Genomic DNA, 56,810 nt, shown 5'->3' with positions numbered 1-56,810 from the left:
GGGGCGTCATCATCAACACTGCCTCGGTCGCCGCGTTCGACGGCCAGATCGGACAGCCCGCCTATGCCGCCTCCAAGGGCGCCGTGGCGGCAATGACGCTGCCGATTGCCCGGGAACTCGCGCGCTCGCTGATCCGCGTCGTCACGATCGCGCCGGGTATCTTCGAGACCCCCATGATGGCAGGCCTGCCGCAGGAGGCCCAGGATTCCCTCGGCCACCAGGTCCCGCACCCTTCCCGGCTGGGCCGCCCGGCCGAGTACGCGAACCTGGCCGCGCACATCGTGGACAACGCCATGCTCAACGGCGAGACCATCCGCCTCGACGGCGCCATCCGGATGGGACCCAAGTGACCGCTCCGGCCGCCCCGTCCGCAGCCTCCACGGCGGGACTGCCCACGGCTGATTTCTTCGACTTCGAATCCCTGCTCAGCGCAACCGAGCAGGAGAAGCTGAACGAACTCCGGGAGTTCCTGGCCCGCGAGGTCGCCCCCTTCGCCGCCGACTGGTGGAACAAGGCAGAGTTTCCCGCGGATATCCTGCCCAAGCTGGCGGCGCTGGAGCTCAGCGCCCCCGCCCAGCGCGGCTACAGCAACCTGTTCGCCGGGCTGGTGATCGCGGAGATGACCCGGGTGGATACCTCCATAGCGACGTTCTTCCTGGTCCATCACGACCTCTTCGTGGAGTCGCTGTACGGCTTCGGCTCCGAGGACCAGAAGGCCAGGCTGCTCGCCGACGCCGCGAACCTCCGGACCACCGGCGCGTTCGCGCTCACCGAGCCGGAGCACGGCTCCGACGTAGCCGGCGGCATGGAGACCCGGGCCCGGCGCATCCCCGGGGGAGCCGACGGTGGCGGTGACTGCTGGGTGCTCAACGGCGCCAAGCGCTGGATCGGCAACGGGACCTTCTGCGACTACATGCTCGTATGGGCCCGGGACGAGGCCGACGGCGGCATCCGCGGCTTCATCGTCGATGCCACGTTGCCCGGAGTGAGCCGCAGCAGGATCGAGAACAAAATCGCCCTGCGCACGGTGCAGAACGCGGACATCGTGTTTTCGGATGTCCGGGTGGCCGAGGCGGACCGCTTCGCCGGCATCAACAGCTTCGAGGACACCAACGAACTCCTGCGCGGCTCGCGGATCATGGTGGCCTGGCAGGGCGTCGGGCAGCAGCTGGCGGCGTTCGACGTCGCCCGGCAGTACGCCGTCGAACGCCGGCAGTTCGGTCGGCCGCTGGCGAAGTTCCAGCTGGTGCAGCAGCAGCTGGTGACGATGCTCGGCAACGCCGTGGCGAGCATGGGGATGATGGTCCGGATTGCGCAGTTGCAGGACAAGGGCGCCGCCGACATGGCCCAGGTGGCACTCGCGAAGTCCTACGTCAGCGCCAGGATGCGGGAAACCGTGGCGATGGGACGGTCCCTGCTGGGCGGCAACGGGATCGTCACCGACTACCGGATGGCCAAGATCTTCGCTGATGCCGAGGCGATCTACACCTACGAGGGCTCGTACGAGATCAACACCCTGATCACGGGGCGCGCCATCACCGGGGTGTCTGCGATCGTCTAGAACACGGTCGCCTAGAAAAGGGCGGGCTCCTTCTCGCCGGCTTCGATCCGGTAATCCAGGCTGTTGTTCTTCACCGGCATAGGGCAGGTCCCGTACGGCGTGAACGCGCTGGGGTAGTTGATGGCCCGGTTGAAGTCCAGGGTCACGGTGCGGTTTCCCAGGGCATCGACGCGGGGCCGGGCCGTGGAGACCTTGCGCCATTCATCGGTGGATTCCCCGTTGGTCTCGTCGTGGAACGTGACCGTCAACGCGCCGAGCTTCTCCTCCTCGGCCTGAAGGTGGAACTCGTGGTCCTTGCCCGGAAGCCGGAACACGAGCTCGCCCACGGAGCGGTGGACCCCGTCCACCAGCGGGTTGGCCGTGCCGATGGGAACGTCCACGGGTTCCGGGTACGGCACGAACCTGGCCTCGACCTCGAGGTCCGGCCGGAAGTCGAAGGTGGGCACGCCGTCGAATTCGGTGAAGACCGGCGACTTTGAATCCCGCGTGCGGATCGCGTACTGGTCCGCCCGCATGGCAAGTTCCACCACCACCTGGCGGCCGTCCTCACCGCCGTACTGCACCCACATCAGCGATTCCTCATCCGACAGCGCCGCCCTGATGGTGCCGTCTACGGGCTCGCCGGTCTCCACGAGCGTCAGCCCGTCGGCGGCAGTGGCGGTGAGGAACGCCGTCGTGCCGTCCGTGGACCACAGCCCCGGGGTGAGGTCGACGGCGGCGGGCCGGTGCTCCAGCCATTGGAACGAGGTCAGGGTCAGCCAGCCGTGGTCGGCGGCGAGGGCCGCGTTGCGGTTGTGCCGGAAGCGCTGCCAGCGGGCGAGCCGGGGGTTGGTCGCTGAATCAGGTGCGGGCCTCGAGCCAGCCCCGGGTTCAGAAGCATTCACGGGCACCTCCAGGGGGTGTCAGCCCAACTAGCTCGCACTTGGGGCCGTTTTGAGGCCTCAAAACGGCCCCTGCTGAGAGTCAGTTGGGCTGGATGGGGTTCCGAGGCTGAGGTTCACCAGCTGGGCGGCAGCGGCGCGGGCCGCGGCGGCGGCGGCCGGGTCGCCGTCGAGCACGCCGCTCGCCAGGCCGCCGTCGAGCAGCAGGGTGAGGCTGCGGGCGAGCTGGTCCGGATCCGCCGCCCCGGCGCGGACGGCCAGGTCCTGGATCCATGCCCGGATGCGTTGTTTGTGGGCCACGGTCCGCTCATGGACGCGGGTGCCGGACGCGGACTCGGCCGCGGCGTTGATGAAGGCGCAGCCACGGTAGCCGTCGCGGCGGCACGCCGTTCCCAGGGCGTCGAAGAGGCCTGTCAGCTGGGCGGCCGGGTCCGGTCCGGCTGCCTCGGCCGCGGCGTGGAGCTGGCCGGTCCAGATGCCGTCCACCTTCTGCAGATACGCCAGGATGAGGTCGTCCTTGGCAGGGAAGTACTTGTAGAACGTGGCCTTGGCGACGCCGGATTCGGCGATGATCGTATCGATTCCGGCCGCCTTGAGCCCCTGGGCGTAGAAGAGCCGGAAGGCGGTGGCCAGGATCTTCTCCTTGGCGTGACCGGCGGGTGTGCGGGCACCCGGGGTGGCGGTGGCTGCGGGCGGCGTCATGACTCAATGGTACACAGACAAGTCTGTCTATGCTTGCAGTAGACAGGTCCGTCTGATAGCGTCAGGCTCAACGGTAGACGGACCTGTCTGCTTCATCGATTCAGATTGAGGATGCTATGAAGATTGCTGTAATGGGAACGGGCATGGTTGGCCGCGCGATCGCAGGCGCGCTGGCAGGCCTCGGCCACGATGTTGCCATCGGAACCCGCGATCCGCAGGCGACGCTTGCCAGGACCGAGCCGGACATGATGGGCACCCCGCCGTTCGTCCAGTGGCACGCGGCGCACGGCCACATCGCTGCTGCCACCTTCGCGGACGCTGCCGACGGGAGCGAACTCATCGTGAACGCCACCAACGGCGGAGGATCCCTCCAGGCGCTGGGCGCCGCCGGGAACCTGGCGGGCAAAGTGATCATGGATGTCTCCAACCCCCTCGACTTCTCCCAGGGCATGCCGCCGTCGCTGAACCCCGTGAACACGGACAGCCTCGGCGAACAGATCCAGCGGACGTTCCCCGAAGCGAAGGTCGTCAAGACCCTGAACACCATGACCGCGAGCGTGATGGTCGATCCCGCCCACGTGGCCGGCGGGGACCACTCGGTGTTCGTCTCCGGAAACGACGCCGATGCCAAGGCGGCCGTGACGGAGATCCTCAAGGGCCTCGGCCACCGGGACGTGATCGACCTCGGCGACATTACGAGCGCCCGCGGCGCGGAAATGATCATGCCGATCTGGCTGCGGCTCTGGGGCGCGCTGGGTACCGGCGACTTCAACTTCAAGATCGCCCGCTAGCCCCGCCTGCGGCCCCAATCGGCGCGCAGTTGGTGCCGTTCCGACGCCTCGGAACGGCACCAACTGCGAACTGTGCGGGCCTCGTGCGCCGGTCCGGGCGCGCCTGACACTATCTGAGACGGATTCCAGCGTTGCCCGGGCGGCGGGTAACATTCCTTGGGAAGAAGTAACCGGGCTCACAGTATCCAGCGCAGTGTACGAGCCAAGTCGAACCCTCGAAAGAAACGTTTCCATGGCTGACACTGCAATGCATTCCGATACCGATCTCGCCGCCGAACTGCGGGCCGACGTCCGCCGGGTCTCCACCCTCCTGGGGGAGTCCCTGGTCCGCCAGCACGGCCCCGAGCTCCTGGAGCTCGTGGAGCAGGTGCGCCTGCTGACCAAGGAATCCAAGGAAGCGGCCCGGGGCGGCGCGGACGCCACCGGCCCGTGGAGCTCGTACGACGTCGTCGCCCAGGTCCGTGAGCTGCTCGGCTCCCTGCCCCTGGAACAGGCCACCGACCTGGTCCGCGCCTTCGCGTTCTACTTCCACCTCGCCAACGCCGCCGAGCAGGTCCACCGGGTCCGCGGCCTGCGCACCCGGGCGGAAAAGGACGGCTGGCTCGCCAAGGCCGTCACGGACATCGCCGACCAGGCCGGCACCACGGTGCTGCAGGAAGTCGTGAACGAACTCGATGTCCGCCCCATCTTCACCGCCCACCCCACCGAGGCATCCCGCCGCTCGGTGCTGGACAAGATCCGCCGGCTCTCGGACATCCTGGCCGAATCCACGGAGGAGGGCACCTCCGCGCGCCGCCGCCAGGACCGCCACCTGGCTGAAGTCATCGACCAGATGTGGCAGACGGACGAGCTCCGCCAGGTCCGGCCCACTCCTGTCGATGAGGCGCGGAACGCCATCTACTACCTCACGGGCATCCTCGGTGACGCCTTGCCCGAGATGCTCTCGGATCTCTCGGAACTGCTTGGCGAGCACGGTGTCACGCTCCCCGCCGGGAAGGCGTCGATCAGGTTCGGCTCCTGGATCGGCGGTGACCGGGACGGCAACCCGAACGTCACGGCCGCCGTCACCCGTGAGATCCTGCAGATCCAGAACCAGCACGCGGTGCGGATCAGCATCGCCCTCATTGACGGCCTCATCTCCATCCTGTCCAACTCCACGGCGCTCGCAGGGGCGGACCAGGAGCTCCTGGACTCGATCGACGTTGACCTGGGGAACCTGCCCGGCCTGGACCGCCGCGTCCTCGAGCTCAACGCGCAGGAACCCTACAGGCTCAAGCTGACCTGCATCAAGGCCAAACTGCTCAACACCGCCCGGCGCGTGGCTGCCGGGGCGTCGCACGAGCCAGGCCGCGACTACACCGCCACCGCGGAGCTCCTGGGCGAGCTCGGCCTGCTGGAACGGTCCCTGCGGAACCACCACGGGGCGCTTGCCGCCGACGGCGCCCTGGCCCGCGTCCGCCGGGCCATCGCCTCCTTCGGCCTGCACCTGGCCACCTTGGACATCCGCGAGCACGCCGATCACCACCACGACGCCGTCGGCCAGCTCATGGACCGCCTCGGCGGCCCGGGAGTCCGGTACGCGGAGCTCAGCCGTGCCGAGCGTCTGGAGGTGCTCGGCTCGGAGCTTGCCTCCCGCCGGCCGCTCTCCGGCCACCCGATCAAGCTCGACGGCGTCGCAGACGGCACCTACGACGTCTTCCGTGAGATCCGCCGTGCCCTGCGCACCTACGGCCCCGACGTCATCGAGACGTACATCATCTCCATGACCCGCGGCGCGGACGACGTCCTGGCCGCGGCCGTGCTCGCCCGCGAGGCCGGACTTGTGAGCCTCTTCGGCGAGGCGCCCTACGCCAGGATCGGCTTCGCACCGTTGCTGGAGACCGTGGAGGAGCTGCGTGCCTCGGCCGAGATCGTAGACGAGCTGCTCTCCGATTCGTCCTACCGCGAACTGGTCCGGCTGCGCGGCGACGTGCAGGAAATCATGCTGGGCTACTCGGACTCCAACAAGGAATCCGGGGTGATGACGAGCCAGTGGGAAATCCACAAGACCCAGCGCAAACTCCGTGACATCGCGGCGAAACACGGCGTCCGGGTGCGGCTCTTCCACGGCCGCGGCGGCTCCGTGGGCCGCGGCGGCGGTCCGACCTACGACGCCATCATGGCCCAGCCGAACGGGGTGCTGGAAGGCGAAATCAAGTTCACCGAGCAGGGCGAGGTCATTTCTGACAAGTACTCGCTGCCCGAGCTTGCCCGCGAAAACCTTGAACTGTCGCTGGCCGCCGTGATGCAGGGTTCGGCGCTGCACCGGACCCCGCGCACCTCGGAGGACCAGCGGGAACGGTACGGCCACGTCATGGAGACCATCTCCGACGCCGCCTTCGCGCGGTACCGGACCCTCATTGATGATCCCGATCTGCCCGCCTACTTCATGGCCTCCACACCGGTGGAGCAGCTGGGCTCACTGAACATCGGCTCGCGGCCGTCCAAGCGGCCCGATTCCGGCGCCGGGCTGGAGGGCCTGCGGGCCATCCCGTGGGTCTTCGGCTGGACCCAGTCCCGGCAGATCGTCCCGGGCTGGTTCGGCGTCGGGTCCGGCCTCAAAGCCGCCCGGGAGGCAGGGCACGCGGCCCAGCTCGTGGAGATGATGGACGGCTGGCAGTTCTTCCGCTCGGTGCTCTCCAACGTGGAAATGACGCTGGCCAAGACGGACATGGACATCGCCGGCTACTACGTCTCCACCCTCGTGCCCGGGGACCTGCACCACCTGTTCCGCACCATCCGCGCCGAATACGAGCTCACGGTTGCCGAGGTCCAGAACCTCACGGGGGAGGACCTGCTCCTCGATGCCCAGCCCACGCTCAAGCGCTCCCTGGAGATCCGGGACCAGTACCTGGACCCGATCAGCTACTTGCAGGTGGAACTGCTCCGCCGCGTCCGCGCGGAGGCTGCAGCAGGGGAAAGCCTGTCCGGCGCCGAGATCGACGAGCGCCTCCAGCGGGCCATGCTGATCACCGTCAACGGGGTGGCGGCAGGCCTGCGCAACACCGGCTAACCTCCACCCCTTTCGACGCTCCCTCAGGTGTGGCGGGTGGATTCGGGACGTTCCCTCAAGTGTGGCGGGTGGTTTCGGGACGCTCCCTCAGGTGTGGCGGGTGGTTTCGGGACGCTCCCTCAGGTGTGGCGGGTGGTTTCGGGACGTTCCCTCAGGTGTGGCGGGTGGTTTCGGGACGTTCCCTCAGGTGTGGCGGGTGGTTTCGGGATGCTCCCTCAGGACCTGAGGGAGCATCTGTGGGATTCGGGCAGGATCTGCGGGAGGATCGGAGGGGCGGCTAGGGTTGTTCCATGCCGTCGTTCCAGACCAGACTGAAAATCACCGGGCTCAAGCCGGGCAACCCGCCGGAAGCCGTGATGGCGGCGGCCGTGGAAGCGCTGGAGACCAGGCACCATGTGGAATCGAACCAGCTCGATCTGGCCGGCGGCGTCCCACGGTTGAACCTGCGCTTCCTGGTCGACCCCGCCTCCTACAGTGGCGAGAACGACCAGGCGAGGGAATCCGCGGCGATGATGCGCGACGCCGTCGAACTCGTTGCCCTGACCGGAACACTCACCGTGCTCCGCCGCAGCCGCGGCCGCTGGGCGCCAGTCTAAGGTCAGAAGTCCAGTTCCTCGTCGGGGTCGTTGGCGTGGGAATCCGCGGGGGAGCGGCTGCCCCGGCGTCTCGTGACGATGACGCCCACGACGGCGCCGATCACGAGCCCGACGCCGACGCCGATCAGGGAGCTGGCCCAGAACGGCAGCCTTGTGGCCGAACCGGTGAAATATCCCAGTGCGACGGACCAGATGGCCCAGAGGACTCCGCCGAGGGCAGCGCAAAGGCTGAAGCCGCGGGTGGATACGTTGGCAATTCCTGCCGCGGCCGTCGTCGCGAGCCGGCCGCCGGGGATGAAGCGGACGCCGATGATCGCTCCGTAGGTGGAGGACCTGCCCGCCCGGGCGATGGCCGCGTGGACTCCCGCGTGGAACGTCCGGCCCCATTTCCAGCGGTCGAGGACATGACTCAGGCGCCGTTTGAAGAGCTGGAACACCATGAGGTCGCCGAGCCAGGAGGCAAGAGCCGCGAGAAGTGCCACGAGGAAGCCGTTGGCACGTCCCTCGGCGGAGAGCGCGCCGCCGGTGATGACCAGCATTTCGGAGGGGATCGGGGGAAAAATGGCGTCGCCGACGACGAAGGGGAAGATCCAGAGATAGATCGCGGCACCCCAGCTGTCCGCATTGCCCAAGTCCATGGGCACAAGGTACCGCACTTCCGGCTGCGTGGCGGCTGCGGGCGGTCGTCCGCAGCCGGGTGCGGCGACGTGACGGGTTTAGCGGGCCTGGCTGAGGTCCAGTCCGCTGCGGTATTCCACCGGCTTGCCGGTGATGGGGTCCACGAAGCGGATGCCGCGGGCCAGGAGCTGCAGTGGCCTGGAGTAGTCGTCCGGGGCCTTGTCCAGCAGCTCGGGGTAGAAAGCGTCGTTGATGATGCCCAGGCCCAGCGACGCCATGTGGACCCGGAGCTGGTGGGTCTTCCCCGAATGGGGTTCGAGCCGGTACAACGCGAGTCGCCGGGGTTGGCCTGCGGATTCACGCTCGGCCGGGCTGACGCCGGCCGGGCCGCCCTCGGCCGGTGCGTCCTCGCCCGGTGCGCCCTCGGCGGGTGCGTCCTCATCCCGGCCGGCGGTGAACGTCCGCAGCCGTTCGATCCGGGTCTCCGCGTTGGGCTCGCCGTCGATCACCTGGGCGAGCAGGTAGCTGCGGGACTTCGTCATCCGGTTGCGGACCACCACGGGGAAATCGACGCCCGGATGTCCGGGTGCGGGCTCCGCGGCGGCCACGCACTCGTACTCCTTCTGGACCTGGCGCTTCTCGAAGAGCACCTGGTACTTGCCCCGGGTCTCGGGATTCGTGGACAGCAGCAGGATCCCGGCGGTCATCCGGTCCAGCCGGTGCATGGGGATGAGGTCCGGGAGGTTGAGCTGGTTCCGGAGCCGGACCAGCGCGGATTCCTGGATGTAGGTCCCCCCGGGCGTGGTGGGAAGGAAGTGCGGCTTGTCCACCACGAGCAGGTGGTCGTCCTGGTGCAGGATGGCCAGCTCCACCGGGATGCGGTTCTCCGGCGGAAGCGTGCGGTAGTACCAGATGAAGGTGTGGTCCCGCAGCGGGGTGGCGCGGTCCAGTGCGGTGCCGGCTTCGCCGACGATCTCGCCGGCGTCGAACCGGTCCTCGATGCCCTGCGGGTCGATGTGCCCCCAGCGGTGCATCATGTAGTCCATGGCGGTGTCCCACGGGCCCTCGTCCGGGAGGCGCAGGCGGGTCGCGTTGACGCCGTCGCGCACAGGGAGAGGGGATTGCATCACCGGTCCATTCTACGTGTCCGCCCCTTAGGCCCGTCGCCCCGGGAACCGACCACGGCCCCGCCTGGCCCTGCTTCGTGCCGTCAGGTGGTGCTTTCCCCGCCGGGCCGCTCCGTGCCCGTCGATGCACCCCTCCACCGCCGGGCCGCTCCGTGCGCCGGTCCGTGCCCCGATCTGGGCGCCAAATCGCCGGAAGCCTGCGGGTTCGCAGGGAAACTTCCGGCGAATCCGCACACTTCCGGCGAACTCGGCGAAGTCGGAGAACTCGGCCAGCGAGGACGCACCGTCCACGGAAGAGAAAAAAGTTCTTGACAAATAAAATTGTCGGTGAGCATGATTGATGCATGCTAGACATCGAAGTGATCGAGGACCCGGCCGCGGCGGAGGCTTCGTTGGACCCGATCCGGACGCGCATTCTGAGGGAGCTTTCCGAGCCCGGGTCCGCCACGCAGCTTGCCGCTAAAGTGGGGCTGGCGCGGCAGAAGGTGAACTACCACCTCAAGGCGCTCGAGCGGCACGGTCTCGTGGAGCTCGTGGAGGAACGCCGCAGGGGCAACGTCACCGAACGCATCCTGCAGGCGACGGCGGCCTCCTACCTGATTTCCCCGGCGGCGCTGGCGTCCGTAGCGCCGGACCCGCACCGGTTCTCGGACCGGTTCTCCGCTTTCTGGTTGCTGGCGCTCGCCGGCCGCATGGTCCAGGAAATGGGCCAGCTGATTGCAGGCGCCTCGGCGGCCCGGCAGAAACTCGCCACCTTTGCCATCGACGGCGAGATCATCTTTCGTTCCGCCGCGGACCGGGCTGCCTTCGCCGAGGAGCTCGGCGTCGCCGTGACGCGGCTCGTGGACAAATACCACAGCGGCGGAACCGGCTCCGGGACAACAGGCTCCGGGACAACAGGCACAGGGGCGGACGACGGGGCGGACGACGGCGGTGCGAGCACCGAGGCAACGGCTTCGGCGGGCGGCGGCCGAAGGCACAGGATCGTCGTCGCCCTTCATCCGGCACTGAAGTCATCACCCAGAACCCCATCCGCAAAGGAGCAGGACAATGACTGACAAACGGAACTTCGAAATCGTCTGCGACACCGAACTGCCCGGCACTCCGGAGCGGGTCTGGGAGGCCGTCACCGAGGGCACCCCGGCGTGGATGTTCCCTACGGACCAGTGGCCGGCCGTCCGGACCGTGGATGAGCACCCCACTCACCTCGTGTCCCGGATGGAGGGGCCTGACGGCTGGTTCAACCAGTTGGAACACGTGCTGGAGCCGCTCGACGGCGGCCGCGCCCGGCTGCACTATGTCCACAGTGGCATCTTCACGGACAACTGGGACGAGCAGTACGACGGCGCCAGCAAGCACACCGCGTTCTACCTGCACACCCTGGGCCAGTACCTGCAGTACTTCGACGGCAGGCCCGTGGTCTTCACGGACGTCCAGGCGCCCGCTGCGTCGCAGGCCCCGGACGGCTTCATGCGGCTGAAGAGGGCACTCGGCGTGGGCGGCTCGGTAGTGGGCGACCCGGTCGAGCTCGAGCCCGACGGCGTGGGCCGGCTGTCCGGGGAAGTCGACTTCTCCAATGAAAATTTCCTCGGCCTGCGCACGGCCGATGCGCTATACCGATTTTTTGGCCGCAATGCGTTCGGCGCGCCGGTGGGCATGACCGTCCACGATTTCAGCGGGCGCGGGGACTCGGAAGCGACGGCCAAGGCCTGGGGCAGATTCCTGGCGAAGACCTACGCCTGACCTCGCGACGCGCATATTCTCTGGTGACGCGCGAATGCCCTGGCGCGACCCGGATTCGGCGGCGCCAGGTCATTTGCGCAGCGCAGGATCGATTCGGCGGCGCCAGGTCATTGCCGGCAAGAAATCGCCGGGCGGCCCTGCTGGCGCCATGGTCAGGCGATGGCGGCGGCGGGCACGGTTGCGGGATTGCGCCGCAGTTGTGGCGCCGCCTCCAGCCGGTCCTGGGCCGCGCGCAGGGCCAGCACGGCGGTCTCCAGCTGCTCCGGCGGAAGGGTGAACGGCACGCGCAGGTAGTGCTCAAAGGCGCCGCCCACGCCAAACCTGGGTCCGGCTGCGAGCCGGATGCCGAATTCCGGAGCGATCACGGTCAGGGCCGTGCTGATCGGAACTGGGAGGCGGCACCACACGGACAGGCCGCCGTCGGGCCTTTCCGGTTGCCAGGTGGGCAGATGGTCGGCCAGGAGCGCAAGGAGCGTGTCCCGGTTGTCGCGGAGCGCCGCCAGCCGGGCCGGGAGTGGCTCCGAGAGCGCATTGACCAGATGGGCCGCCGCCAGCTGCTCGACCACCGGACCGCCCAGGTCCATCGTGGTGCGGGAGGCGGCGAAGCGCTGGATGAGCGGCTCGCCGGCCCGGATCCAGCCGGTCCGGAGGCCGGCCCAGTGCGATTTGCTGAGGGAACCGATGGACACCACCGCCGGACTGAAGGCGGCCAGCGGTGTGGAGGGGGCGGCGTCGAGGTTCAGCTCCCGCAGGGTCTCGTCCACCACCAGCACGGTTCCGGACGCAGCAGCTGCCCGGACCAGCCGGCGCCGCTGGGGATCGGACATCAGCCGGCCGGTGGGATTGTGGAAGTCCGGCACAACGTAGGCCATTGCCGGCCGCTGCTGCCGCAGGGCGGCCTCCATGGCCTCGAGATCCCAGCCGGGCTGACCCATCGCGGCGGCGGGCGGCATGGCCACCGGTACGGGCCGGCATCCGGCGGCACGGATGGCATCCAGCGCGTTCGGATAGCTGGGGTGCTCCACGAGGACCTTGTCCGCACGGCCGGCCAGGGTCCGCAGCACGATATTCAGGGCGTGCTGCGCTCCCGAGGTCACAAGGATCTGTTCGGCCGTGGTGGGCACCCCGGCGGCGGAATATCGGCCTGCGACAGCCTCGCGCAGTGCAGCGACTCCGAGGGCGTCGTAGCCGAAGCCCGGCAGCAGCGCCGGTAATTCCGTCAGCGCGGCGGCAAAGGCGCGGTGGACGACTTCGCCGCTGGCGGGCAGGGAGGCGTAGGCCAGGTCCAGGAGCCCGTCCGGTACGGCCAGGCCGGGCGCACCGCTGAGGTGGGGTTCTCCGTTCGGGCCTCGGCCCTTGCGGTCGCGCGGCTGCGGCCCGCGGTGCGGAATGCAGGTCCGGCCGCGGCTGCCCTGGCCCGTGCTCAGGAAGCCCTGTTCCCGCAGCGAGGAATACGCGGCGGTCACGGTGGTCCTGCTGATGCCCAGGGTGGCAGCCAGGGAGCGTTCGCTCGGCAGCGCGACGTCCAGCGGGACGCGGCCGTCCAGGACCAGGAGACGCACGACGTCGGCCAGTTCGCGGTAGGCGGGGGCGGCGCCAAGGTTCCACTCGCCCAGGAGCCGGGCGAGTGAACTGGACGTGAGGGAACCGGACATAAGGCCAGTATCTCAAACTGGATATGGATTACAAGGCCAGTTATCCGGGAGGATGGGTTCCATGATGACCCGCAGACTCCTCCAGCTCCTGCTCGGCCTCGCCATGTACGGCGTCTCCCTGGCGATGTTCATCCGGGCGGGACTCGGGCTGGACCCCTGGGATGTCTTCCATCAGGGCCTCGCGGTCAAGACCGGGTTAAGCATCGGAACCGTGGTGGTGGCAGTCAGCTTCCTGGTGCTGCTCCTGTGGATCCCGCTGCGGCAGTGGCCCGGGGTCGGCACGCTCTGCAATGCCGTGCTGGTCGGAGTCTTCGCGGATCTCGGCCTGGCGCTGATCCCGGAGTTCTCGCATCTCGGCGGACAGATCGGCATGCTCGCCGGAGCCGTGCTGCTCAACGCGATCGCGTCCGCCTGCTACATTGGCGCCCGTCTCGGCCCCGGGGCCCGGGACGGACTGATGACGGGCCTGGCCCGGCGCACGGGATGGTCGGTGCGGACGTCCCGGACAGGCATCGAAGTGGTGGTGCTGGGTGCCGGTTGGCTGCTGGGCGGTTCCATCGGCGTCGGCACGGTGGTCTATGCGCTGGCCATCGGCCCGCTGGTGCAGCTGCTGTTGCCGCGGTTCACCGCGCCGGAAGTGAAAGTACCCGAGGTTCCGGCGGTGGCCGGCGATCCGGCGGTAGCCGCGCCCTGAGCTACCGTTCAGCCGCCCGTCCAGCCACGGCCGCATTCAGCCGCCCCGCCGTCCCGCCGTCCCGTCCGGCCGCCCAGCCGTCCCGTCCAGCCGCCCAGCCGCCCGCGTCCATGCCAGCAAGCTGACGACGCGGTACTTTTCCCGCGACGTGCAGATCCCCGTTCGCTACCGGAGTTCGGGTGGCCCTGGATATTTGGCGCGTCGCAGGCTCGTTGCCGCGTCATGCGTGTAGCTGTGACGGGCTCGGGCCGGTCCCCGGGAGGGGCTGGCACGTCGGACAGTAGTAGATGTCCCGCTCCTCCGCGCCCGTGTCCTTGGCCAGGACCCCCCGGCGGACCGGGGTCCGGCACTTGAGGCAGGGCTGGTGCTCGCGGCGGTACACCCAGTAGCCGGGCAGGCCCGATGTCCGGCCGACGGGCACGCCGCGCGGATTGAGGACGGTGGTGCGGCGGCCCGGTCCACGATTGGCCGCCAGCAGGACCTGGGCATGGGTGATCATGGCCGCCAGGTCCGGCACCGCGGATACTGGTGATGCCGGGTGGACCCCCGAGAGGAAGCACGCCTCGCAGCGGTAGATGTTGCCGATGCCCGCCAGGTTGCGCTGGTCCAGGAGTGCGACGCCGATCGGGACGTCCGGGGCGGCACGGATGCGCCGCTCGGCCTCGGCCAGGTCCCAGTCCGGGCCCAGGAGATCGGGGCCGAGGTGCCCGACGATCGAGTCTTCCTCCGAGGTCCGCACCACCTCCAGGATTCCCAGGGAAAATCCGACGGCGTCAGCCGCCGCGGTCCGAAGCACGCACCGGGCCGTGAATCCGGGCTTCCGCCACCGGCCTCCGGGCGGGTAGATCTGCCAGGCCCCTTCCATCTTCAAGTGCGAATGGATGGTCAGCCCGTCCTGTTGTGCGGGACCCTGCACCCGCATGAGCAGGTGCTTGCCGCGCGGCACTACCTCGGTCACCGTCCAGCCCTCCAGCTTGAGGGTGGCGAAGCGTGGCACCCGGAAGTCGGAGGAGATGAGCCGCTGGCCGGCGAGTGCGGCCTGCAGCTGCGCGGCCGCACGGTAGACGGAGTCACCCTCAGGCACGGATTCTCAGTCCCTTCGGGGTGGAGTAGGCGCCGGCATGGGCAAGGGCCGCGGCGACGGGTGTGTCCAGGATGCCGTGGCCGTTGACCTTTTCCATGATCAGTTTGTCCACCGCACCGCGGGTCACGACCCCGACCAGTGCGGCGCCGGCCGCGGCCAGGATCCCGGCGTCGTCGTCGAACGCGAGCAGGGTCTTGCCGCCGCGCTCGACATAGAGGACCAGGGCGCCGTCGACCAGGACCACCAGGGCGCCGGCTTTCCGGCCCGGCCGGTGGCCGGTCCCGGCTTCGATGCTGAGGCCCGGCCACGGCAGGGCAGCGCCGTAAGGGTTCGCGGGGTCCGTCGCCGCGAGGGCCAGGGCCACGGGTTCGGCCTTGGACAGCTGGGTGTCTTCCGTGAAGGACCGGAGCCGGTCCACCGTGGCGGGGACGGCAAATTGAGCCGCCCCAAGGTGTTCGATGAAGTAGCCGCGCCGGCACCGCCCGGCTTCTTCCAGCCGGGCAAGCACCTTGTACATCAGGCCGAAGCCGCCCAGGATGTTCTCCGCCATGACCGAGCCCCGCGTGACCACGCCGTAGCGGTCCAGCAGGAGCTCGGCTGTGGCGCGGGCGTGGATGGTGGGATCGAGTTCCGGGGCCGGCAACGCCGACCAGCGGCCCGCGGCCAGCGGGGGTGTTGGCGCCGCACCGCCAACCGAGCCGTAGCGGCCGCCGGTGAGCCCCGGTGAGCCGAGGAGTCCGGTGCCGTGGGCGCGTCCCAGCCGGCTCATCCGCGGTGCGCGGGCCCGCGGCGCACGCGCGACCTGCCGGTGGGCCGTGTGGCCGCCGGCGATCAACGACCGGACGGGGGCAAAGGTGTCGCCCGTGATCCGGCCCGCCCACGCGAGGTCCCAGAGCGCGGAGACCACGGCCTGGTCACTGAGGACGGAGTCCATGCCGCCGGCGATCTCCGCCAGTTGCCGGAAGAAGTAGCCGCCGCCGTTGTTCTGCAGGTGGTCCAGCAGACGCTGCTGGGCATCGCCTGGCTCGAAATCCACGGCAGGGTTCAGCGTCAGTTCGGCCGAGTCGGCCAAATGCAGGCTCACCCACCCATCATTTCCCGGCAGGGAGCCGGCGCCGGACCATAGGACCTCCCCGGCCGCCATGAGTTCGTCCAGCATGGCGGGCTGGTAGTCGGCGACCCGGCCGGCCAGGACCAGCGGCTCCCAGGCGGAGGCGGGAACCGGCACGCCGGACAGCTGGTCGATTGCCGTGATGATCCCGTCCAGCCCCCGAAGCGCCGGCTGGCCGCGGCGGCTGCCCGGGGTGCGGACGTTCTGCCAGGCCGGGAGGAAGCGGCCATACGCGGCGGCGTCGACAGGCTCCACTTCGGCGCGCAGTGCGGCGAGCGAGCGGCGGCGGAGCTTGCGCAGGACCTCGGCGTCGCACCATTCGCTGGATCCGGCCAGCGTCTGGGCGGCGGGGACGGCGGGGACGGCTGGTGCCGGCGTGGCGTCGTGGCCCGCTTCAGTGCCCGGTTCCGTTGCGGCGGCTGGTACTTCCGGGGGCGAGATATGCGGGCGGAACTCGCCTTCCACCACACGACCGTCCGCGGCGAGACGCTTCAGCGCGGTGCCGACGACGGCGACACCCAGTCCCAGCCGGGCGGCGGCTTCCGCGGCCGTGAAGGGCCCGTGGGTGCGGGCGTACCGCGAGACGAGGTCACCCAGCGGATCAGCGACCGGTTCAATGAAGGCCAGGGGCACGCCCATGGGTAGCGGAACGCCGAGCGCATCCCGCAGCCGGGCGGCGTCCTCCACTGCCGCGTAGCGTTCGGCGCCTGCGAGGTTCACGCGGATGGCGCGGTTGGCCCGGTGCAGGGCCGCGAGGTGGGTGCCTGCTTCGGCGACGAGGGACGGGGTTTCGACAAACCCGGCCTCCGCGGCAGGCTTCACCCCGGAACCAGCAGCTCTGGCGACCGGCTCAGCTCTGGCGACCGGCTCGGCTTCAGCGGCGTCCCCGCCCTGCGGGGGCTCGATCCGGACGGCGACTTCGGGTGCCGTGAGCGGTCCCAAGAGGCGCAGGAGATCAGCAACCCCCTCCAGCCCGCGCACTTTCCGGTCCGGCGTCAGCCGCTGCAGTTCCCGCTCGGTGGCGTCGATCACACTGGCATCAAGGAGCTCGCGGAGCTCCACGCGGCCGAGGAGCTCATTGAGCAGGGTCGAGTCCAGCGCCAGCGCGGCAGCCCGGCGTTCGGCCAGCGGGGAATCGCCCTCGTACAGGAACTGTGCGGCATAGCCGAACAGCAGGGATTTGGCGAACGGTGAGGGCTGCTGGGTGGTGGTCTGAACGATCCTGAGCTCGCGTCGTTCAATCGAGGCGGCAATGTCTTTCAGCGCGGGGAGGTCGTAGACATCCTTCAGGCATTCGCGCACCGTTTCCAGCACGATCGGGAATGTGGGGTATTTCCGGGCGACATCCAGCAGCTGGGCCGAACGCTGGCGCTGCTGCCACAGGGGCTGCCGTTTCCCGGGGGTCTGCCGGGGCAGGAGCAGCGACCGGGCGGCGCACTCGCGGAACCTGGAGGCGAAGAGGGCGCTCCCGCCGACCTCAGCCGTGACGATCTGCTCCAGTTCCTCCGGTTCGAAAAGGAACAGCTCGGCGCCGGGAGGCTCGTCCTCCATCATGGGTACGCGGAGCACGATGCCGTCGTCGGCTGCCATGGCGGAGCCGTCCATCCCGTAGCGCTGGTGCAGCCGCTGGCCCACGGCGAGCGCCCAGGGCGCGTGGACCGGCATGCCGAAGGGGCTGTGCAGCACCACCCGCCAGTCACCGAGTTCGTCATGGAAGCGCTCCACCACCAGGGTGGTGTCGCTGGGAACCACTTCGGTGGCGAGTTTTTGTTCGGCGAGATACTGGATCAGGTTGTTGGCCGCGTAGTCGTCGAGGCCGCTGGCCTTGCAGCGCTCTGTGGCGGGCCCGACGTCGGACGCGGACAGTTCGCGGACGAAGGCGCCCAGGGCCCGGCCCAGATCCACGGGCCTCCCGAGGGAGTCGCCCTTCCAGAAGGGGAGCTTGCCGGGCTGCCCGAAGGCCGGAGAGACCAGCACACGGTCGTGGGTGATGTCCTCGATCTTCCAGCTGGTCGCACCGAGGGCGAAGATATCCCCGACCCGGGATTCGTAGACCATCTCCTCGTCGAGTTCACCGACGCGACGGCCGCCCTTCGCCGCGGCTGCGGCCGGGCTGGCGGCCCTGCCGTCGGCGCCTGCACCGCCGGTGGAGCCCGTCCCTTCCACCTCGGTGCCGATGATGTAGACGCCAAACAGTCCGCGGTCCGGGATGGTTCCGCCGGAGACGACGGCCAGCCGCTGCGCACCGGGCCGGCCCTCGATGGTGCCGGCATTGCGGTCCCAGATGATCCGGGGCCGGAGTTCCGCAAACTCGTCGGAGGGGTACCGTCCGGCCAGCAGGTCCAGGGTGGCCTCGAAGGCGGACCGGGGGAGCGAGGCGAACGGCGCGGAACGCCGGACCGTAGAGAACCATTCCTCCACATCAATGGCGCCTAGAGCGGTGGCAGCAACGGTCTGCTGGGCGAGAATGTCCAGCGGGTTGGCCGGGACGCTGAGGCGTTCGATCTTGCCATCGAGCATCCGTTCCACGGTGATGGCGGTGTGCACAAGGTCGGCGCGGTGCTTGGGAAACAGGACGCCCTGGGAGATTTCCCCGACCTGGTGCCCGGCCCGACCTACGCGCTGCAGGCCGCTGGCTACCGACGGCGGCGACTCAACCTGCACGACGAGATCCACGGCGCCCATGTCGATGCCCAGTTCCAGCGAGGACGTGGCGACAACGCAGCGCAGCCGCCCGGATTTGAGGTCGTCCTCGATCATGGCGCGCTGGTCTTTGGACACGGAGCCGTGGTGCGCCCGGGCGAGGACGGGATCGGCGCCGGCCGTGCTCCCGGCCTGGGCCATCATGTGCGCGGGCGTCGCGTTCGACGCCGGCACTGAACCGCCGCCCGCGGGCACGCCTCCTGCGGGCCCGGCCTCCCCCGAAGCGTCCCAGCCGCCGCCGGCCGCCATCAGCTGGCGTTCGGCATAGATCTCGTTGAGGCGCGCGGTCAGCCGTTCGGCGAGCCGGCGGGAGTTGGCGAACACGATGGTGGACTGGTTGGCCAGCACCAGGTCCACGATCTTTTCCTCAACGTGCGGCCAGATGGAGGCCTGCGGCTGAAGCCCGGACGATGGCCCGGAGTCGAACGCGGCCGCGGCGCCCGGCAGGTCGGACATGTCCTCCACCGGGACCGAGACGGTCAGGTCCCAGTTCTTCCGGGACGGCGGCGACACGATTTCCACCGGTGCCGAAGCGGCCAGGAACTGCGCCACGAGCTCCCGCGGCTCCACCGTGGCCGAGAGCCCGATCCGCTGGGCAGGCTTGGGCAGCAGGGCGTCAAGACGTTCCAGCGACACCGCCAAATGCGCGCCGCGCTTGGTCCCGGCCACGGCATGGACCTCATCGATGATGATGGTGTCCACTTCGGTGAGCGTCTCCCGCGCCTTGGAGGTCAGCATCAGGAACAGCGATTCGGGCGTGGTGATGAGGATGTCCGGCGGGTGGCTGAGCAGCGAGCGGCGGTCCGCCGTCGTCGTGTCCCCGGACCGGACGCCCACGGTGATCAGCGGGGCGGGCAGGTTCAGGCGTTTGGCGGTCTGGGTGATGCCGATCAGCGGGGCGCGGAGGTTGCGTTCGACGTCGACGCCGAGGGCCTTCAGCGGGGAAATGTACAGCACCCGGGTTTTCCGCTTGGGTGCTTTCCGGCGGGCGCCCTTCCCTGCCTCCGCGGCCATGCCGGGCAGCTGATCGGGCTCGGCAGGCGCGGAGACCAGCAGTCTGTCCAAGGCCCAAAGGAACGCCGCGAGCGTCTTGCCGGAGCCGGTGGGGGCTACCACCAGGGCGTGGGAACCGGAGGAGATGGCGTGCCAGGCGCCGTTCTGGGCCGGGGTGGGCGCGGAGAAGGCACCCAGGAACCAGTCCCGGGTCGGCCGGCTGAACCGGTCCATGGCGTCGGCCGCAAGTGTGCCGCCGGCGAGCTCCTGCCCCTTCATTCTTCCATCATGCCTTACGGCACCGACACTATTTGGCGCCGGTGCTGGCGCCGGAATCAGTGCGCGGTATCCGAGCCGCTTCCGCGCCGCGGTCTCCGGCGCGGTGCCGTCCCGGTATGCCCGGCACAGGCTACTTGGCCTGGAAGGCTCCGATGGTCAGCAGGTTGATCCCCGCATTGCTGCAGGCGTCCGTGGGCTGGGCGAGGAACAGCGATGCGGTGTCTTCCGGAGGATAGATCCGGTAACCGGCGGCGGACACAACCGTGCAGTCCGGGTAGTTGCGGGCCTGGGTGTAGCGGAGCACCGCAGATCCGGCCTGCCCCGGCGCGAGCAGCACGTCCGCGACCGGGGTGGATTCGTCACGCGTGGCGGCGGCGCCGATCGGCTCGCCGTTAGCGTCGGCTGCCAGGGAGACGCCCGCGAAGCCTTTCAACAAGCACGGCTGGGTGCCCGAGTTCGTCAGGATCAACTTCATGTAGACGCTGCCGGCCGCGCCGCCACCGGTGGAGTCCGTGCTGGCCGCCAGGGTTGCTGCCTTGCACAGGGCCGGTCCCGCCTGCGTGGACGGCTGCGCAGCCTGGGCGGTGGAAGCAGTCGCACTCGGGCCTTGGGCCGCGCCCGAAGCGTCGGACTGGCTCGGGGTGCTCGCGGCGGACGGCGCCGGGGAGCTGGATGCCTGGCCCTGCGGCTGGCTGGCCCCGCAGCCGCTGAGCAGGAGCGCTGCTGCGGCAGCCGCCGTCGTGACAAGCAGTCCGTTTTTCATTCGCTGAGACCTCATGGCTCAACTTTCGTGGCCGGAGTTGCCTTAGTCAACGACGCCACGACGGCGGAGCCTGATTGATGCCCGGATTGTAATTTCCGGGCATCAACCGAGGTCAGCTACTCCTTGCGTCCCGAATCAGGTGCCGAACCGGCCGCGCCGAGTCCCCTTTTCGTGCGGCTGCGGACCAGCGCCAGCCCGCCGAGCAGCAGACCGCCAAGGCCGGCAGCAAGTCCGGCCCAGCTCCGGGCACCGGCGCCGTCGTCAGTCACCGCTGCGGTTGGGACTGCCGTGTCCGGGGCTGCCGCGGAGCCGGCCGCGTGGGCGCTGTGCCCGTCGGCGGCTGCCGGGGTGATCGTCACGGACGGTGCCGGCGCCTTGAGGGCTTCCTCGTCCTGGCCGGGCTGCGGGATCTGGGACCAGTCGGTCTGCCCCTGCTGGCAGGTCTGCAGCGTGGGGAAGTAGAGGGTCTTCCCCGCAGCGTCCGGCAGTTTCACCGAGAGCACCAGGGTGTCGCGGAGCTCCGGGTCCAGCGGCGCCTTGGCCGTGTAGATGATCTGGCTGGTCCGTTTGGTGACGGACGTGCCATCGGCCATCTTCTTCGGTTCGGGAAGTTGCTCCACCACCTTCTGGGCGGTCCAGTTCGGGTTGACCGTGGGCTGCGCATCGTTGATTTCGACGGGCAGCGTGATGCTCATCCTGGTGGTTCCGGAGGTGTCGCAGCCATGCGGGATCGCGAAGGTGAGCAGGGCGTAGGAATTGGCGGCGGTCGAGTCGGGAGTGGCTTCGACGTGCGCGGAAGCGGCGGATATCCCGGCGAGCATCAGGGCCGCAGTACCCAGGGCTGCGGCCGTCGCCGGAAGGGGCAGCCGGAGCGTAGACATGTTCGGTGATCGTTTCAAGAGGGGTTGCCTTTCAGGCGTGCGCGCAGCACTACAGGCTGGGGCGCAGAAGCGGGACGGCGCGGCGGAATAGCCTGCGAAGGTCAGGCAGAGTGGCCGCAGCCGGGGGGATGTCAGGGAAGGGCGACGGCGGCGGGCGGGCCGCGGCGGCAGTCCGGCCGCTCGTTCCGCCAGGGCAGCGGGACACCGGCCTCCGGCCAGCCGGTGGCCGCCGGAACCGCGCCCGCCTCGGGCCGCACCGGGGTAGGGAGCTGGACCAGCGGACGGAGCCAAGCGGCGAGGGCCCACAAGGCGTCCTCGCCCCGGGCCAGAAGCAGCGCGCAGGCGAGGGTGGCCAGCGCGTGGCCGGCAATCATGAGCACAGCAAGCGGTGAATCCGGCGCATGGGACTGGAGATGGCCCAGCGCGCTGGCGGGGATGGCCGGGGCCGCGTGGTGCGGACCGGCGATGCCCGCCGGTCCGGGGACCGATCCGCCAAACGCTGTGAAGGCCTCGTGCAGGACGAGCTGCCCGGCGCCAAGAAAGGCCCCCACAGCCGGGAAGCCAAGCTTGAGGCGGGTGGCCGCGGTGCTGGCGAGCCCGGCCAGTGCAACGATGGCAAACAGGATCCCGGCCGCCGGAAGCTGGCCGCCGGCCAGGACGTGGGCGCAGGCGGCAAGCGTCACCATGGCGGTGGCGATCATGGCCGCACGGAGGGAATGGAAAGGAGTCCGGGCGGAGTGTTTGCGCACGAAGTCCTCCCTGGTGGCTAGCGGCCGGCGTTCCCCAGATTCTATCGGGAATCCGGGGAGATCCTCCTCCTAGTCCGTTTCGGGTCCCGAACAGTAATGGCAGTCGTCCGGGCAGGATCCGTTGGCGGCCGGCCACGTGTCCATCCCGGCGAGGGCGACGGCGCCCTGTGATGCGCTGGCCGTTTGTGCCAGGGCTGCCGGAGCGTTGACGTCGTCCCAGCGGGCGGGGCCGCTGGCGGCCCGGAAGTATTGCAGAGTCACGATGATTCCTGGGGTCACGGGGGAATGTTGATGTGACTTAGCTAACCGCGGGGAGGTTGCCGGATTCAATGGCCAAACGGCTGAGTCGCAGGGGCCTTGTTGTGCAGGCGTCCAGCCGCCAGACGGGTGGCGCCCGTCGGCCCGGAGGTCCGAGTGGGGTCAGAGTGCCCGGCGGCGGCGCAGCTCCAGGGCGAGGCTCTCCTGGCCGCGGGCCATGGCCCACCGGTGGTTGGCTGCGAACGCTGGTTTCAGTATCCAGCCAAGCCGCCGCAGCAGCGGCTTTGCGGCCTTGACCCGCCAGTCATAGGTGATGACGGTTTCCGGGCCGTCCTGCTCGAAGGTCCAGCGGCCTGTTCCGATGAGGTCCCCGGCCGCCGTGAGCGCGAAGCCGTGGCTCGTCACGGGCTCGGTGACCGTGAGGGTCCAGCGCAGCGTATAAGGAAGCCAGCCCTTCGCATGGACCCGGACGGGCCGGGGGAGCCCGGCCCGTCCACCCTCCGGTGCGCCGGCGACCGGTTCGACGCTGAGGTAGACGGACGGCCACCAACGGGGCAGCGTGGTGACGTCACCGAGTATGGCCGCAACTTCCTCCGGAGACCCCGCTACCCGCCACACGGTCGTGAACTCGTAGTCTGCGCTGCCCATCGGAGCCTCCTGCTGGTGACGTCGCGAGCCCGGTAGATGCGCACGACCGTACTCAGCCGCGGGCCCGCGGTCAACAGGCCCTGGTGCGGACCCTAGGCGCGTTTGCGGCGCAGGAAGCGGTTGACCCGAAGGAAGAATTCCTCGCCGTCCGACGCCGGGCCCTGCGGCAGGGCGCGGGCCGGGCCCTCCAGCGGGGCAAGTCCGTCATTCACGGCGGCCTTGGACGCCCGCAGGGACGCCTGCGACATCGCACTCCACCGCCCCGTCAGCCGGGCCACCTCCTCCGGGGCGCCGCCGGCGGGCACGACCGTGCTCACCAGGCCGATCGTCAGGGCCTCCATGGCGGTCAGCAGCCTGCCGCCGAACAGGAGATCCTTGGTACGGGACGGACCGATCCGCAAGGACATCCGGTTGGCGAAGGTCGGTGGAATGAGCATGCCCAACCGTGCGATCGGCATGCCGATCTGCGCGGATGCTTCGAGGACCTGGAGATCGCAGGCCAGCGCCAGTTGGCAGCCGGCCCCCGTGGCGACGCCTTGCACCATCGCCACCGTGGGAACGGGGATGGACTCGATGGCCTGCAGGGCCCCCTCGATGGCGGAAAAGGCGTCGGAAACGTCGGCTCCGGTGGCGTCCTGCCACTCCCTCAGGTCCGAGCCCGAGCAGAAGGTTCCGCCGGCGCCGCGTATGACGACCGCCCGGACTGAGGGATCGGCTGCCAGGTTGCGCGCGGACATTTCAAGCGCACGCCACTGGGGGGAGCTGAGTGCATTGAACCGTTCACCTGTTCCCACCTCCAGGACGGCGACATGGCCGGCTGCGGCAGCGGGCGGAAGGTCAAGTCTTTGCTCCGCGGCGGCCGTCACTGGACTGCCCCGCTCGTATGCAGCGACTGGATCCGGTCCGGATTGAAGCCCAGCCCCGCGAGGACGTCGTCCGTGTCCTGGCCCAGCGTCGGCGGGGCCGTGCGGACAGACGGTGGCGTCCTTGTCAGCCGGACGGGGCAGCCCACCACTTTCATGGGCCCTGCAGTCGGGTGCACGAGCTCGGACACCATGTCCCGGGCAAGGACCTGCGGATCCCGCAAGGCCTCGTCCACGGTCTGGATCGGTCCCACCGGGACTCCCGCCGCATCCAGGACGGCCACCCATTCAGCGGTGGTCCGTTCCCGCATGACGCCTTCGAGCAGCGGAATCAGGGTTTCCCGCTGGGCGACCCGCGACGGGTTCGTGGCAAAGCGCTCGTCCGCGGCCAGATCGCCGCGGCCGACGGCGGCGGCGTACTTCCGCCAGAGGCTGTCGTTTCCGACGGCGACCATGACGAACCCGTCCGCCGTGGGGAAGGCCTGGTAGGGGGCGATGGTCGGGTGGGCCGATCCGTAGCGCTTGGGGATTTCCCCGCTGGCAAAATACCCGCTCGAAACGTAGGTCAGCCAGGAAACGGAACCGTCCAGCAGGCTGATGTCCACCCACTGGCCTGTCCCGGTCCGCTGTTTCTCATGAAGGGCTGCGAGGATGCCGATGGTGGCCCACATGCCGGCCACCAGATCGGCGCTGCTGACGCCCACCCTGACCGGGGGTCCCTCAGTCTCGCCGGTGACGCTCATGATGCCGCTGCGTGCCTGGGCGATGGCGTCGTACCCGGCCCGGTCGGCTTCGGGGCCGGTCTGCCCGTATCCGCTGATGGAGGCGTACACGAGCCCGGGGTTCTCGCGGGACAGTTCTTCATGGCCCAGTCCCAGGCGGGCGGCTGTTCCGGGCCTGAAGTTCTCGACCACGACGTCAGCCCGGCGCGCAAGCTCCTGGACGATCTGCAGGCCCTCCGGCGATTTGAGATCGACTGCGAGGCTGCGCTTGTTCCGGTTGACCGAGAGGAAATATGCCGCCTCGTCGCCTTGGAACGGCGGCCCCCATTGCCGGGTGTCGTCGCCGGTCCCGGGCTGTTCAATCTTGATGACGTCGGCACCGAGATCGGCGAGGGTCATGGTGGCAAAAGGGCCGGAGAGGATGCGGGTGAGGTCCAGTACCACCAGATCGCCCAGGGCAGAGCCCGGATCGGTTGCCGAGGGCAGTCCGGCGGCCCGCGCGGCGGGCCTTTCGCGTCCGCGTGCGCTCCAGCCCGGGGCGGCCTCATTGATCACGTCTGTGCCGTGCCCTCCGGTGCTGTGGACGCTCATACCAGGCCCTCCACACGTGCCGGCGCCGGGGCAGCGAGTGACTTGGAGAGTTTCGGCAGCAGGATCAACGCGAGCATGCTGATGGCGCAGCAGATGATGATGTAAATGGAGATGGCCGTGGAGTCGCCGGTGGCCTGCAGCAGGGCGGCCGCGATGAGCGGGGCGGGTCCGCCGGCGACGACGCTTGCGAGCTGGTAGCCCATGCCGGCCCCGGTGTAGCGGATATCGGCGTCGAAACTTTCAGCAATCAGGGCCGCCTGCGGCCCGTACTGCACGTCGTGGAGCAGCAGGCTGAGGATGATCGCGAGTCCCACCAGCAGCGCATTGCCGGTGTTGAGCAGGCCGAAGTAGGGGAAGGCGAAGACGGCGGTCAGGACAATGCCGATCCCGTAGACGCGGCGCCGCCCGAACCTGTCCGAAAGCCGGCCGAAGACCGGAATGCTGATCAGGCCCAGCGCGGCGGCAATGAGGGTGTCGTCCAGGATCGAGTTGCTGTTGAGCTTGAGCTGTTTGACTGCATACGTGAGCACGAAGGTAATGAAGAGGTAGAACGGCGCCTGCTCCGAAGTGCGGACCAGTGCTGTCAGCAGGACCTGCTTGGGCTGGCGCTTGAAGACCTCGATCAGGGGGTTCTTGACCACCTTGTTGGCCTTGCGGACGGCCTCGAATTCCGGGCTTTCGACGACGCGCATCCGGACGAAGAGGCCGACGCCGATCAGCAGGATGCTGAGGATGAACGGAATCCTCCAGCCATAGGCGGCGAAGCCCTCAGTACCCGTGATCCCGGACGTGATGCGGACGACGCCGGTGGAAAGGACGAGTCCGATCGGCACGCCCATCTGCGGCCAGCTGGCGGAGAGGCCGCGGCGCTTCTCGTGGCCCCACTCCATGCTCAGCAGGACCGAGCCGCCCCACTCGCCGCCGACACCGATCCCCTGGATGATGCGCAGCAGCACGAGAATGATCGGCGCAGCGATGCCGATGCTCTGGTAGGTCGGCAACAGGCCGATGAGCACGGTGCCGAAAGCCATCAGGAACAGCGTGGCCATGAGCGTTGTCTTGCGTCCGATCCGGTCACCGAAATGCCCGAAGATGGCCGCGCCCACAGGGCGGGCTATGAAGCCGACGAACTGGGTGGCGAACGCCGCCAGGACGCCGGCGAAGGCGTTCTGGCCGGGAAAGAACAGCTGCGGGAACACCAGCGCCGCCGCCGTGCCGTAGAGGAAAAAGTCGTACCACTCGATCGTGGTCCCGACTACGCTTGCGATCGTGGCACGCCGTACGGCCTGCGCACGGGTCACTTCCTGAACTGTCATCATCACTCCATTGTTCTGACGCGTGTGGGCGTGCTGCCCACGTTGGATTTGTTTGCTGGCGACTAGGCTGCGGCGACGGGCGCCATGAGGCCGGAAAGCAGTCGTCCGGCGCCGCGAATGGCCGGGTCGTGGCCGAGTGCCCGGAGGATTTCGTAGGTTGTGGCTGTGGCCGCCGTGACGACGGGGATCCCGAGCGCATCCTCCACTTCCTGGACGGCTGCCAGGGAAGGCATCTGGACGCAGGCGGAAAGCACCAGGGCGTCAATGCCCGTGTGGTTCAGGCGTGCGGCTATGGAGGGCAGCTGGGCCGCGTCCAGGCGGCCGACCGCCAGGTTGTCCGCCACCTCAAGGCCGATCACGTCCTGCACTTCGATCCCCGCGCCCTCGATGTAGTCGGCGACCATTTTGGTCAGCTCGGGCAGGTACGGGGTGACCATGGCAACTTTGCGTGCGCCCATTGCCTGCAGGGTCCGGACCAGCGCCCCGGCGCTGCTGGTGACGGGAGCGGGATGCCCGTTCCCGGCGGCTGCCTCGGCGATGACCTCCTCGGAGCCTTCGTGGGCTCCGGGCCCCTGGGCCATCACGGCCACCAGGCACGCGTAGGCAATGACGTCGACGTCGGCGTCGGACACGGCCGTTGCGCATTCACCGGCCTTGGCGACCATGGCCGCCAGTTCTTCAGGTGTCACGCTCTTCAGGGTCGCCCTGGCGGAGTGGAACGTGTAGGAGTGCCCGGTGGCTTCGGATTGCCGACGGAACATCTCCGGGAGTTCGGTCTCCATGGTCGTGTTGGAGCTGGGAACGATCAGGCCGATCCTTGAGCTCCCCCCACCGTTTCCGGACGCCTGGTGGGCGCCTTGTGCTTCAGGTGCTGTCATTGCCGCTTCCATATCCTTATCGGGATCTTCATGCGTCTGCCTGTGGCTGGCATGAACTAAACCCACATTGTGGTTTCCCAACCCATCCTGCGGGTTTATCCTGAATGTGTCAACGGTCATGGCCCCGGAGCAGGGACGGCTGGCTAGGATGAACACTCGAGAAGAAAGTCGGTGGCAGGTGGCAGGCGGCAGCCCGGTGGCAAAAGAAACAGCGGCGAAAGAAACAGTGGCGAACGAAACGGTGGCGAAAGAACAGGGCGCAGGGACAACTCCGATCCTTGTGCTGCGCAAGGTCAGCGAAATTCTCAACTGCTTCTCCATCGAGTCCCCTGAGCCGACGCTTCAGCAGATCGCCCGCACCACCGGATTGCCCGCCAGCACGTGCCAGCGGCTGGTTCAGAACATGGTCCGCGAAGGGTTCCTGGACCGTGACGGGGACCGCTACAGGATCGGGTTGCGGATGGTCCAATGGGCAGCCCCCGGCACACTGGGCCTGGATGTGGTGCGGCTGGTTCGGCCGGTCCTTCAGGAGCTCCGGGACGCTACCGGGGAATCAGCCTGCCTGTACATGCGCGACGGCGCGTACCGTACGGTGGTGGCCGTGGCGGAGACCCGCCACGTCGTCATGCGCCCCTTCCTTGTCGGTCAGGTCATGCCGATACACGCCGGCGCACCGGGGAAGATCTTCCTCGCCTTCGATCCCGGCGCCCGCGAGGCCCTGCTCGGGACGGAGCTCAGCCCGTTTACGCCGTCGACCCCTGTCAGCTGGACGCAGCTGGACGAGCAGGCCGAGCTGGCCCGCACGCAGGGGTTTTTTGCCGCCTTCGGTGAACGCAACAGCGACGTCGGGTCAATCAGCGCCCCCGTGTTCAGGTATGACGGCCAGCTCGCCGCGGTCCTGGGCCTGGGCTTTCCGACCCAGCGGGTCAGCAGCGACGACGTTCCGAGGCTCGGTCCGATGGTCGCTGCAGCGGGAAAAACAGCCAGCGCCGCCCTGGGATACCGGGCCCCGGGCCAGGGCTGAAAAGAAAACACCCCGGTCCGAAGACCGGGGTGTAGTCGTCCGTGGCGAGAGGCATGAAGCATGCCCCGCGACGTCATCGGCTAGTTCTTAATCGGCGGCCAGTGCCTCGGCTGCCTGGGCGGCGCCCGCCAGGCGGAGCCACGTGTCCACCACCGTGTCCGGGTTCAGCGAGACGGAATCGATGCCTTCGCTGACCAGCCACTCGGCGAAGTCGGCGTGGTCGCTCGGTCCCTGGCCGCAGATCCCCACGTACTTGCCGCGCTCCTTGCAAGCCTTGATGGCCATGCTCAGGAGTTTCTTGACGGCCGGGTCGCGCTCGTCAAAGCTGCCGGCGACGATGGCGGAATCCCGGTCCAGGCCCAGGGTCAGCTGGGTCATGTCGTTGGAGCCGATGGAGAAGCCGTCGAAGTGGTCCAGGAACTCGTCAGCGAGGAGCGCGTTTGACGGGATTTCACACATCATGATGACTTCCAGTCCGTTTTCGCCGCGGCGCAGTCCGTTCTCCGCGAGCAGGTCGATGACCCCGCGGCCTTCGTCGACGGTGCGCACGAAGGGGATCATCAGCTTGACGTTGGTCAGGCCCATCTCATTGCGGACGAACGACATCGCCTCGCACTCGAGGTCGAAGCAGTCCCGGAACGAGGGCTCCAGGTAGCGTGAGGCGCCGCGGAACCCGATCATGGGGTTCTCTTCGTGCGGCTCGTAGGCGGGCCCGCCAAGGAGGTTGGCGTATTCGTTGGACTTGAAGTCGGACATGCGCACAATCACAGGCTCGGGCGCGAAAGCCGCGGCGATGGTGGCGACCCCTTCGGCGAGGCGTTTGATGTAGTAGTCGCGCGGGCCGTCGTACGCGGCGATCCGTTCCCGGATTTCCGCGGCCACGTCGGCCGGCTGCTCGTCCAGGTTCAGCAGGGCCTTGGGGTGGATGCCGATCTGGCGGTTGATGATGAACTCCAGCCGCGCCAGGCCCACGCCGTGGTTCGGCAGCTGGGCGAACGTGAACGCCTGTTCCGGGGTGCCGACATTCATCATGACCTTGACCGGAGCCTCGGGCAGCTGGGTGATCTCGGTTTCCTCGACGTTGAAGTCGAGAAGTCCTTCGTAAATGACGCCCGTCTCACCATCGGCGCAGGAGACGGTGACGTCGATTCCGTCGGACAGGGAGTCCGTGGCGTCCCCGGTTCCGACGACGGCGGGAATCCCCAGTTCCCGCGCGATGATGGCCGCGTGGCAGGTGCGTCCGCCGCGGTTGGTCACGATGGCGGAGGCGCGCTTCATGATCGGTTCCCAGTCCGGGTCGGTCATGTCGGCGACCAGGACGTCGCCGGTCTGGAACGCGGCCATCTGGTCGATGGAGGTGAGGATGCGGACGCTACCGGCCCCGATGCGCTGGCCGATGGCGCGGCCTTCGGCCAGCACCCGGCCGGTCCCGTTGAGGCGGAAACGGCTGAGGCTGCCGGTTGCCCGGCGCGACTGCACGGTCTCCGGGCGCGCCTGCAGGATGTACAGGCCGCCGTCGATCCCGTCCTTGCCCCATTCGATGTCCATGGGGCGGCCGTAGTGGTTCTCGATGGCGACAGCGTGGCGGGCGAGCTGCTCGACGTCGTCGTCCGTGAGGCTGAAGCGGTTCCGCAGCGACGCCTCAACCGGGACAAAGTCGATGGTGCGGCCGATTTCGCGGCTGGTGGTGTACGTCATCTGGAGGGCCTTCTCCCCGAGTCCGCGCTTGAGGATGGCGGGACGGCCGGCCTGCAGTGCGGGCTTGTAGACGTAGAACTCGTCCGGGTTGACGGCGCCCTGGACGACGGCCTCGCCGAGGCCGTAGGAGGAGGTGACGAAGACGGCGTCATTGAATCCCGATTCGGTGTCCATGGTGAACATGACGCCGGAGGCCCCGACGTCGGAGCGCACCATGCGCTGGATTCCCGCCGAGAGTGCCACCTCGGCGTGCTCGAATTTGTGGTGCACGCGGTAGGCGATGGCACGGTCGTTGTAGAGGGACGCGAAGACATCCTTGATGGCGTGCAGGATGTTCTCGATGCCGCGGACGTTCAGGAAGGTCTCCTGCTGCCCGGCGAAAGAGGCATCGGGGAGGTCTTCCGCCGTCGCGCTGGAACGGACGGCCCAGGACAGGTCCTCGGAGCTCCCGTGCTTCTCGACCAGCTGCTGGTAGGAGTCGCGGATCTGCGCCTCGAAGTCCGCCAGGAAGGGCGTCTCGCGCATCAGGGACCGGATCTCCTGGCCGGCGGAGGCCAGCGCCGTCACGTCGTCGGTGTCCAGTCCGATCAGCCGGTCGGCGATCTTCTGGTCCAGGCCCGAATCGGCCAGGAAGCGGCGGTACGCGTCCGCCGTCGTGGCGAAACCGTCGGGCACCTGGACGCCGGCAGAGGTCAGGTTCTGCACCATCTCCCCGAGGGAGGCGTTCTTGCCGCCGACCCGATCCAGGTCCTTGAGTCCGAGTTCTGAGAACCACAGGATATCTGTCGTCATAGTTACTGCTCCTTTGCAGAGGGTGGCATGCAGGGGCGCCGCCCCGCTCGCGGCGATTGCCGGTTGATGGGCGCAAGTCCTGTCCACAGTGACAGGTCTTTAGCGCTGTTTCCACATGACGTGCGCCACACGGGGTTTGTGAAAATTTTCCCTAATGCTTGAGGTTCATCCGTTGCAGGATTGTCGCCGCCATCTCCTCCACGGAGACGCTGGCTGAATTCAGGTACGGAATCCCATGTGAGACGTACAAACGCTCGGCGCTGCGCAGCTCGAAGCCGCACTGCCGCAGCGAGGCATACGGTGAGCCCCGGCGCCGTTCGGTGCGGATCTGGCTGAGCCGCAGGGGGTTGGAGGAGAGGCCGAAACACTTCGAAACGAAGGGCCTCAGGGGCTTGGGAAGCCCCTCCTTTTCAAAGTCCTCGTCCACCAGCGGGAAGTTGGCGGCGAAGATCCCGTGCTGCAGCGCCAGGTACATCGTGGTCGGTGTTTTGCCGCAGCGGGACGGCGCCACCAGGATGACCTGCGCCTTTTCGAGCGCCCGCAGGCTCTGGCCGTCGTCGTGCTCCATGGCATATTCGACGGCGGCCATCCGGGACTGATAGCGCGCCGCGTTCCCAAGGCCGTGCGCCCGCCCGGGTTCGCCGCTCGCCGGCGAGCCGAGGGCGTGCTCCAGCTGTCCGACATGGGTCCCGATGAGGTCCACGATGATGCCCTTGCACGTCGCCAGGGTCTGCCGGATGTCGGTGCTGACCGCAGTGGAAAAGACGATCGGTTGGAGGCCGGTGGCGGCGAGGCCGTCGATGATCTTGACGACGGAGCGCGCCTGCTCGGGTGTGGTGATGAAGGGGATCGTGATGCGGTCAAAATTGTTCTCGGGGAACTGCGTCAGCAACGTGTTGCCGAGCGTTTCTGCGGTGATGCCCGTACTGTCCGAGAGGAAGTAGACCGGGCGGGGAGCGTCATTGGTCATGAACGCATTCTCCACCACCGCGCAGCCTCATTCCCCGCCCACGAGCCGCCACATTCCGGTCAGGCCCGGCTGAACGGCGAAACCCGTGCCCAGATACAACTGTTCCGCCTCAGGGGTGGAGAAGAGCCCGAGGAAGGCTGTTCCCCCGGCCAGCGCCGTCACCTGGGCACGGAGCCGCTGCACGATGGTCGTGCCCAGACCCCGCCGACGATGCTGCGGGTGCACGGCGACGTCCTGGACATAGAAGAAAAAGGCCCCGTCCCCGACGACGCGTCCCATCGCCACGATGTTTCCGCCCTCGTCCAGGACCACCGTGCCGCAGCAGGATCCCGCCAGCGAGCCGGGCATGGCCTCCCAGCGGAAGGAGTCCTCCCAGCCGACGTGGCCCGCCAGTTCCCGGTGTTCGGTGACGGTCGCCACACGGTCAATGGTTGTGTAAGACATGGGAAGAATCGTGCCATGCAGGAAGCGCCGGGAGCATCCACCCCGGGGTGGACACTCCCGGAGGGCGGGGCCGCCCGCGACCGAGGGCGACGCCAACGCGACCCAAGGTTTTCCCAAGGTTAAATCACGCCGGCCGATTGCGAAGTGCCCGGCCCGGATTTAGCCTGACGGTGGGACGTGCACTCCGACATCGACTGAATGTCCGAGCAGCCAACGTCCCGCCACGGATGGTTCCATCGCAGCCGAGTGATGGAGCCGTCCGTGGCCCGTTTACGGCGTCGACGGGTCTAGCGCCGGTAGTTCAATTCACGGACGGGTTCTGAAGGACTCCACTTTGGCGGGGTCCCGTTCAACGACCGGATCCAGGATGTCATCGACCTGGGCCAGCAGGGCAAGGTCAAGTTTCACTCCGGCGGCGGTGGCGGTGTCTATGAGCTGGTCGGGGCGTGAGGCGCCGACAATGGCCGCCGAGACGTTGGGGTTTTGCAGTACCCAAGCGACGGCGAGTGCCGGCATGGACAGGCCGGCGTCCGCGGCGAGCGGTTTGAGTTGCTGGACGCGGGCGAGGATGTCTTCGGTCAGGTAGCGGTTGTCTGACTTGAGCTCGCCGTCCTCACCTGTGAAGCGGGATGCTGCAGGGGCATCTTGGCCGGGGATGTATTTTCCGGTCAACACGCCTTGGGCCATGGGTGACCAGCAGATCTGTCCCAGGCCCAGCTCCTCGCAGGTGGGCACGACTTCCTTTTCGATGACCCGCCAGAGCATGGAGTACTGGGGCTGGTCGGAGATGAGGTGAATGCCAAGTTCCCGGGCGAGTCCGGCGCCGGCACGGATTTCTTCCGGGGTCCACTCGGAGACGCCGACATACAGGGCTTTTCCTTGCCGGACGACGTCGGCGAAGGCCTGCATGGTTTCTTCCAGCGGCGTCTCATAGTCGTAGCGGTGGGCTTGATAGAGGTCCACGTAGCCGGTTTGCAGCCGCTTCAGGGAGCCATTGATGGACTCCATGATGTGCTTGCGGGACAACCCGCGGTCGTTCCGGCCCTCGCCCGTAGGGAAGTAGACTTTCGTGAAGATCTCGACGCTTTCGCGCCGCACACCGGCTAACGCTTCACCCAACGTGTGTTCCGCGCACGTGCCCGCGTACGCGTCGGCGGTGTCAAAGGTGGTAATGCCCAGATCCAGGGCCTGCCGGACGCAGGCCGCGGCCTGGTCGATCTGCTCACCGTGGGTGACCCAGTTCCCATAGGCCAGTTCGCTGATGTACATGCCGGAGGATCCAAGTTTGCGGTATTCCATGCTCGTGTTTCTTCCAGGTCTTGTTGCTACGGCCGTATTCCGGTTTGCGCGTGCCATCTGAGGCCCGCTTGGCCTATGCCAGGGGCGTGATCGTCAGGCTCTCGAGTGTTGCGGAGCCGCCGTGGGCGTAGATGGAGACTCCGGTGCTTGTTTTGTCCGGGAATATCAGGTCGGTGAGCACCAGCTCGCCGCGTTGGGCGAAGACTTCAACGGAGCAGTGGTCGACGTAGATCTTCAGGCTGTATCGGCCGTCCCGGGGGTCAACTGGCGCGGTGTCAACGGAGGCGAATCCATCGTGGAAGCCGGTGTCGCCGGAGGTGGTCCGGTCGAGGATGAGTCGGCCCTGGGCGGGATTGATGCCGATTCGGGTTCCTTCCGCGCCGCTCCCTCGAACGATGAGGCCGAATTCTTCGGCCGTCCCTGCCGTGAACTCGGCTTCGATGAGCTGAACCGTGTGTGTGGCGGCTGGGATCGGGCGTGTTTCCTCAACTAAACGCATCGGGCCGGCCTTAACTGCCGGCGCCTGATCGCGGCATACGGCTTCCTCTACGACGTTCTGGACCAGCCTGGTGCGGCCGCCAACGGTGGCAAGGGAGAGTTCCCGGGGCAGAGACATTGGGCTCCGCCAGGGTGAAGTCGGGATCTGGTTGGCATAGTCCCAGTTGTTCATCCAGCCGATCATGATCCGTCGGCCGTCAGGAGCGTCGTTGAAGGAGACTGCGGCGTAATAGTCCCGCCCCCAGTCCAGCCAGTTGTATTCCTGTAGACGGTCGGGGTCCTGCTCCCCGCGGGTGACGGTGGAGTCGGAAGTGAAATTGACGCCGTCGAAATCTCCTGTGAAGTATTGCCCGGCTGACCCGCCGTTCGGCCCGCCGGGGTTCAGATTCACCGTCAGGACCCACTTCAGCTCCAGCGGATTGCCGTCCACGGGCAAAGCGAACAAGTCCGGGCACTCCCAGATGCCGCCGGTGGCGTTAGCAGGGCCGAAATCGCTGAGGTGTTCCCAGGTTTTCAGGTCCTCGGACTTGTAGAGGACTACTTTGTAGTCGTGGGCCTCGACGGCCGCCATCACCCAGTAGGAGTCCGCCCCGCCGTCATAACGGAAGACTTTTGGGTCACGGAAGTTGGCCGAGTTGCGGCTGAGCACGGGATTGCCAGCGTATTTTATCCAGGTGAAGCCGCCATCGAGACTGTAGGCCAGCGACTGCGCCTGGACGCCGTGCAACGGCGAGGCTTCCTTGTAGGCGCTAGTGTAAATGGCCACCAGCGGGGGCGCCGTCTCGGTGCCGAACCCGCTGCTGTTTTGGCTGTCGAACACGATGCTGCCGGAGAATATGTCCTCATGCTCGTCGCAGGCAATGGCGACAGACTGTTCGGTCCAGTGGGCGAGGTTCTCCGACGTCGCGTGGCCCCAGGACATGTTTCCCCAGGTGTTTCCGAAGGGGTTGTTTTGGTAGTAGAGGTGGTAGAGGCCCTGGTTGTGGATCAGGCCGTTGGGATCATTGAGCCAGGTGTTCCGGGCCGTGTAGTGCAGGGCGGGCCGGAAAGCTTCCGGGTGTGTGGTGGTCGCGGCCGTCATGGGAGGTGCACTCGTTTCAGGTTCGGAATGGGGCAAAGGAAGAGTCAGGATCTGACGGTGATCGTCAGATTGGCCGCAGTGTTGGTAACGGAAAGCGGTGGTCAGCCGACCAGGGCCTGCATTTCCGCCAAGGAAGGCAGGTCCGCCCCTGGGCGGCCCACCGTAATGGCGGCTGCCATGGTTGCCATGCGGGCGATCTGTTCGAGAACGGGCGGAGCCAGGCCCTCTCCTCCGCTGGTCAGGAGCCCCAGGATGAGGGCCGCCATGTAGGCATCCCCTGCACCGATGGTGTCCGCGACAACGGTTTCCACTGAGGGGGCAGTGATTTCCGTCTCTGCGGTGAGCAGGAAGGATCCTTCTGATCCGAGGGTGACCACGACCAGCTCCGTGCCCAGTCCGCGTATGTGGCGGGCAGCCTCCTCCGGCGAATTGCGCGGATACAGCCATGCTGCGTCCTCGTCGCTGAGTTTCACTACGTCGGTGAGGGGAACGAGCTCTTCGAAGATGGTTCTGGCTTCGTGTTGGCTGCCGAGCAGTTCGGGCCGGATGTTCGGGTCATAGGTGATGGTGCTGATTCCTGCGCAGTGCTGCAGGAGGGATTTCACGCCTGAGGCTCCCGGTGCGAGGAAGCTGGCGATTGACCCGGTGTGCAGGATCGTGGGCAGGTACGTCGGGGCAACCGGCGGGAGCTCCCAGGCGAGGTTGAAAGAATAGCTTGCGGACCCGTCGTCGGCCAGCGTTGCTGTGGCGGTCGATGTAGAGGCCGCGGACTGGCAGCCCGGAAGGATATAGACGCCCGCACCGCTGAGATGGCTGCTGATGGCGGCTCCCCTGCTATCGGTACCGATTGACGTCAGGAACCCGGTTGAAACATCCAGACGGGCAAGTCCGTAGGCAACATTGGCGGGTGAGCCCCCCGGGTGCTCGGTGACGCCGTTCCCCGTGTGGACTATATCGATAAGTGCTTCGCCGATAACGATCACGTCGGGTTGGGCGGACAGCGTGGCAGGGGGGTTCGTCATGGGGTTCTTTCTGGGTTTTCGGCAGCCTGCAGTGAAGCTGCGCGGGGATGATTCCGCAGGAAAAGCGGCCTCTCGGACGGCGGATTGGGCCGTCAGTGGGCGGGCTCCGGCACTTTCAGCGCCCAATGGGATTTGCTCAGGGTGATCCGTTCGCCGGTGCCCCGGGCAGCGTTCCGCCCTGTGGCGTCCCTCTTCGGTGGGCGGACGGTCTGGGTCCTGCGGGCGTCGGGTACGGCGGAGAGCAGCAACTGTGTGTACGGGTGATGGGGGGCGGCCATCAGCTCGATGCTCTCGCCCCCCTCGACCAGGTCCCCGGCGCACATCACCATGGTCGTGTCCGCGATGTAGCGTGCGGATGCGAGGTCGTGGGTGATGTAGAGCATGGACACGCCCCGTTCATCACGGAGTTTGCGCATCAGATTGAGAATCCCGATGCGGACGGAGACGTCGAGCATCGAGGTGGGTTCGTCGGCCAGTATGATTTCCGGTTCCACGGCCAGGGCTCTGGCGATGGCGACGCGCTGCCGTTGTCCGCCGGACAGCTGATGGGGGTATCGGTCCAGCATCTGTTCGCCCAGACCGACTGTTGCCATTAGGTCACGCAGTTTGAGTTTGAGGGCCTGCGGGCTGTCGTTTTCTCGGTGAAGTTGCAGGGGACGCGTCAGGAAGTGTTCGATGCGGTGTGCCGGGTTGAGGGATCCAAAGGGGTCCTGGAAGACCATTTGGACCTTGCTGCGGTATTTCATCGACGCTCTGCGACGTTCGGTGGCAAAGATGTCTTGGCCGTCCAGGATGAGCTGGCCGCCTGTGGGTTGTTCGAGGCGGGCGAGGATCCGGGCGATGGTGCTCTTTCCGCTGCCGGATTCCCCGACGAGTGCCACAATCTCGCCGCGGTTGATGTCAAAGGAGACGTCGTTGACGGCACGTACGGTTGAACGGAAGGGGAAGCTTCCCAGATGGTAGTCCTTGCTCAGGTTGCGGACCTGGACCAGGGGCCCGGTCGCCGTTTCCGGGCGGGATGAGGTGCTGTCTGCGGGGCTCATCGGGGTGACCTTTCGCGGGGGAGGACATATTCGGGTACGAGCAGGCACGCTGCATCGTGGTTTTCGGCTCCTGGAAGGAGCCGCGGCTCGATGGTGCGGCAGGCATCTATTGCCAGCGGGCACCGGGGGTGGAAGCGGCACCCGGTGGGGGGGTGGGCCATGTTTGGCGGGGCGTCCGGGATGCCTGTCAACTCCACTCTCGGTCCGGTCAGCGGAGGGAACGCTCCCATCAGGGCGTTCGTGTAGGGGTGGAGAGGGTTGTCCAGCAATTTCTTGGAAGGGGCGATCTCGACCAGCTTTCCCGCATACATCACCGCCATGCGGTGGGAGAGCTCGACCATGAGGGAGATGTCGTGGGTGATGAACAGAATGGAGAACCCAAGCCGCTGCTGAAGTTCCTTGATCTGGTGCATGATTTCCTGCTGAACGACCACGTCCAGGGCCGTGGTCGGTTCGTCCATGATGAGAAGGGAAGGATTGAGCGCCAGTGCTATCGCGATCACTGCCCGTTGGCGCATTCCGCCGGAGAGCTGGTGGGGGTAGGACTTGAGGCGGTCAGGGCTGATGTCGACAAGTTTCAGCAGCTCCGCGGCACGTTCCCGGGCAGCTTTCTTGGGCATCCTTTCGTGCGTGGTGAAGACATCGACGATCTGATCTCCGATGGTCATGACGGGGTTCAGGGAGTTCATCGCGCTTTGGAAGACCATGGCGACGTCCCGCCACCGGGTGCGTCTCAGTTCTTCTTCGCCCAGGTCCAGGAGATTCCTTCCGGCGAGCTCGATGGACCCGCCTGTGATCTTTGCCGGGGTCTGCAGAAGCCGCATGATCGCGTTGGCGATGGTGGACTTGCCGCAGCCTGATTCGCCGGCGAGGCCGAACACTTCTCCGGCGCCGATATCGAAGCTGACACCATCCACGGCGGTGACGTTTCCGCTCTCCGCGGTGTATTGAACCTGCAGGTTCTTCACGCTCAGCACGGGGTCGGCCGGGGCACGGCCGACGTTTCCCCGGTCCTCTTCAGTCAGGGTTTCCATCTGTCAGCCTTTCTTTTCCGCGCGCAGGCGAGGGTTGGTGATCTCATCAACGGCGTAGTTGACCATGGCCAGGGCAAATGCGACGACGGCGATGGCAACACCTGAGGGCAGAAGCACCCACCAGTCGCCGGTCATCAGTGCGCCGTCGTTGTTTGCCCAGTAAAGGTTGGTTCCCCAGCTGACGGACCCGGTATCGCCGAGCCCCAGGAACTCCAGGCCGGCCTGGGCGCCGATGCCGTAGATGACGCAGCCGAGCAGGGTGCTCATGACGATGGAGGCCATGTTGGGCAGGATTTCCCGGAACATGATGCGCCAGGCCTTCTCGCCGGTGACAACGGCTGCGGCCACGAAATCCTTGCTGCGCAACGACAGGGCCTGGGAGCGGAGCACACGGGCGCTGCCTGCCCAGCCGGTGATGATCAGGACGATGACGACGGTGACGGGGCCCGGCGGCAGGAACGCGGCGAGAACGACCAGGAGCGGAAGTCCGGGGATGAGCAGGAAAATGTTGGTCAGCAGTGAAAGTAATTCGTCGATGGCTTTGCCGAAGTACGCGGAGGCGATGCCAATCAGACAACCGATGAAGGTCGCCGCTAGACCTACGATGAATCCGACCGTCAGCGAGCTGCGCGATCCCCACAAGGTGAGGGCCAGCACGTCCTGGCCCTTGGAGGTGGTTCCGAGTAGGTGGTCAGCGGACGGTGCCAGGGACGCTTCGGGGCCGAAGTCGGAGGGGTTTCCCGGTGCCAGGAGGGGTGCCAGCACCGCCAGGAGGGCAAATATGACCAGGATGGCCAGCCCCAAGAGGGCTTTCTTGTTCGTGAGGATGCCGTGGACGAAGCCGCCGTGGGCCAGACGTCCGGGTGCCGGAGGTTCCGGTAGTAGGACGGCGGGGTTGCCGGCCGTGGTGGTCGCGGTAGGGGTTGAGTCTGTAAGTGACATGGGGGACCTGTTTCTAGCTGACCCGGACCCGGGGGTCCAGCCGTACGTAAATGATGTCGACCAGGAAGTTAGCTGCCAGCACGGCGGCGGTGATGGTGAGGAAGATGCCTTGGGTCAGCGGGTAGTCCAGCGCCTGGACGGAGGTCAGAAGCTGGTAGCCGATGCCCGGGTACGCGAACACGGTTTCGGTGAGGAGAGCGCCGCCGACGACGAATCCGAGGGACATGCCGAACGACGTCACGGAGGGCAGCATGGCGTTGCGGGCCGCGTACTGGAACATGATCCGTCCCGGACGGAGTCCCTTGGCCCGGGCCATCGTGATGTAGTCCTCAGCGGTGGTTGCGATCATCGTGTTGCGCATCCCCAGCATCCACCCGCCGATGGAGACCAGGACAATGGTCAGGGCCGGGAGGATCAGGTGAGTAGCGACGTCGCCGATGTATTCAAGGGAGAACGAGGGGCTGAGGCCTGTGGAAAAGGCATGGCTCAGAGGCAGCCAGCCCAGGGTTATCCCGAACAGATAAAGAGCGGCCATGGCCAGCCAGAAATAGGGAAATGATCCTACGAAAATCAGCAACGGAGGAAAAACGGAATCCAGGAACTTTCCCCGCCGCCACGCTGCCAGAACGCCGAGGAAATTACCCAGAATGACGGCAATAACCAGGGAGGTGCCGCCGAGCAGGAGGGTCCATCCGATTTGTGATCCGATCACCTCCGAAACGGGGGACGGGAACCTGGAGAGCGAGATGCCCATGTCCCCGCGGAAGATGTTGCCGATGTAGGCGAGGTACTGCTCCCAAAGGGGCCGGTCGTCCAGGCCGAAGAGCCGCCGGAGCGCATCCACCTGGTCCGGGCGCATCTGAGCCTGCACCTGGGAGAACATTCTGCTGACAGGGTCCCCGGGCATCAGCCTGGGGAGGAAGAAATTCAAGGTGATGCAGGCCCAGAAGGCGATGATGTAGAACCCCAGGCGGCGGAGGAGGAATACCATGATTCCGCTTCTTTCTTGATGATTGTTGCGCCGCCCGGGGATCGGTCCGGGTCCGGCAGGTGGTAACGGTGCGGGTGCCGTGTGTGCGGCGGCTTTGGTGGCTGTCCGGGTTCGGTTGCCCGGACAGCCACCAGATGGCTACTGCGCCGGCTTGAGTGAGGTCAGAACCAGCACTGTGGTGGCGGAGCGGGCCGAGAGAGTGGCATACGGGTTGTCGTTGCTGGGCCAGCCCGTGAATCGCTGGTCGGTGTAGGCGCCCCATGCCGGGCCCGAGAACAGCGGGATCACCGGGGCGACGTCGTTGAAGCGTGTCTCGAGGGTGTTGACGAGGGTCTTCTGCGCTGTCGGGTCGGCCGTTGCCGCCAGCTTGTCCAGGGTTGCGGTCGCTTCCTGGTCGCCGAATCGGTGGTAGTTTTCGTTGGCTTTTTGGCCGACCGGTACAACAACGTTCTGTGACATTACGCCGCGGTAGAACTCATACGGCGTTGCGCCGGCGTTGCTCCAAACGATGCCGCTGTCGAAGGATCCGTCAGTGTATCCGGAGACGACCTGGGACCAGTCCGGGGAGTTGACCTCGACTTTCACGCCAAGTTTTTCCATGTTCTTGGAGATGATCTGACCGACGGACAGCCAGTCCGAAGATGCCGATCCTACAGAGAACTTGAACTGGAACGGCTTGCCGTCCTTGAGGGTGCGGATGCCGTCGGTTCCCTTTTTGTAGCCGGCGTCATCGAGCATCCGGTTGGCTTTGTCCACATTCAGCTTGGTCCAGTCGCAATTGTCAACGATGCTCTGGTCCCGCCAGCTGGCGTAGGTGTCGCTGAGGCCGGTGCAGTCGGCCGGATGCGTGTAGCCCGACATGCCCAGGTTGTCGACCTGATCGCGGTCCACGGCCATGCTGAGTGCTTTGCGTACGACCGGATCGTTAAAGGGGGCCTTGGTGGTGTTCAGCTGCCAGTTGATCGTGCCACCGGTCGTGGGGTACCAGAAGTGCCGGTGTGCCGGATCTTTGTCGACAAAGGTTTTCTGGATGTTGGGGATGAACTGGTCGCTCCAGTCCACGTCACCGTTCTGCAGGGCGAGGTTGGCCCCGGAGTTGCCGGCGAAGGCCAGCATCCTGATGCCGGTGAGCTGCTGTTTCTCCGGCTGCCAGTAGTTGGGGTTCTTATCCAGTTCGAATGACTGTGTCTGGAAATGGGAGACCTGGGTGTAGGGGCCGGTGCCTACCGGATTGTCGTTTGTGGCCTTGGCCGGATCTGCGATCTGGGACCAGACATGCTTGGGGGCGATGACCTGCTGGCCGACTTCGTAAAGCCCGGGAGCGTAGGCCTTGTTGAAATCGAAGCGGACAGTGTGCGCATCGACGGCGGAGACCTTGGCCAAGTAGTCGAATCCGCCCTGAATCTTCTTCTGAAGGTCAAAGGTATACACAACGTCATCGGCAGTCAGGGGTTGTCCGTCCGACCACTTAACCCCGTCGCGGAGCGTGAATGTCACTCCCTTGCCGTCTTCGTCCGCCTTCCACGAAGCGCCGAGCCACGGTACAGGCTCCCCCTTCACGGGATTGACGATCAGCAAGGGTTCGAAAACCGACTGCTGCGTCATCGGAAGGGCATTCGGGGAGAACGGGTTGAAGTTGCTGGTGAACGTTGCGGTGTCCTCCCGGGGGATTGTCAGGAGCCCGTTGGACGCGCTCCCACCCTTGGCTGTGCTCCCGGATGTGTTTCCGGCGCCGCAGCCGGTGAGAGCCAGCGCGCCGATCGCCAGTGTGGCTGCAACAACGGCCAGTGACCTCTTGGGGTTGATTTTGGGCATGAGGGAGCTCGTTTCGTCGGTGAAAGGGAGATGAGGTTAGCGGGGAGTGAACATCAGAATGCCGGGACCGGCAGGCGCACGGATGTACGCTCCACCAGAGGGCATTCGACAATGCGTTGGAGCGGGGCCAGATCACGGTTCGCTGCCAGTTTGGCCAGCATCGCGACGCCGGTTGCCCCCATTTGCCGGAACGGCAGCGCGACGGTCGTCAGGCTTGGCCGCAGGTAGTTGGCGATGATTTCCTGGTTGTCGAAGCCAACCACGGAGATATCGTCACCAATACGCAGCCCTCGTTCCTTGATGGCGTCGTAAGCGCCCATGGCCATGCGGTCAGTGGCGCAGAATATCGCTGTTGGGGGCCGGCTGCCATCCAGGAGGGCAGCTGCTGCGCGGTAGCCTTGGTCTGCCTCGCCGTCCTCGTTGATGACCAAGCTCTCATCCAGGCCGATGCCTGCCTGTTCAAGTGCTCGGACGTAACCGGCCCGGCGGCCGATGGCGGCCGGAATGACGGGATCAAGGTTGATGAGCCCTATCCGGTCGTGTCCGGCCCGGATGAGTCTCATCGTGGCAATATAGCCACCCTGAGCCTCATCCGGAATGACGGAATGCAGTTTTGTTGCTTCGTCAAAGCAGTGAACCAGGACCGTCGGCACTTCTTCCGCAACTGCAGGCAGCCGCACACCCCGATGCCAGCTTGTTGCATAGATCAGACCCTCGACGCGGTGCTCGAGCATCGTCTCGATGGCCCGCCGGTCGGCGTCACTGCTGCCGTCGGTGCTGGCGATAAGAAGCGTCTTACCCTCCCGCGCGGCCTGTTCCTCGGCGCCGCGGACAATGTTGGCGGCATATGGCGCGATCACGATTTCCGTGATCAGCCCGTAGAGCTTGGTCTGCTTGGATGCCAACGCACGGGCTCCCGCGTTCGGGCGGTAGCCCAGTTCGGTCACAGCCTGGTGGACGCGGTCACGGGTTTCTTCTGGAATTCCGTTTCCCGTTCCGCCATTCAGGACAAAGGAAACCGTCGTCCGAGAAACTCCGACATGGTTCGCGACATCCTGCATCGTCACTTTGGCCTGCCGTGGGTTCGTCTCCATTGACCGTCCGATGTCTAGTGAGTGGGGATGAATATTGGATGAGAGTCTAACCGAACCTACTGTTGCGCGTTACTAACGCGCGTTAGTTGATGTGAGATAGAACATATCCTGCGTTTGGTGGGGGTGTCAAGCAGTGTGGCCGCCACCGTAACGAGCATTCGTCTGCCTGCGTAGCGGGTGACAGCCCACGTTGATGGCGCCGATGAGCTGTGAGCCGAGGATCCACCGGATCGATACGCGGTTCAGCGGAGCTGAACTCGCGTTGGTCGAGAAGGCGGAGACTGGGCGGCCGTGCCTCCTCCGGTTGTTCTCGCTGCGGTGCAGCTCAGGGTGCTGGACGCTGCCCGGAGCGACGTGAAGCGGGCCGGAGTGAATCAACCAGTTGAGTCGCCTCGGGCATCGGGGCGTGCTGAACCTCGGGGCCCTCACCCCCGTGATCGACGAACTGCCGGAGCGTCACGAGCGCATGGTCAAAGCGCTCAGCGCGAGGGAGGTCCCCTGAGCATCACGACGGGGCTCAATCTATGACCTGGCCACCAGCGCGGACTAGACAGGCGGCGGCGCAGGCGGTACACCTTGAGCGGGCCATCCGCGTACAGGGGGAGGGTGCTCAATGGAGATCGCCGACATCTCGGATCTGCGGGAGACGGACACCGTTGAGCAGCGGCCGGGTGCAGAGACCCGCTTCAACCCCGTCGCCGCATGCGGTCGCTTCGCCCGGCGCTGCCGGCGCGGGGGCTTCCCCGGGCGAGGGCGTCCCGGATGTTTGTGACTTTTTGGCGGTTCCGCCGCGCCTTGGCACCGCGTGCCGCGGTGTTGGCCGCCGGAGCCGCCCTGGTGGTCCTCGCGGCTGCCCTGCAGGTGGCCATGCCGTGGCCCCTGAAGGTCATCGTCGATGATGTGCTCAAGACTCCCGGCGCTGCGAGCCAGAACGAGTTTCTGCGAACGTTCGGGGCGGCCGGGCTGGAAGGTCAGCAGCTGCTGGTCGTGGCCATTGCGTGCCTGTTGGTGTTCACCCTGGTCAACGCGGCGGCCAACTATTTTGGGGCGCGGCTGCTCAACGGCGTCGGAGAGCGGGTCATGGCATCCATCCGCTCCGAGGTGTTCGCCCACCTCCAGCGGCTGTCCCTGTCATTCCACGACAAGCAGAGGCTCGGGGATCTGGTGACGCGGGCGACCACGGACATCGACTACGTGCGCGCCATGATCATCTCAATGCTGGCGGTCCTGGTACCCAACATCCTCATTCTGGCTTTCATCACGACGATCTGCGTGGTGGTTGATCCGGGCTTCGCCATGATTGCCCTGGCGGTCTCACCGGTGCTGTTCGCGACGGTGCTGATGTACCGCCCCCGCATCAAGGCGGCGTCCCGGGCTGCGCGGAGAAGGGACAGCGACATTGCCTCCACGATGACGGAAACCTTCTCCTCGGTGCGGGTTATGCAGTCCTCCTCCAGCGAGGCGCGTCATGAGGCCGATTTCCAGCTCCGCAATGCCGCGCGGATGAATGCGGGCCTGAGACTGGTCCGGCTCCAGGCAGCACTGTCCCCGCTGGTGGATGTCATCGTCACATTCGGCACCGTCGTCGTGCTGTGGGCGGGTGTGCAGCGGGTGCTGGACGGTTCGATGACGCTGGGGCTGTTGCTGGTCTTTCTGGCGTACCTTAAGGCCCTTTACGATCCGATGAAGGAACTTTCCAAGCTGACGACGGTCATGAGCCGGGGTCAGGTCAGCGCGGAGCGGCTCCAGGACGTCCTCGGCACCGCCCCGGCAATAACGGACCCCCCTGGTGCCCCGCCGGCGCCGCGGCTGGCGGGCCTGGTGGAGCTGCGAGATGTCGACTTCCACTACGACGGTTCCGAGGTGCTGCACAGGATTAACCTGCGTGTGGAGCCGGGCCGGATGATTGCGCTGACCGGGCCCACCGGTGCGGGCAAGTCAACGGTGGTCAGTCTTATTCCGCGGCTCTACGACGTGACGGGCGGCGCCGTTCTCCTGGACGGCAGGGACGTCCGCGAACTCCAGCTGGCCGCGGTGCGCCAGCAGATCTCGATGGTCCTGCAGGAATCTATCCTGTTTCACGGCACCATCTATGACAACATCGCCTACGGATCGGACACAGCCACTCCGGAACGGGTTTTCGCCGCGGCCCACGCCGCGCACGTCGACGAATTCGTTGATCAGCTGCCGCTGGGCTATGACACCCCGGTTGCCGAGCGGGGCGTCAGTCTCTCGGGCGGACAGCGCCAGCGCATCGCGATCGCCCGGGCCCTCGTCCGCGATACACCGATCGTCATTCTTGATGAACCCACCTCCGGCCTGGACGCCATCTCCGAACAGTACGTGATGGAGGGCATGGACCGGCTCATGGCCGAACGGACCGTCATAGTCATCGCACACCGCCTCTCCACTCTCGGGCGTGCGGACAAGATCTACATGCTGGACAAGGGGCGGGTTGTGGAAAGCGGTAACCACGGGCAACTCCTCGCCGCCGGCGGTCTCTACAGCCGGCTCGACGGGCTGCAGGGGGCCCAGGGAAATCCGGTCCTCCCGCGGCCTGCTCCCGGCGGGATCCGCGAGATGACGTCGGCCAGGCCCAGGACCTCCGGAGCCCTCCCCTGGCGGATCGGAAGGGAGGGCGCGCTGGAGGTGCTGTTGGTTCACCGGCGCAGGCATCAGGACTGGTCCATCCCCAAGGGAAAGGCCGAACCGGGCGAGTCAGACCAGGAATGTGCGCTGCGGGAAGTCGGCGAAGAGACGGGTCTCGTCTGCCGGCCCGGTTCGGAGCTGCCGCAGGTGACCTATCTGGACCACCGCCGGCGCCTCAAGACGGTCCGCTACTGGGCCGCCGTGGCCCAGGGCGGCGTCTTCTCGGCCAACGATGAAGTGGACGAGGCCCGCTGGTTCAGCCTTCCTGCGGCGCTGCGCACCCTGAGCGAACCACGCGAAAGGCCCGTGATTCTCGCCCTGGGCGGGGTCCTGGAGCGGGAGCTTGGGATCCGTGCGGTGCCGGCCCGGGACAGGATGCTGTTGCTTATCCGCGGGGCCACAGCCACACCGCGGCACCTGTGGGACCACTCCGAAATTACCCGGCCGCTGGCCCACGAAGGACGCACGACGGCCCGCTCCCTCGAGGGCCTTGGTTCGTTCTTCGAGATAAACCGGATCCTCTCCGCGCCTGCAGCCCGGTGTATCGACACTGTTGAGGCGCTGGCACGCCGTGAATCCCTGACGGTGGAAGTGGCCAGCGATCTTTCCGATGGCCGTATTGAACGGGCAATGCGGCTCGTCGACAATGCCCGCGGCACGGGGACGGTGCTGTGCACGCATGAGGATGTCATCTCCTCGATCCTGGACCGCCTGGCCGCGCGCGACCGGACAGCCCTTGACAGCCGCGCCGGCCGCCGGCGCGGCTCGGTCTGGGCCCTGACTGGGGACACGTCACGCTACACCGGCGCGTATTATCTCCCCATGCCCGAGGCGGTCGGCCTGCCTGAACAGTGCGCGACCGGCAATTGACTGTCCACCGCTGCGCGAGAGGGCGCCCGCAGGTCCTTGGGTCCTCGACAGGCGACCGCCCCGCGAGTGCGGATGACCCGCGGATACAGAGGTTTGACGTCGGGGCTGAAGCGCAAAGCTGTTGGCTGGGCGAGAGCGCCCAAGGGTAGATTTGCCAATTCCTAGTCAATGAGCCAGTCCCCGGCAAAGCAAAGGCCCCCACTTTCCTTATAAATAAAGGGAAGCAGGGGCCTCGCTACGTGGCGGTGACGGTGGGATTTGAACCCACGTTGGCTTTGACACCAAACAACATTTCGAGTGTTGCACCTTCGGCCGCTCGGACACGTCACCAACCTGTATAGGGTACCGGAGCAGGGCGCTGTTCCCCAAAACGGCTCCGGAAATCCCGGCCGGTGCCGGCTTGCGGCGACTCGCCGGAGCCTGCGTCCTTTCCCCGGGCGCAGGGAGGGCGCTAGATTCGAAAGCACCATGATCACTCCTGAGCAGCAGACCACGGCCACCGCCTACTGGACCGTCGGGCTGGAAAAGGGCGAGCTCCGGCGCGAGGACCTGGCGGCCCCCGGACCCGGGGAAGCCCTCGTCCGCACCCTCTTCACCGGCATCAGCAAGGGCACCGAACTGGTCGTCCACAATGCCCGGGTCCCGGACTGCGTGGCCGCGGCCATGGCCGCCCCCCACCAGGAGGGGGCCTTCCCGTACCCGGTGAAGTTCGGCTACCTCTGCGTGGGCATCGTGGAGGAAGGACCGGCGGACTGGCAGGGCCGGACCGTCTTCTGCCTGTACCCGCACCAGGACCGCTTCATCGTGCCGGTCGCGTCCCTCACCGCGGTCCCCGACGGCGTCCCGCCCCGCCGCGCGGTGCTCACGGGAACGGTGGAGACCGCCGTCAACGGTCTCTGGGAGGCCGGCCCCCGCCTGGGCGACCGCGTCGCCGTGATCGGCGCCGGGCTCGTCGGCGGCATGGTCGCCAAGCTCCTGGGCGACTTCCCGCTCGGACGGCTGCAGCTGATCGATATCGACCCTTCCAAGCGGGCCTTCGCGGACGCGCTCGGCGTCGAATTCAGCCACCCCGACGAGGCGCTGCCGGACTGCGACATCGTGATCCACTGCTCCGCCTCGCAGGAAGGCCTCCGGCGAAGCCTGCAGCTGGTGGGCGACGAGGGCGAGATAATCGAAATGTCCTGGTACGCCGACCGCAGCGTCACGCTGCCGCTGGGGGAGGACTTCCACGCCCGCCGGCTGTCCATCCGCGCCAGCCAGGTCGGGGCCGTGGCCCGCTCCCGGCGGCACCGCCGCACGAACGCGGACCGGCTGGAGCTCGCCGTCGCCTTGTTGCAGGACCCGGCCTTCGACCTCTTCCTGACGGGCAGCTCCCCGTTCACGGAGCTGCCCGACGTCGTGCGGAGTCTCTCCGACGGCACCCTGGACGCCCTGTGCCACGTCATCGAATACCCCGACGTGGAACACCGGGAACACCCCGCCACCGATGCCCCCACAACCGAAACCACGAGGTAATTCCGTGTTCAGCCTGACCGTCCGCAGCCACTTCATGATCGCCCACAGCCTGCCCAGGGAAGCGTTCGGCCCCGCCCAGGGACTGCACGGGGCGACGTTCGTCGCCGAAGTGACGTTCCGGCGCCGGGCCCTGAATGAGGACGCGATTGTCCTGGACATCGGCGAGGCCGGGAAAGTGCTCGATTCCGTCCTCGACGGGCTCAACTACACAAACCTGGACGAGCACCCCGATTTCGCCGGCAAACTGAGCACCACCGAAGCCCTGGCCCGGTACATCGCCGACGCCGTGGCAGCACGGATCCGCGGCGGCGCCGACGGCCGCGAGCTGGCGGGCCTGGACGTCACGCTGCGTGAACACCCCGATGCCTGGGCCGGCTATTCGCTCGACTTCGACGCCAGCTAGGACCCGCACGGTGCAGCGGCCGGGCCTCAGCATCCGGCTGGTGATGCCCGGGAACGTGCGCCACAACTCCGGCGGGAACGTCTACAACGCGGCACTCGCCCGGGAGCTCGCGGTCCTCGGCGCCGAGGTGGAGACCTGCCCGTGCGACGGCGACTGGCCGGTGGGCAGCGCAGGGGACCGCCGGCGGTTGGCCGGGCTCCTGCGCACCCCTGCCGGTGCCGGCCGCTCGGTGATATTGGTGGACGGGCTCCTGGGCTGCGGAGCACCGGCGGAACTGGAGGCGGCCGCCGCGGCGGGCCAGCCCGTCTGGATCCTGCTGCACATGCCGCTGGGCGGCCATCCGTACCTGGAACGCCGGGCCCTGAACGCGGCAGCCGGCGTGATCTGCACCAGCGGCTCGGCTGCGGCCGGCATCCGGGCCAGGCACGGGTTCGACGGCGCCCGGGTCGCCCTGCCGGGCACCGACGCCGCCCTGCCAGCCCCCGGCTCGGAGCCGCCGCATCTGGTGGCCGTGGCCGCCCTGCTGCCGAACAAGAGCCAGTTGCTCCTGCTGGAGGCGCTCGCACGGCTCAAGGACCTGGCCTGGACCGCGTCCCTCATCGGCTCCGACGCCACGGACCCCGCCTACGCCGCGCAGCTCCGGGAACGAGCGGATTCCCTGGGACTCACGGACCGCGTCCGCATTCCGGGGGAGCTGCGTGGTCCCGCCATGGAGGCCGAATGGGCCGCCGCTGACCTCAGCTTGCTCATTTCCCGGGCCGAAACGTACGGCCTGGTGGTCACGGAGTCCCTCGCCCGTGGCGTGCCCGTGGTGGTGCGCGAGGGCACGGGGGCCGTGGAGGCGCTGGCGGCCGGCGAACGGACACGCAGCCGGGTGACCGGGTGTCTGGTGGACGACGACGGGCAGAACGACGGCGCGGAAGCCCAACTGCCGGGCGCCGCCGTCCTCCTCGCCGAGGATCCCGCACCGCTGGCGGACCTGCTGCGCCGCTGGCTCACCGAACCCGGGCTCCGCGCGCGCTGGCGGGACGCGGCAACGGCTGCGCGGGGCCGCCTGCCCGGCTGGGATGCCACCGCCCGGACCGTGCTGGCCGCCGTCGGCCCGGACGTATCCGGAAAGCCGGGCGCCTCAATTGATTCCGCCGGCGGACAAGCTGTTGGACAATGACCCCATGACTACCGAGCCCCTGACCACAGAACTGCCGGTCCCGCAGACCCTGACCCCCGAGCGGCTGCGCGCCTGGGCCTGGCACAAACAAGGCCTGGACGGCTCGCTGGCCGGCTGCACCGCGGAGCAGGTCTTCGCCCGCGCCGGGTGGGCGCGGTCGGTGGGCGGCGCCAACCCCTACCTCACCCTCTTTGCCCGGGCCGGCATCCGCCGCGAACAGGTGGACGCCGACGTCGCCGCCCGCCGGATCCTGGAGCTCCCCACCGCCCGCGGCTGCACGTACGTCCTGGGCCGCGACGACTTCGCCTGGGCCCTCACGCTGGGCGAGGATGCCGCCGGGGCCTTCCGGGTCCTGGGCCGGTTGGGCGTGGACCGCAGCGAAATCACGCTCCTCGAGGAACAGGTGCTGCACGCGCTTGCCGAAGCCGACGGCCCGATGGACCCCAAGCAGCTCAAAGAGGAGCTGGGCGATTCCGTGCGCAATCTCGGTGAAGAAGGCAAGAAGAAAGGCGCCACCACAACACTGCCTACGACCCTGGGGATCCTGCAGTCGCAGGGCAGGATCCGCCGCGTCCCGGTCAACGGGCGCCTGGACCAGCAGCGCTACGCCTACGAGCTCTGGGACCTGCCGCCCAGCACCCTGGACAGCGACGCGGCCCGCGCCGAGCTGATCCGGCGGTACCTGGGCTGGACCGGGGGCGCCACGCTTAAGCAGTCCCAATGGTTCACCGGGTTCACCGGCGCGCAGAGCAAGGCGGGGCTGGCCGCCGTCGGTGCCGTGGAGGTGCCCACCGCCGCCGGTGAGGTTCTCTTCATGATGCCCGACGACGTCGAGCGTCTCGCCGCCTTTGAAGAACCCGCCGAAGAGCAGATCCAGCTGCTCGCCGGAACGGATTCACTGGCGCTGCTCCGCCGGAACGCGGCAGAACTGCTCCCCGACGGGGAACGCATCGCCAAGAACGTGCTGGCCTCCCTGGCGCTGCAGGCCGACCTCCCGGACCATCCCGTCTTGGACCGCGGCCGGATTATCGGGCTCTGGCAGTACGAGCCGGGCAAGGAGCGGATCGTGTCGTGGCTGTTCCACGGTGCCACGGCCGCGGTGACCCGGCGGATCTCCGAGGTTGAAGCCTGGATCCGCGATGATCTCGGTGACTTCCGCGCCTTCAGCCTCGACTCACCGGCCGGGCGGCAAAAGCGGATCGACGCCCTCGCCGCGTCCGCCGCCGCGGGGTAGCGCAGGCTCGACGCCGGCCCCATAGGAAGGCTCAGCCGCTCCGGTGACCGGCGAAGAAGTCCCGGAGCAGCGCGGCGCACTCCGGCTCCCGGACACCGGCATACACTTCCACCCAATGGTTCAGCCGGCGCTCGCGGAGGATGTCGAACACAGAGCCGGCGGCTCCGGCCTTCTCGTCCCAGGCGCCGAAGACCACCCGCGGAATCCGGGCCAGGACAATGGCGCCGGCACACATGGCACAGGGCTCGAGCGTCACCACCAGGGTGCAGTCCTCCAACCGCCAGCCGTCGCCCGGTTCGCCGTCCCGCGCCCGCAACTGCCGCAGCCGCGCCGCGGCCTCCCGGATGGCCACCATCTCGGCGTGCGCCGTCGGGTCCCCGAGTGCCTCGCGTTCATTGCGCCCGGAACCTAGCACCCCGCCGTCGGGCCCGATCACGACGGCGCCGATCGGTACGTCCGCCGTGGCCAGTGCCCGGCGGGCCTCGGCGATGGCAAGGCCCATCCATTCGGCATGGCGGGGCTCCGGGGCAGTCATGGGTCAATGATAGTTTCGACCATAAGCAAGCTGTGCCCCTCAGCCGGGGGAGCACCAAGAAGTCGGGAGACGGCAGTGAGTACCAGGACCGAAAGCTGGTTGAACCAGCGCTGGGGCAGGTGGGTGGTGCCTTATGCTGCCCTGTGGATCACGATGCTCATTGGCGGCGTGGTGGTGGTGGTCCTGGCCTTGCTGGGTGCGGAGGTCTACGACAACGTCGTGGATTCGGTCGGATTGGCGAACCTGGACAAGCCCACGCTGGCGTTCATGGAACAGTTGCGAAGCCCCGGCCTGGACAGTTTCGTCACGGGTTTCACCAACATCGGCGGTGGGATCGGCATGCCCATCCTGGCCAGCATTCTGACGGCTTGGCTGACGTTCATCACGCGCACCTGGCGGCCCCTGATCCTCGTGGGCGGCGCCGCAGCCGTCTCCACCACCGCGACGGCCTTGGGCAAGAAGCTTGTGGGCCGGACCCGGCCGGATCATGCCGACGCCGTTCCGCCGTATGAAAACTCACCGTCCTTCCCCAGCGGCCACACGCTGAACTCCACGGTGGTGATCGGCGTGGTGGTCTATCTGGCCTGCCTGCAGGTGAAAAGGACGATTGAGCGGGTCGGCCTGATCACCGCGGGTGTGATCTTCGTCTTCGCCATGGGCATGAGCAGGGTTTTCCTGGGCCACCACTGGATGACCGACGTGATTGTCGGCTGGGTGCTTGGACTGGCGTGGCTCGGGATCGTGATCCTTGCGCACAGGCTTTTCCACGTGCTCCGGCACCGTGAACACGCGGGTCCCGCTCCCACGTTCGACCACCCGCTCACCAGCCATGGCGCCCGCGCGGCCAGCGCCGAGGACGGGACCGATGCATCCGGTCCCACGGGAGGCCCATCAACGTCCGGGTGATAGTTTTGACCCATGCGCACTCTCGTTGTGGACCACCCGCTGGTCGCCCATAAGCTCACCGTTCTGCGGGACAAGAACACCCCGTCCCCGGTCTTCCGCCAGCTCACCGAGGAGCTCGTCACGCTCCTGGCCTATGAGGCAACCCGCGACGTCCGCACCGAGCCGGTGACAATCGAGACGCCGGTCAGCACCACCATCGGCACCGCCTTCACCAAGCCCACCCCCCTGGTGGTTCCGATCCTCCGTGCCGGGCTCGGCATGCTCGAGGGCATGACCAAGCTGGTGCCCACCGCCGAGGTCGGCTTCCTCGGCATGGCCCGGGACGAAGAGACCCTGGACATCATCACCTACGCCGAGCGCCTCCCCGAGGACCTCACGGACCGCCAGATCTTTGTCCTGGACCCGATGCTCGCCACGGGCGGCACCCTGCGCGAGGCCATCAAGTTTCTCTTCAAGCGCGGCGCCTCCGACGTCACCTGCATCTGCCTGCTGGCCGCCCCCGAGGGCCTGGCCAAGCTGGAAGAAGAGCTGTCCGACGCGAACGTGACCATCGTCCTGGCCTCCATCGACGAGAAACTCAACGAGAAGTCCTATATCGTGCCGGGCCTGGGCGACGCCGGGGACCGCCTCTACGGGGTGGCCGGCTGATCCAGTCCGGCTGACCCGGCGGCCCCACGCGCCGGCCGACGTCCGGGCCCTTCCGGTTCTGCTTGTCCGCGGCTAGCCTGTGCACCATGGACTGGAAACTTGAACTCGTCTTCGTCCCCGTGTCCGATGTCGACCGCGCCAAGGACTTCTACGTCAACAAGGTCGGCTTCAACGCCGACTACGACGAGCGGCCCACGGAGGGCATCCGCTTCGTGCAGCTGACGCCGCCCGGTTCCGGCTGCTCGATCGCCATCGGCGAGGGCCTCAACGACGCCCCTCCCGGCACCGCCCCCAGCCTTCAGCTCGTGGTCGACGACATTCAGGCCGCGCACAAGCAGCTCAAGGACAACGGCGTGGACGTCAGCGACGTCGACGTCCAGGACTGGGGGCACTTCCTCCACTTCACCGATCCTGACGGCAACAAATGGGCGGTGCAGTTCATCCCCGGCCGGTCCAACGGCTGATCCCGCCTGATTGCGCGCGGTGACGGCTCCGGCCGCCGCCCGCGCGGGTGAAACATGGGCATGGGGCAGGATGGGGTCATGAACCCACTATCCCGCCGCAGTGTCACGCCCCTGAGCGCCCGCGCCATCTTGTTCGACATGGACGGCACGCTGGTGGACTCCACCAGCATCGTGGAGCAGGTATGGACCACTTTTGCCGGTCGCTACGGCCTGGATATCGGGGAGATCCTGCGCTCCTCCCACGGGGTCCAGGCGATGGACACGGTCCGCAGGTTCGCGCCCGCGGGTGCTGACATCCATGCCCTGGCCGCGGAGCTCGGCCGGATGGAGCTGGCCGAGACCCGCGGCATTGTCCCGGTACAAGGCGCGCTGGAGCTGCTGGCGAGCCTCCCGCCGGATGCCGTAGCGCTGGTGACGTCCGCCTCGCGGGACCTGGCCGAGGTCCGGATGGCGGCTGCGGGTATCGGCGTCCCGGCCGCCGCGGTCACGTCCGAGGACGTCGCCAGGGGCAAGCCGCACCCTGAGGGATACCTCCGGGCCGCCGCCCTGCTGGGTGTGGACCCGGCCGACGCGGTGGTGTTCGAGGACGCCCCGGCAGGCATCGCCGCGGGACTCGCCGCCGGCATCCGGACCGTGGCGGTTGGACCCAACGCCGGCGAATTGCCTCCCGGCGTGCTCCACATCCCCGACTACTCCGGGGTCTCCGTCACCACGCACCTCACCGGCGCGGGCGTCCGCACCCTGTCCTTGAGCTTCTAGGGTCAGCCCGCGGTCCGGGACGGCGCCCCAGCCTGCCTACTCAGCCAGCAGGTACACGGTGGTGCCGTCCATGGTCTGCGCCTTGAAATTCGACTGCACCCAGCCCGCAATCCGGGCCGCGTCATCGGATCCGGTTTGGCCCTGCATCATCCGGCCGGCGATGAAGTAGTGGATCCGTCCCGCGGCAACGAGCTGCTGGAACTGCGCCAGGGTGGGTGAGGGATCCGTACCATTGAACCCGCCCACCGCCATGACAGGAAGCTGTGTCGCGAGCTGATAGCCGGCGGCATTGTTGGACCCCACGACTGCGGCCGCCCAGGTGTAGTTCCCGGCGCCTGTTTCCAGTGCGGTCACCAGCGTTGCCGAGGGGGTGCTTGCCCCGAGCAGGCCGCCCATGCCGCCTGGCCCGCCCGCGCCGGGGCCCCGCGCGATGCCGGTCGCATTCCCGGTGGCGTTCCCCAGCCCGCCCAGGACCGCCGGGATTCCGGCGCCGCCCCGGCCAGATACTGGCGGCCCGGCGCTGACAATCGAGCCGCTGTGGGCCGTCGAGGCGGTGGCGAGCGAGTACGCCAGCGGCCCGGCGAGGGACGCGGCGACGGCGACTGCCGCCGTCGTTCGCCGCAAGATGCCGGGCGATGCGGCCCGGGGTACGGTGACGCCGGCCAGTACCAGGGCGCCGGCCGCGAGCGCCGCCACGAGCGCCACCCAGGCCAGCCACGGCACGAACGCCGTGGTTCGGCCCAGCAGTTCGGAGGCCATGAATCCGGCGGCGATGATGGCGGCGGCGAGGACCGCCGCCACGGCGGGCTGGTCCCGCCGCTGCCAGAGCAGGATGCCGCCCAGCCCGGCGAGTCCTGCGATCCCGGGCGCCAGGGCCACCATGTAATAGGGGTGGATGATCCCCGCCATGAGGCTGAAGGTCAGTCCGGTGACGGCCACCCAGGAGCCCCAGATGATCACGGAGGCCCGCACGGGGTCGGTGCGCGGAGCCCGGCGGCCCAGCCACAGCAGGCCGGCCCCGAGCAGCAGCACGGAGGGCAGCAGCCACGCGATCTGGCCGCCGAACTCGCTGTTGAAGAGCCGGAACAGCCCCGGCGTGCCCCAGCCGTTGCCGCCGCCCACACTCCCGGTCTCATCGCCGCTGAGCCGGCCCAGTCCGTTGTAGCCGAGCGTCAGTTCCAGGATGGAGTTGTTCTGTGAGCCGCCGATGTATGGCCGGGCGTCGGCGGGGACGAGCTCGACGGCGGCCAGCCACCACCCGGCGGCCGCGGCCATCGCCGTGCCCGCACCCAGAAGGTGGAGCAGGCGTTTGCCCAGTCCCGCGGGCGCGGCAAGCACATAGGCCGCGGCGAAGCCGGGGACGACCAGCAGCACCTGCAGCTGTTTGGTCAGGAATCCGAAGCCCAGGAACGCCCCGGCCAGCAGGAGCCAGCGCAGGCGCGCGTCCTGGATCGCGCGGAGCACGGCGTAGGCGGCCGCCGTCATGAGCAGCACCAGCAGGGCATCGGGGTTGTTGAACCGGAACATGAGCACGGCCACCGGCGTCAGGGCCATGACCGCGCCGGCGAGCAGCCCTGCGCGGTGGGCGAGTCCGGCGTCGGCGGTGGCGGGAGCGGCTGCCCGGCGCACGGCCAGATAGACCAGCCAGACCGTCCCGACCCCCATGAGCGCCTGGGGCACGAGGACGCTCCATGAACTGAGCCCGAACAGCCGCACGGACAGCGCCATCACCCAGAGCGAAGCGGGCGGCTTGTCCACGGTGATGGAGTTGGCGGCGTCCGAGGAGCCGAAGAACCAGGCCGTCCAGTCCTGGGATCCTGCCTGGGCCGCGGCGGAGTAGAAGGCGTTGGCCCAGCCCGAGGCGCCGAGATTCCACAGGTACAGGGCGGCGGTGGCCAGGAGCAGCCCGGCCAGTTCCAGCCGCGGCCGCAAGAGCGCGGACCGGGCGGTGGCACCCGCCGTGCGGGGGAGCCGGCCCCCGCCCGCCGTTCGGGGCCGGAGCAGGGTGGAAGCGGAGAGGGGGCGGAGGGTGTCAGTCATGGCTGCCTAGGCTCCCAGCTTGTAGACGGTGGCGGTGCCGACCGTCTGGGCCTGGAAGTTGGCCGCGACCCACGTCGCCACCTCCGAATTGCCCCCGCGGCCGCCCGCGCCGCCCATCCCGCCCATCCCGCCGGAGATGAAGTAGCCGATTTCGCCGCGGTCCACCATGGCCTGGAACTGGGCCAGGGTCGGGTAGGGGTCGCCGCCGTTCCAGCCGCCGAGCGCGATGACGCTGGTGCCTGTTGCGAGTTCCAGGCTTGCGGCCTGCGTGGCGCCGGAGACGATGGCGGACCATTTGGTCCCCGTGGACTTGAGCAGCGTGGTCAGCTCGGAAGAGGCGCTTTCGGCGCCCAGGGGGCCGCCGGCGCCGCCGCCGAACGCCCTGGCACCGGCCGCCGTCGGGCCACCCATCGCAGAGGCGGCGGGTCCGGAGGTGGGAATCGAACCGGCGTGCGGCTGGGCCGCCGTCGCCAGCGTCCAGGCGGTGCTGCCGAGACCGCCGGCGAGCAGGGAAAGGATCACGACGCCGGCCGTGGCGGCCTTGCGGAACCGGCCGGGAAGTCCCGGGAAGTGGTCCACCCGCAGGAGCAGCGCCGCGGCGGCGAGGACGCCG

Annotated in this window: 49 protein-coding genes and 1 tRNA gene (2 of these 50 cut by a window edge); 18 read left to right on the top strand and 32 right to left on the bottom strand. The window is 67.7% G+C overall.

What is annotated here, in order from left to right; genetic code table 11:
* Positions 1-350: the final stretch of an SDR family NAD(P)-dependent oxidoreductase gene (locus AC1DCZ_RS01925; RefSeq protein ID WP_476973170.1), read on the top strand. 484 nt of this gene lie to the left of the window's left edge; only the last 350 of its 834 coding nucleotides appear in the window; its start codon lies beyond the left edge, outside the window; it ends in the stop codon at positions 348-350.
* Positions 347-1,561, top strand: coding sequence for an acyl-CoA dehydrogenase family protein (locus tag AC1DCZ_RS01920; protein WP_476973169.1), 1,215 nt, complete (start codon positions 347-349; stop codon positions 1,559-1,561). The genes AC1DCZ_RS01925 and AC1DCZ_RS01920 overlap by 4 nt, the downstream gene beginning before the upstream one ends.
* Positions 1,562-1,572: 11 nt before the next feature.
* Here AC1DCZ_RS01920 and AC1DCZ_RS01915 read toward each other — a convergent pair whose 3' ends face one another.
* On the bottom strand, positions 1,573-2,445 hold the full coding sequence (locus AC1DCZ_RS01915) for a DUF1684 domain-containing protein (protein WP_476973168.1): 873 nt from the start codon (positions 2,443-2,445) through the stop codon (positions 1,573-1,575).
* 57 nt (positions 2,446-2,502) lie between these two features.
* Entirely contained in the window at positions 2,503-3,144 is a 642-nt protein-coding gene (locus tag AC1DCZ_RS01910; RefSeq protein ID WP_476973167.1) for a TetR/AcrR family transcriptional regulator, read from the bottom strand.
* Between the two features lie 116 nt (positions 3,145-3,260).
* Between AC1DCZ_RS01910 and AC1DCZ_RS01905 the strand changes: the two genes are divergently transcribed.
* The 3 genes from AC1DCZ_RS01905 (at position 3,261) to AC1DCZ_RS01895 (ending at position 7,583) form a co-directional block, all read left to right on the top strand.
* Positions 3,261-3,935, top strand: coding sequence for an NADPH-dependent F420 reductase (locus tag AC1DCZ_RS01905; protein WP_476973166.1), 675 nt, complete (start codon positions 3,261-3,263; stop codon positions 3,933-3,935).
* A gap of 232 nt (positions 3,936-4,167) precedes the next feature.
* Complete coding sequence (ppc, locus tag AC1DCZ_RS01900; RefSeq protein ID WP_476973165.1) at positions 4,168-6,987, top strand: phosphoenolpyruvate carboxylase; 2,820 nt, start codon at positions 4,168-4,170, stop codon at positions 6,985-6,987.
* A gap of 290 nt (positions 6,988-7,277) precedes the next feature.
* Positions 7,278-7,583, top strand: coding sequence for a hypothetical protein (locus AC1DCZ_RS01895; RefSeq protein WP_476973164.1), 306 nt, complete (start codon positions 7,278-7,280; stop codon positions 7,581-7,583).
* A gap of 2 nt (positions 7,584-7,585) precedes the next feature.
* Here AC1DCZ_RS01895 and AC1DCZ_RS01890 read toward each other — a convergent pair whose 3' ends face one another.
* Both AC1DCZ_RS01890 and AC1DCZ_RS01885 read right to left on the bottom strand, forming a co-directional pair.
* Positions 7,586-8,221, bottom strand: coding sequence for a DedA family protein (locus AC1DCZ_RS01890; RefSeq protein WP_476973163.1), 636 nt, complete (start codon positions 8,219-8,221; stop codon positions 7,586-7,588).
* A 78-nt stretch (positions 8,222-8,299) separates the two neighbouring features.
* Positions 8,300-9,328 (bottom strand): RluA family pseudouridine synthase, encoded by a 1,029-nt coding sequence (locus AC1DCZ_RS01885; protein ID WP_476973308.1) that lies wholly within the window; start codon positions 9,326-9,328, stop codon positions 8,300-8,302.
* 344 nt (positions 9,329-9,672) lie between these two features.
* On the opposite strand from AC1DCZ_RS01885, the gene AC1DCZ_RS01880 reads away from it, so the two are divergent.
* Together AC1DCZ_RS01880 and AC1DCZ_RS01875 are read left to right on the top strand one after the other, a co-directional pair.
* Entirely contained in the window at positions 9,673-10,386 is a 714-nt protein-coding gene (locus AC1DCZ_RS01880) for an ArsR/SmtB family transcription factor (RefSeq protein ID WP_476973162.1), read from the top strand.
* The gene (locus tag AC1DCZ_RS01875; RefSeq protein ID WP_476973161.1) at positions 10,379-11,071 is read left to right on the top strand and encodes an SRPBCC family protein; all 693 of its coding nucleotides are present in this window, start codon (positions 10,379-10,381) and stop codon (positions 11,069-11,071) included. Before AC1DCZ_RS01880 ends, AC1DCZ_RS01875 begins: the two co-directional genes overlap by 8 nt.
* Before the next feature lie 152 nt (positions 11,072-11,223).
* Here AC1DCZ_RS01875 and yczR read toward each other — a convergent pair whose 3' ends face one another.
* Positions 11,224-12,726 (bottom strand): MocR-like transcription factor YczR, encoded by a 1,503-nt coding sequence (yczR, locus tag AC1DCZ_RS01870; RefSeq protein WP_476973160.1) that lies wholly within the window; start codon positions 12,724-12,726, stop codon positions 11,224-11,226.
* Positions 12,727-12,787: 61 nt separating this feature from the next.
* Here yczR and yczE point away from each other — a divergent pair, with 61 nt between their 5' ends.
* Complete coding sequence (yczE, locus tag AC1DCZ_RS01865; RefSeq protein WP_476894323.1) at positions 12,788-13,420, top strand: membrane protein YczE; 633 nt, start codon at positions 12,788-12,790, stop codon at positions 13,418-13,420.
* Between the two features lie 220 nt (positions 13,421-13,640).
* On the opposite strand, the gene AC1DCZ_RS01860 is transcribed toward yczE, so the two are convergent.
* From AC1DCZ_RS01860 to AC1DCZ_RS01810, 11 genes are all read right to left on the bottom strand, one after another.
* Positions 13,641-14,504 carry a DNA-formamidopyrimidine glycosylase family protein gene (locus tag AC1DCZ_RS01860; RefSeq protein WP_476973159.1) on the bottom strand — a complete coding sequence of 288 codons (864 nt, stop codon included), beginning with the start codon at positions 14,502-14,504 and terminating at the stop codon, positions 13,641-13,643.
* Entirely contained in the window at positions 14,497-19,590 is a 5,094-nt protein-coding gene (locus tag AC1DCZ_RS01855) for an Lhr family helicase (RefSeq protein WP_476973158.1), read from the bottom strand. The genes AC1DCZ_RS01860 and AC1DCZ_RS01855 overlap by 8 nt, the downstream gene beginning before the upstream one ends.
* Positions 19,591-19,720: 130 nt before the next feature.
* Positions 19,721-20,368 carry a DUF4232 domain-containing protein gene (locus AC1DCZ_RS01850; RefSeq protein ID WP_476973157.1) on the bottom strand — a complete coding sequence of 216 codons (648 nt, stop codon included), beginning with the start codon at positions 20,366-20,368 and terminating at the stop codon, positions 19,721-19,723.
* A 101-nt stretch (positions 20,369-20,469) separates the two neighbouring features.
* Positions 20,470-21,234 (bottom strand): YcnI family copper-binding membrane protein, encoded by a 765-nt coding sequence (locus tag AC1DCZ_RS01845; protein WP_476973156.1) that lies wholly within the window; start codon positions 21,232-21,234, stop codon positions 20,470-20,472.
* 131 nt (positions 21,235-21,365) lie between these two features.
* Positions 21,366-21,983 (bottom strand): hypothetical protein, encoded by a 618-nt coding sequence (locus AC1DCZ_RS01840; RefSeq protein WP_476973155.1) that lies wholly within the window; start codon positions 21,981-21,983, stop codon positions 21,366-21,368.
* A gap of 69 nt (positions 21,984-22,052) precedes the next feature.
* Positions 22,053-22,244, bottom strand: coding sequence for a hypothetical protein (locus AC1DCZ_RS01835; RefSeq protein WP_476973154.1), 192 nt, complete (start codon positions 22,242-22,244; stop codon positions 22,053-22,055).
* A 159-nt stretch (positions 22,245-22,403) separates the two neighbouring features.
* Entirely contained in the window at positions 22,404-22,889 is a 486-nt protein-coding gene (locus tag AC1DCZ_RS01830; RefSeq protein ID WP_476973153.1) for an SRPBCC family protein, read from the bottom strand.
* A gap of 92 nt (positions 22,890-22,981) precedes the next feature.
* On the bottom strand, positions 22,982-23,755 hold the full coding sequence (locus tag AC1DCZ_RS01825; protein WP_476973152.1) for an enoyl-CoA hydratase/isomerase family protein: 774 nt from the start codon (positions 23,753-23,755) through the stop codon (positions 22,982-22,984).
* A complete protein-coding gene (locus AC1DCZ_RS01820; RefSeq protein WP_476973151.1) occupies positions 23,752-25,065 on the bottom strand; it encodes a CaiB/BaiF CoA transferase family protein in 1,314 nt (437 codons plus the stop codon). Before AC1DCZ_RS01820 ends, AC1DCZ_RS01825 begins: the two co-directional genes overlap by 4 nt.
* On the bottom strand, positions 25,062-26,384 hold the full coding sequence (locus tag AC1DCZ_RS01815; protein WP_476973150.1) for an MFS transporter: 1,323 nt from the start codon (positions 26,382-26,384) through the stop codon (positions 25,062-25,064). The genes AC1DCZ_RS01820 and AC1DCZ_RS01815 overlap by 4 nt, the downstream gene beginning before the upstream one ends.
* A 59-nt stretch (positions 26,385-26,443) precedes the next feature.
* Positions 26,444-27,259 carry a maleate cis-trans isomerase family protein gene (locus AC1DCZ_RS01810; RefSeq protein ID WP_476973149.1) on the bottom strand — a complete coding sequence of 272 codons (816 nt, stop codon included), beginning with the start codon at positions 27,257-27,259 and terminating at the stop codon, positions 26,444-26,446.
* 226 nt (positions 27,260-27,485) lie between these two features.
* Here AC1DCZ_RS01810 and AC1DCZ_RS01805 point away from each other — a divergent pair, with 226 nt between their 5' ends.
* The gene (locus AC1DCZ_RS01805; RefSeq protein WP_476973148.1) at positions 27,486-28,283 is read left to right on the top strand and encodes an IclR family transcriptional regulator; all 798 of its coding nucleotides are present in this window, start codon (positions 27,486-27,488) and stop codon (positions 28,281-28,283) included.
* 87 nt (positions 28,284-28,370) lie between these two features.
* Here AC1DCZ_RS01805 and ppsA read toward each other — a convergent pair whose 3' ends face one another.
* The 12 genes from ppsA to AC1DCZ_RS01745 form a co-directional block, all read right to left on the bottom strand.
* Entirely contained in the window at positions 28,371-30,773 is a 2,403-nt protein-coding gene (ppsA, locus tag AC1DCZ_RS01800) for a phosphoenolpyruvate synthase (RefSeq protein ID WP_476973147.1), read from the bottom strand.
* Between the two features lie 151 nt (positions 30,774-30,924).
* On the bottom strand, positions 30,925-31,743 hold the full coding sequence (locus AC1DCZ_RS01795; protein WP_476973146.1) for a pyruvate, water dikinase regulatory protein: 819 nt from the start codon (positions 31,741-31,743) through the stop codon (positions 30,925-30,927).
* Between the two features lie 27 nt (positions 31,744-31,770).
* Complete coding sequence (locus tag AC1DCZ_RS01790; protein WP_476973145.1) at positions 31,771-32,187, bottom strand: GNAT family N-acetyltransferase; 417 nt, start codon at positions 32,185-32,187, stop codon at positions 31,771-31,773.
* Between the two features lie 306 nt (positions 32,188-32,493).
* Positions 32,494-33,486, bottom strand: coding sequence for an aldo/keto reductase family protein (locus AC1DCZ_RS01785; RefSeq protein WP_476973144.1), 993 nt, complete (start codon positions 33,484-33,486; stop codon positions 32,494-32,496).
* 73 nt (positions 33,487-33,559) lie between these two features.
* Complete coding sequence (locus tag AC1DCZ_RS01780) at positions 33,560-35,065, bottom strand: glycoside hydrolase family 32 protein (protein WP_476973143.1); 1,506 nt, start codon at positions 35,063-35,065, stop codon at positions 33,560-33,562.
* A gap of 101 nt (positions 35,066-35,166) precedes the next feature.
* Positions 35,167-36,087, bottom strand: a complete 921-nt coding sequence (locus AC1DCZ_RS01775) for a carbohydrate kinase family protein (protein WP_476973142.1) — start codon at positions 36,085-36,087, stop codon at positions 35,167-35,169.
* Positions 36,088-36,179: 92 nt separating this feature from the next.
* A complete protein-coding gene (locus AC1DCZ_RS01770) occupies positions 36,180-37,130 on the bottom strand; it encodes an ATP-binding cassette domain-containing protein (protein WP_476973141.1) in 951 nt (316 codons plus the stop codon).
* Positions 37,127-38,164, bottom strand: coding sequence for an ABC transporter ATP-binding protein (locus AC1DCZ_RS01765; RefSeq protein ID WP_476973140.1), 1,038 nt, complete (start codon positions 38,162-38,164; stop codon positions 37,127-37,129). The genes AC1DCZ_RS01770 and AC1DCZ_RS01765 overlap by 4 nt, the downstream gene beginning before the upstream one ends.
* Before the next feature lie 3 nt (positions 38,165-38,167).
* Positions 38,168-39,106: an ABC transporter permease gene (locus AC1DCZ_RS01760; protein WP_476973139.1), complete on the bottom strand. Its 939-nt coding sequence runs from the start codon at positions 39,104-39,106 to the stop codon at positions 38,168-38,170.
* Between the two features lie 13 nt (positions 39,107-39,119).
* Complete coding sequence (locus AC1DCZ_RS01755; RefSeq protein ID WP_476894299.1) at positions 39,120-40,097, bottom strand: ABC transporter permease; 978 nt, start codon at positions 40,095-40,097, stop codon at positions 39,120-39,122.
* A gap of 138 nt (positions 40,098-40,235) precedes the next feature.
* Entirely contained in the window at positions 40,236-41,912 is a 1,677-nt protein-coding gene (locus AC1DCZ_RS01750; protein WP_476973138.1) for an ABC transporter substrate-binding protein, read from the bottom strand.
* Between the two features lie 53 nt (positions 41,913-41,965).
* A complete protein-coding gene (locus tag AC1DCZ_RS01745) occupies positions 41,966-43,006 on the bottom strand; it encodes a LacI family DNA-binding transcriptional regulator (protein ID WP_476973137.1) in 1,041 nt (346 codons plus the stop codon).
* Positions 43,007-43,768: 762 nt separating this feature from the next.
* Between AC1DCZ_RS01745 and AC1DCZ_RS01740 the strand changes: the two genes are divergently transcribed.
* Entirely contained in the window at positions 43,769-46,525 is a 2,757-nt protein-coding gene (locus AC1DCZ_RS01740; RefSeq protein WP_476973136.1) for an ABC transporter transmembrane domain-containing protein, read from the top strand.
* A gap of 240 nt (positions 46,526-46,765) precedes the next feature.
* On the opposite strand, the gene AC1DCZ_RS01735 is transcribed toward AC1DCZ_RS01740, so the two are convergent.
* A tRNA-Ser gene (locus AC1DCZ_RS01735) sits at positions 46,766-46,855 on the bottom strand.
* Positions 46,856-46,993: 138 nt separating this feature from the next.
* On the opposite strand from AC1DCZ_RS01735, the gene AC1DCZ_RS01730 reads away from it, so the two are divergent.
* From AC1DCZ_RS01730 to AC1DCZ_RS01715, 4 genes are read left to right on the top strand one after another with little or no spacing between them, the layout of a single operon-like run.
* A complete protein-coding gene (locus tag AC1DCZ_RS01730; RefSeq protein ID WP_476973135.1) occupies positions 46,994-48,040 on the top strand; it encodes a zinc-dependent alcohol dehydrogenase in 1,047 nt (348 codons plus the stop codon).
* 4 nt (positions 48,041-48,044) lie between these two features.
* On the top strand, positions 48,045-48,443 hold the full coding sequence (locus tag AC1DCZ_RS01725; protein WP_476973134.1) for a 6-pyruvoyl trahydropterin synthase family protein: 399 nt from the start codon (positions 48,045-48,047) through the stop codon (positions 48,441-48,443).
* 10 nt (positions 48,444-48,453) lie between these two features.
* Positions 48,454-49,611, top strand: coding sequence for a glycosyltransferase family 4 protein (locus AC1DCZ_RS01720; RefSeq protein ID WP_476973133.1), 1,158 nt, complete (start codon positions 48,454-48,456; stop codon positions 49,609-49,611).
* A gap of 4 nt (positions 49,612-49,615) precedes the next feature.
* Entirely contained in the window at positions 49,616-50,845 is a 1,230-nt protein-coding gene (locus AC1DCZ_RS01715) for a DNA glycosylase AlkZ-like family protein (protein ID WP_476973132.1), read from the top strand.
* 31 nt (positions 50,846-50,876) lie between these two features.
* Here the strand turns inward: AC1DCZ_RS01715 and AC1DCZ_RS01710 are convergent, their stop codons facing one another.
* The gene (locus tag AC1DCZ_RS01710; RefSeq protein ID WP_476973131.1) at positions 50,877-51,380 is read right to left on the bottom strand and encodes a nucleoside deaminase; all 504 of its coding nucleotides are present in this window, start codon (positions 51,378-51,380) and stop codon (positions 50,877-50,879) included.
* Positions 51,381-51,455: 75 nt separating this feature from the next.
* Between AC1DCZ_RS01710 and AC1DCZ_RS01705 the strand changes: the two genes are divergently transcribed.
* From AC1DCZ_RS01705 to AC1DCZ_RS01690, 4 genes are all read left to right on the top strand, one after another.
* Positions 51,456-52,286, top strand: coding sequence for a phosphatase PAP2 family protein (locus AC1DCZ_RS01705; RefSeq protein ID WP_476973130.1), 831 nt, complete (start codon positions 51,456-51,458; stop codon positions 52,284-52,286).
* Positions 52,287-52,298: 12 nt separating this feature from the next.
* Entirely contained in the window at positions 52,299-52,934 is a 636-nt protein-coding gene (gene upp / locus AC1DCZ_RS01700) for a uracil phosphoribosyltransferase (RefSeq protein WP_120954329.1), read from the top strand.
* An 86-nt stretch (positions 52,935-53,020) separates the two neighbouring features.
* Positions 53,021-53,398 (top strand): glyoxalase superfamily protein, encoded by a 378-nt coding sequence (locus tag AC1DCZ_RS01695; protein ID WP_476973129.1) that lies wholly within the window; start codon positions 53,021-53,023, stop codon positions 53,396-53,398.
* Between the two features lie 78 nt (positions 53,399-53,476).
* The gene (locus tag AC1DCZ_RS01690) at positions 53,477-54,157 is read left to right on the top strand and encodes an HAD-IA family hydrolase (protein ID WP_476973128.1); all 681 of its coding nucleotides are present in this window, start codon (positions 53,477-53,479) and stop codon (positions 54,155-54,157) included.
* A gap of 36 nt (positions 54,158-54,193) precedes the next feature.
* Here the strand turns inward: AC1DCZ_RS01690 and AC1DCZ_RS01685 are convergent, their stop codons facing one another.
* Positions 54,194-56,197 carry a glycosyltransferase family 39 protein gene (locus AC1DCZ_RS01685; RefSeq protein ID WP_476973127.1) on the bottom strand — a complete coding sequence of 668 codons (2,004 nt, stop codon included), beginning with the start codon at positions 56,195-56,197 and terminating at the stop codon, positions 54,194-54,196.
* A gap of 6 nt (positions 56,198-56,203) precedes the next feature.
* Positions 56,204-56,810 carry the 3' portion of a glycosyltransferase family 39 protein gene (locus tag AC1DCZ_RS01680; RefSeq protein ID WP_476973126.1) on the bottom strand. The gene runs 1,346 nt beyond the window's last position, so 607 of the gene's 1,953 nt are visible here — the last part of the coding sequence; its start codon lies off the right edge, out of view — the gene reads right to left on this strand; the stop codon is at positions 56,204-56,206.

Source organism: Arthrobacter sp. 10N418, assembly GCF_056394725.1.
This window is presented reverse-complemented; position numbering and strand designations above follow the sequence as displayed.

What these genes read in the sequence shown, in the direction of transcription:
- AC1DCZ_RS01910 (WP_476973167.1), bottom strand. Translation starts at nt 3,144, where the DNA reads ATGACGCCGCCCGCAGCCACCGCCACCCCGGGTGCCCGCACACCCGCC.
- AC1DCZ_RS01905 (WP_476973166.1), top strand. Translation starts at nt 3,261, where the DNA reads ATGAAGATTGCTGTAATGGGAACGGGCATGGTTGGCCGCGCGATCGCA.
- ppc (WP_476973165.1), top strand. Translation starts at nt 4,168, where the DNA reads ATGGCTGACACTGCAATGCATTCCGATACCGATCTCGCCGCCGAACTG.
- AC1DCZ_RS01895 (WP_476973164.1), top strand. Translation starts at nt 7,278, where the DNA reads ATGCCGTCGTTCCAGACCAGACTGAAAATCACCGGGCTCAAGCCGGGC.
- AC1DCZ_RS01890 (WP_476973163.1), bottom strand. Translation starts at nt 8,221, where the DNA reads ATGGACTTGGGCAATGCGGACAGCTGGGGTGCCGCGATCTATCTCTGG.
- AC1DCZ_RS01885 (WP_476973308.1), bottom strand. Translation starts at nt 9,328, where the DNA reads ATGCAATCCCCTCTCCCTGTGCGCGACGGCGTCAACGCGACCCGCCTG.
- AC1DCZ_RS01880 (WP_476973162.1), top strand. Translation starts at nt 9,673, where the DNA reads ATGCTAGACATCGAAGTGATCGAGGACCCGGCCGCGGCGGAGGCTTCG.
- AC1DCZ_RS01875 (WP_476973161.1), top strand. Translation starts at nt 10,379, where the DNA reads ATGACTGACAAACGGAACTTCGAAATCGTCTGCGACACCGAACTGCCC.
- yczR (WP_476973160.1), bottom strand. Translation starts at nt 12,726, where the DNA reads ATGTCCGGTTCCCTCACGTCCAGTTCACTCGCCCGGCTCCTGGGCGAG.
- yczE (WP_476894323.1), top strand. Translation starts at nt 12,788, where the DNA reads ATGATGACCCGCAGACTCCTCCAGCTCCTGCTCGGCCTCGCCATGTAC.
- AC1DCZ_RS01855 (WP_476973158.1), bottom strand. Translation starts at nt 19,590, where the DNA reads ATGAAGGGGCAGGAGCTCGCCGGCGGCACACTTGCGGCCGACGCCATG.
- AC1DCZ_RS01850 (WP_476973157.1), bottom strand. Translation starts at nt 20,368, where the DNA reads ATGAGGTCTCAGCGAATGAAAAACGGACTGCTTGTCACGACGGCGGCT.
- AC1DCZ_RS01845 (WP_476973156.1), bottom strand. Translation starts at nt 21,234, where the DNA reads ATGTCTACGCTCCGGCTGCCCCTTCCGGCGACGGCCGCAGCCCTGGGT.
- AC1DCZ_RS01830 (WP_476973153.1), bottom strand. Translation starts at nt 22,889, where the DNA reads ATGGGCAGCGCAGACTACGAGTTCACGACCGTGTGGCGGGTAGCGGGG.
- AC1DCZ_RS01820 (WP_476973151.1), bottom strand. Translation starts at nt 25,065, where the DNA reads ATGAGCGTCCACAGCACCGGAGGGCACGGCACAGACGTGATCAATGAG.
- AC1DCZ_RS01815 (WP_476973150.1), bottom strand. Translation starts at nt 26,384, where the DNA reads ATGATGACAGTTCAGGAAGTGACCCGTGCGCAGGCCGTACGGCGTGCC.
- AC1DCZ_RS01810 (WP_476973149.1), bottom strand. Translation starts at nt 27,259, where the DNA reads ATGACAGCACCTGAAGCACAAGGCGCCCACCAGGCGTCCGGAAACGGT.
- ppsA (WP_476973147.1), bottom strand. Translation starts at nt 30,773, where the DNA reads ATGACGACAGATATCCTGTGGTTCTCAGAACTCGGACTCAAGGACCTG.
- AC1DCZ_RS01795 (WP_476973146.1), bottom strand. Translation starts at nt 31,743, where the DNA reads ATGACCAATGACGCTCCCCGCCCGGTCTACTTCCTCTCGGACAGTACG.
- AC1DCZ_RS01790 (WP_476973145.1), bottom strand. Translation starts at nt 32,187, where the DNA reads ATGTCTTACACAACCATTGACCGTGTGGCGACCGTCACCGAACACCGG.
- AC1DCZ_RS01785 (WP_476973144.1), bottom strand. Translation starts at nt 33,486, where the DNA reads ATGGAATACCGCAAACTTGGATCCTCCGGCATGTACATCAGCGAACTG.
- AC1DCZ_RS01780 (WP_476973143.1), bottom strand. Translation starts at nt 35,065, where the DNA reads ATGACGGCCGCGACCACCACACACCCGGAAGCTTTCCGGCCCGCCCTG.
- AC1DCZ_RS01775 (WP_476973142.1), bottom strand. Translation starts at nt 36,087, where the DNA reads ATGACGAACCCCCCTGCCACGCTGTCCGCCCAACCCGACGTGATCGTT.
- AC1DCZ_RS01770 (WP_476973141.1), bottom strand. Translation starts at nt 37,130, where the DNA reads ATGAGCCCCGCAGACAGCACCTCATCCCGCCCGGAAACGGCGACCGGG.
- AC1DCZ_RS01765 (WP_476973140.1), bottom strand. Translation starts at nt 38,164, where the DNA reads ATGGAAACCCTGACTGAAGAGGACCGGGGAAACGTCGGCCGTGCCCCG.
- AC1DCZ_RS01760 (WP_476973139.1), bottom strand. Translation starts at nt 39,106, where the DNA reads ATGTCACTTACAGACTCAACCCCTACCGCGACCACCACGGCCGGCAAC.
- AC1DCZ_RS01755 (WP_476894299.1), bottom strand. Translation starts at nt 40,097, where the DNA reads ATGGTATTCCTCCTCCGCCGCCTGGGGTTCTACATCATCGCCTTCTGG.
- AC1DCZ_RS01750 (WP_476973138.1), bottom strand. Translation starts at nt 41,912, where the DNA reads ATGCCCAAAATCAACCCCAAGAGGTCACTGGCCGTTGTTGCAGCCACA.
- AC1DCZ_RS01745 (WP_476973137.1), bottom strand. Translation starts at nt 43,006, where the DNA reads ATGGAGACGAACCCACGGCAGGCCAAAGTGACGATGCAGGATGTCGCG.
- AC1DCZ_RS01740 (WP_476973136.1), top strand. Translation starts at nt 43,769, where the DNA reads ATGTTTGTGACTTTTTGGCGGTTCCGCCGCGCCTTGGCACCGCGTGCC.
- AC1DCZ_RS01730 (WP_476973135.1), top strand. Translation starts at nt 46,994, where the DNA reads ATGATCACTCCTGAGCAGCAGACCACGGCCACCGCCTACTGGACCGTC.
- AC1DCZ_RS01715 (WP_476973132.1), top strand. Translation starts at nt 49,616, where the DNA reads ATGACTACCGAGCCCCTGACCACAGAACTGCCGGTCCCGCAGACCCTG.
- AC1DCZ_RS01710 (WP_476973131.1), bottom strand. Translation starts at nt 51,380, where the DNA reads ATGACTGCCCCGGAGCCCCGCCATGCCGAATGGATGGGCCTTGCCATC.
- upp (WP_120954329.1), top strand. Translation starts at nt 52,299, where the DNA reads ATGCGCACTCTCGTTGTGGACCACCCGCTGGTCGCCCATAAGCTCACC.
- AC1DCZ_RS01695 (WP_476973129.1), top strand. Translation starts at nt 53,021, where the DNA reads ATGGACTGGAAACTTGAACTCGTCTTCGTCCCCGTGTCCGATGTCGAC.
- AC1DCZ_RS01690 (WP_476973128.1), top strand. Translation starts at nt 53,477, where the DNA reads ATGAACCCACTATCCCGCCGCAGTGTCACGCCCCTGAGCGCCCGCGCC.
- AC1DCZ_RS01685 (WP_476973127.1), bottom strand. Translation starts at nt 56,197, where the DNA reads ATGACTGACACCCTCCGCCCCCTCTCCGCTTCCACCCTGCTCCGGCCC.